This is a genomic window from Agrobacterium sp. InxBP2, assembly GCF_026191755.1.
Lineage (GTDB): Bacteria > Pseudomonadota > Alphaproteobacteria > Rhizobiales > Rhizobiaceae > Agrobacterium > Agrobacterium pusense.
In genome coordinates, this window is the sequence record NZ_JAINDY010000017.1 from 1 (window position 1) to 57,447 (window position 57,447).

The window sequence follows — 57,447 nt, forward strand, 5'->3', positions numbered from 1 at the left end:
TAAAGCAACGACGTAACCGCGACATTCGGCCTTGCCGAATGCGCTGGACGCGGGGTGGAGCAGCCCGGTAGCTCGTCAGGCTCATAACCTGAAGGCCGCAGGTTCAAATCCTGCCCCCGCAACCAAAATTACGAAGAAAGCAAACACGAAAGCCCTCTCCCAAAAGAGGGCTTTCTTGCGTTTTGGGCATAGCATAACACTAGCACAAATCCGCCCCCGAGCACGCGCGCAAGTGGATGCACCCAAACACAGTCGAACAATCCGAAAACAACCCGGCTTCACAAAGTCCCGGATGCACCCTGGCCCGAAGCCGTGCTTGCCTGTGCCGATCACGTCCACGGCTGCTGCCAATGAGGATAGGTCACATAAGCAGTCAACGCTCCTTCTTCGTGAGACCGGATCGTAACCCTGTCGCCTTTCTGCATGGCGATGATCTCTCCCGGACCTGCCATCACCGTCTTGTGGCTATCGGAAACGGTAATACTTCCTTCCAGGATGACCATCGTGTCGTGTACGGCCATTGTTTCTTCGAGAATCTGGTTTGGTCCATAACGCCCGAATCCGATAGTGACCGGCCCGCCATGGCGCTGATCGAGGAGGTTGGCGGTGAAAATGTCACCGTCTTGTCCTGGCGAGCGTTCAAATGCCGCATCAGCAATGGCGAATTTATGAATGACCATGCATTGTCTCCTTAAATGTTAGAGCCGTGCATGGAGCCGGTTTGAACCGCAGCACGGGCTTGCGCACTCCGCCGAGAAGCTTCTTGTCTGGCGATAACACCGAAAATCTTCATTCAGTATGGCAGCGTTGATCATCAACACGCCATGGGAATAACCGGAATAGGTCTCCAGTGTTCCGTTTTACGATTATTGCTTGCGGAAGGCTTTGGCCCCGGAAGAGTTCAGCGCTGCAGGTCGGCGACGGGCGCTGTGCCAAACATGCTCTTATACTCCCGACTGAATTGCGAAGGGCTTGCGTAGCCCACGTCATACGCCACGCGGGAGACATTGGTGCTTCCGGAGGCGAGAAGCTTTCGGGCTTCCAGCAGGCGTATATGACGCTGGAAGGCCAGGGGGCTAAATCCCGTGACAGCCTTGAAGTGCCGGTGAAAAGAGGTGACGCTCATGCCGGACGAGGCCGCCAGCTCGGGAATGACAATCGGTTCGTTGTGATTGGTGGCAAGCCAGTCGGCCGCCGTCTTGAGTTGCTGGAACCGGTCGTTTCGCCGTCCGACCTGCCGAAGCGTATCGCCCATCGAGCTTTGCAGCAAACGATAATAGAGCTCGAACTCGTAGTGTGGCGCGAGCGCGCCGACGTCATCGGGCGTGGCCAGAAGTCCGACAAGGCGAACAAATGCATCGCCGACAGGTCCGTTCAGATTGTCTGATGCGACCGCACATGTCCAGCGATCCTCATGCTTGGGCATGTCGAGCACGACACGCGTGAGCATTCCGATATCGAGATGAAGGCTCATGCCGATGTAGGGAAGCTCTGGCGTCGCGTCAGTCAGCTGGTGGATATAGGGCAGGCCGAAGGACGATGTCGCGCAGTCGCCCGCCAGCAGTTCGAAACGATTGGCGCCCATGGTCAAAACCTTCGTGCCCCGTAGAACGGCGTAGAACATCGGCTCGAACACCGCCGGTGTGGGTGGCGTGGTGCGTGTACTTGTCCATAGCGTCAGGCGCGGGACAGGGGTCGGAATGGCAACGGTTCCCCCCTGACGCTCAACAAAGGGAGCAACGTCCTTCAGCAGTTGGGTGATTGGTTTCACAGAGCCGGCCATCATCTCAGGCATGTAGTGATTTGGAAGGATCAGGCAAGTCTCTGGGAAGATCGGGCATGTAGCTTTCGCCGTGCCCGCCTATCTTCAGGCTTAACGAATTGAGCTGCCACGATCCCCGGTAATCAGGTGGAACATACCTCGAGACCGCGCATCGGGGCGACATGAGATTGAAAGGGTCCGGATTATGCAGGAACTGGCTGGAAAGAACGCTCTGGTAACGGGTGGTTCGCGTGGCATAGGTGCAGCAATTGCGCGCGCTCTTTCTGGGAAGGGAGCGAATGTAGCAATAACCTATGAGCGGTCAGCCGAGAGCGCCGCGCAACTCGTTCGGGCAATTCATGCCGCGGGGGGCACGGCCGTCGCGATCCAGGCTGACAGCGCCGATCCGGCCGCAATACAACACGCCGTGGACGAGACGGTCCGGGCTCTGGGCGGCCTCGACATTCTCGTCAACAATGCCGCGATAGGACGATACAATAATATTGCCGATTTCGCAGTCGAGGATCTCGACGCGTTGCTGGCGGTTAACGTCCGCGGGCCTGTTCTGGCGTCGAAGGCAGCCATTCCACACCTCAAGGAAGGTGGCCGGATCATAAATATCGGCTCAGCGGGCGCGGATCGCATCGTCGGCGTCCCCGGTACGGTCTATTATATGACCAAGAGTGCGCTTCAGGCATTCAATCGCGGACTTGCGCGAGAATTGGGTGCTCGGGACATAACGGTCAATCTCGTTCAGCCGGGATCGACGAACACCGACTCGAATCCCGAGACGGGAGAATCAGCGGACTACCAGCGCAGCCTGAGCGCGCTCGGCCGCTTCAATCAGCCGGAAGATGTCGCGGCCGCCGTCGCTTTTCTCGCAACGCCTGCCGCCCGGCAGATCACAGGGACGATCCTTACCGTCGACGGCGGCGCGCTTGCGTGAAAGCGCACTGCAGCCGGTGCTTCGCACGATGAAAATCGGACGGGGCACCGATCGGTAACCGATCCCTGTGGAAAAATCGGCGCAGTCTGCACATCCCTTCGTTCCCGAACCGCGAAGCGAAAAAATAGCGTCGCATCATGCTCCCTGCCAGCCAAGGAAAAATACATGAAAGCCGCAGTTTACGACAACCCCGGTCCTCCTACAGTTTTGAGATATGCTGATGTGCCCGATCCGGTTTGCGGGCCGGATGATGTGCTTATTGCCGTCGAGGCGATTTCCATTGAAGGCGGCGATCTGATCAATCGCCGGTCGACACCACAGCAATCCCCGTGGATTGTCGGCTATGCCGCTGCAGGGACCGTGATTTCCGTTGGTAAAAATGTCCGCGACCGGGCGGTCGGCGAAAGGGTGGCTGCATTCGATATGCAGGGGTCCCATGCAGAACTCTGGTCCGTCCCGGCCTCGCGCACGTGGCTTTTGCCGGAAGGCGTCGGAATGGCACAGGCCGCGGCCCTGCCGATTTCGTTCGGCACGGCTCATCATTGTCTGATCACCAAAGGCGGCTTGCAAAAGGCAGAGACAGTTCTGATACAGGCTGCCGCCGGCGGCGTGGGTCTGGCTGCCGTCCAATTGGCGCGTGACGCGGGCGCGACCGTCATTGCTGCGGCGGGCGGTAGTGAAAGACAGGCACGCCTGCGCGGCCTCGGCGCATCACATGTCATCGATCGGCTGGAAAAGGATGTCGTTGAGGAGGTTCTCCGGCTGACCGGTGGCATGGGGGCTGACCTCGTCATCGATCCTGTCGGTTCGACTTTGCAAGCGTCCTTATCCGCTCTCGCGCCCGAGGGTCGCCTCGTGTTCGTCGGGAATGCAGGTGGCGGCAGCCTCCATGCCGATCTCTGGCCGCCGATGCAGAACAATCAAACGCTGCACGGTGTCTTCATGGGGCCGCTCTTCGAGAGGACGGCGGTATACGGAACTGTCATCCAGCTTCTCAAGGCGGTGGCCGAGGGACGCATGGAGGTCGTGATCGACCGCGTGTTTCCGTTGAGCGACGCCTCGATGGCACATGAGTATGCGGAGAGAGCCAAGCCGCTTGGCCGCGTCGTGATGACACCTTGAGGTTGCTGCCACCCATTCATGCGGTCAGGCGCTTGAGCCCTTCCCACTGCCGAAGCACTCGATCAGCATTTCGGTCAGCACCCGGACTTTTCTTGCGGGATGCTGACCCGGCGGCCGGACGACATATATCCCGGCCGGGGGTGGAGGATGACCTTTCATCACTTCCACCAGTTCGCCCGCAGCCAGATAATTTTTGACGAGGTCGTAAGGCAGCACGGCGACTCCCAATCCGGCCGCCGCGGCGACAGCAAGAGCAACTCCGTTATCGGCCTTGAACTGTCCCTGCGGACGAACGGTTATCACCCTGTCTCCGTCCATCACCTGCCAGGTTTCCGTGCCTTGCATGAGAGCCTGATGAGCCACAAGTTCTTCGGGTGTTTGCGGCGAGCCGTGGACCTTGATGTAATCCGGGCTGGCAACAAAAATTCCATAGAGCGGACCGACGCGTCTGGCGACGAGGCTTGAATCCGGGAGGTTCCCGACCCGGATCGCGCAATCATATCCTTCGGCGATCAGATCCACGAAACGATCAGTGTAGCAGGTCTGGATCTGAAGCTGGGGATAGCGGCGCGCCATTTGCGCAATCACGAGCGCGAAATGCGTTGGGCCGAAAGAGAGCGGCGCTGCAATCCGCAGACGCCCGCGAAGCTCACCAGCCGGAAGAATCGTCTCCCGCGCCATATCGATGTCGGCTGAAATCCTAGCGGCATAGTCCCGGAAGGTGGCGCCCGCCTCCGTCAGGGAAGCGCCGCGTGTGGACCTGGCCAGAAGCTGAACGCCAAGTTCAGCCTCAAGCCGCGCCAGCCGCCTGCTGACCATGGACTTGGATATGCCGAGCCGCACTGCGGCCGAAGAGACACCTCCCGCATCTGCAACTTCGACAAATGTCCTGATGTCTTCGATATCCACTCTGCGTTCCCCATTCTGCAACACAGCTCAACGCTGACAAGGACTACCGCATCATAAACAGGAATGACAAGTTTCCTCCCGCGGCAACGCCCGAAGGGATGCAGGTCCCTTGCGCAAGCGCCTCGATAAACCGCCAACACAGGATGAACCCATGACCTTTCGTAACGGCCTTGATTCACTTCTCCGCCCCGAAGATTCCGTCCTCGTTCTGATTGATCATCAGCCCTATCAGCTCGCAAACCTGAACAGCCACGATCCGCAGGCTGTGGTCAATCTCACGACGGCGCTGGCGAAGCTGGCCAAAGCCTTCGATGTTCCGACTGTCCTCACCAGCGTAATTGCGGCACGCGGCGGACTTCTCTTCAAGCAGATCACCGACGTGTTTCCTGATCAGCAAGTCATCGATCGCACCTGGGTGAACACCTGGCAGGACGAGAATGTAGTGAACGTTGTCAAGGCGACCGGCCGCAAGCAGCTGATCATTGCCGGACTGTGGACCGAAGTCTGCGTTGCAATGCCCGTGATCCAGGCCGCCGGCGAAGGCTGGGACGTGACCGTGATTACCGACGCATCCGGCGGGATTTCGAAGGAATCTCATGAAGTTGCCATCCAGCGTATGATCGCGGCGGGCGCAAATGTGATGACGGTAATGGCGCTTGCGGGTGAATGGCAACGCGATTGGGCCCGCACCGAGCATGTTGAGGAGCTGACCGAAATTCTCATCCAGCACTTCGGCGGCAGCGGCATCGCCTATCTCTGGGAGCAGCAGTTGCTCAACACGCCGGCGCCGTCCACCAAGGGCGGCCACTAACATAGAGCGGGATGTTGGGGTGCGGGACGGAGAGCTGCGTAAGGCCCATCGTCGCAAGCTTCTTCATCCCAGCCCTGCATCCGCATTGCACGAGAAATCGTCCGTGGCGAGTTTCGTCATGAAGCTGTTACCGAAAGGGTCGCTTACCCATGGTGCGGGGCCGCGGGCAGGAGCTTAAAAGTGCCCGTTGCATCACGGGTGGTGCAACGGGCGCTTATCCGACCTACAAGTGTTTTCAGTTCGGACTAGACTGAGGCTCGGTATCGGGCACGACCGACAAGGTGTGCTTGAGGCATTTGAGTGCAAAGCAGGAGCGCGAATGGCGCACGCCCTCGATCTTGTAGAGCTTGCGGCGCAGAAATTGCTCGTAACCTGCGGTTCCCGCCACCGCGACCTTGATGAGATAATCATATTCGCCGGTGGTCAGATAAGCTTCCAGCACCTCTGGAAGAGCCGCCATGGCTTCGCCGAAGCGTTCCAGAACCTCATCATCGTGACGCTCCAGCATGACCTCGATGATTACCGTCTCGGTCAAGCCTAGCTGCGCCTGATCGAGAATTGCCGTATAGCCGCGGATGACACCTTCCTCTTCCAGCCGCTTGACTCGCTGCCAGCAGGGGCTGGGTGAAAGTCCCACCTTCTCGGATAGTTCCGTATTGCTCAGCCTGCCGTTTTCCAGCAGGGCGCGGAGTATTTTGCGGTCGATCCTGTCGAGCGGCTTCGTCATGCCGGTCTCTCCCAAACATGCAGCGAAAAAATCTGCCGCCGATCCGTCGGCGTGCGAAAGAAGTGTCTTGGTTTCGATGCTTTGGCTGCGCCATTCGAAAGCACCTTCGGCTGGTTTTTTAGTACCGTACTGCATGGTACAGGCAGCAGGGAGGAGCGGGCATGGCACCGATATCGCAGCAGCATTTTCCAAGACCCAGGACGTTGATCCATCCCGGTATTTCCGCGCCTGTGCGCATCAACAGCCTGCGCTCGCCCTCGGCGCGCCATGTCCGGCTGTTCATCAAGCCGGGGCGCAGCCTTTACGACGGCATCGTTCAGCCGCTTGCGGGGGAAGGCATTGAAAGCTCCTCCCTGACCATACTCGGAGGGCACTTCGATGGATTGTCCTATTGCGTTGCTCCGCCTGATCCATCCGGCAACGCCGTCATCGCTTATACGAAGCCCATCGACGCCGGTGCGGCGTGGCTCATCTTCGGCAACGCCACGCTTGGGCGCAGCATGAAGGGCGAGCCGATCGTGCATTGCCACGCCGCCATGCGAACCGCGGCGGGTTTGGTCAGAGGCGGTCATTTGCTGACAGAATCCTGCATTGTCGGCGAGGGTGGCATTTCCGCGCTTGTGACCTCGCTCGACAGTTTCCTGTTGCAACAGTCTTTCGATCCAGAAACGAATATTCCCCTTCTTCAACCGAAAAATCGCATGGAGCGCGCCGATGAACATGCATGATATTGTCGAATCCGGTTCCATGGGGCGCGTGGCCTATGCCCGCATAGCCCCCAATGAAGATCTTGTGCTCGGCGTCGAGAAACTGTGCCTGGCCGAGGGCTTCCGCAATGCCTTCGTGCGCGGTGCGCTGGGCAGCCTGGTGGATGCGTGCCTCGGCACCCGCAGCGGCGATTTTCTGCAGATAAGCGGCCCCGCCGTTGAAATCGTTTCGATAGCCGGCGAAGTACGCGCCCAGCCTGATGGCTCGTTGCGCGCTGCGCTGACCGGCGTTGTGGCCGATACGGAGGGTGCGGTTTACGGCGGCCCCTTCATCGCAGGCGCCAACCCTGTCTGCATGACTTTCGAGGTGACGCTGGAGGAATGGCTGCCGACGGAAAAATCGCAAGCGGCGTGAACAAAATGGGACGAGCAGGGGCGCCGTGTCGCCAAACGTCCCTGCGCCGCTCAAGCTGCGGCCTCACGTTTCTCCGTCAGAAGAAGTTCGAAGGTGACGCAAACGGGGTTTTTGCCGCGCACCAACCGCCCGCCGCTGATGTGGCGGGTGAGATCGACCATCGCAATATCCAGCGCCGTGCGTTCACTGTCGGAGCTGATATGGCCTGCGCGGATAAGGATTTCGCTGGCGTAGGCGGTAATGGTCGTTCCGTCATCGTAGTCCGCGCCAATAAGGCTTCCAATGCCATTGACATCGGCTTCCGGCAGGCCGAATTCCGTGCAGGCCGCTTCGAGGGCGAGGCAGATGTCGGTGTTAGGCCGAACAGTGCATAAAAGCGCCCTCAGTCCCGCATCCTGATGCCTACGCGGCCGGGGGATGGGTGTGAAAAGCGGAAAATTCGTTTCCTCATCCTGCCGAGCGTCGAGGATCGCTCCGTCAAGCGCCAGCGCCTCAAATTGTATTTCTTGGGCAAATTCGGCTTCGAAGGGAAGCAGGTGTCCCATGGAGACGACGCCCTGAGCACTTTTCCACGAACCATGGCAGTGCAGAAACGGCTGGCCATCGCGACGTCCCATATGAAGGCCGGCATCGATGATCGTGCCCTCAGGCATGGAAAAGGTTTCGCTGTACCAGGCCGCATGGGAGGCATCAGGAGCGGCCGCGGGCATAACGTATTCCAGCCGCTTCATCGGCACGTTTTTTAGCCTGATGTAGCCACCCTCGAAACCCCGTTCCGCAAAGGCAGCGGCAATCGCTTCGTTGACGCACATGCCCGCACGGACGGTTAACGTGACGGGATGGGCACGGCAGCCGATGGCGCGAAAGCGCTCGGGTGTCTCCGGCCCGGGGTGGACGATGCTGCGCGGAAGCGCTGCCTGTGCCATCGGCGTCATACCGCCAGCCCCGCGGTGATGAAGCCGCCATCCACGGCAAGAACCTGACCATTGACGTAGCTCGCATCATCCGACACCAGAAACGCCACGGCAGAGGCGATTTCATCGGTTCTGCCATAGCGGTGCATGGGAACACGGCTATGCCACTGATCGCGAACATTCTCGGTATGGACCGCCTGGGTCAGCGGTGTATCGACCGGGCCGGGTGCAATTGCATTGACGCGGATGCCCGATTGTCCGAGCTCGTTCGCCATCACCATCGTCAGGAGATTGACGCCGCCTTTCGAGGCACCATAGGCGCTGCGGCCCCGGTTGCCACACATGCCGGAAACCGAGCTGATGTTGACGATGGAGCCGGGAATCTCACGGTCCAGCCAGTAACGCGCCGCCGCGCGAGCCACCGCGAAGCTGCCGACGAGATTGACGTCGACGATGCGGCGAAATTCTTCGACGCTGGTCTCGACGGAAAGCTTGTCGATGCCGATGCCGGCGCTGTTGACGACGGCCACCAGATCAACCGCCTGTTCAACGCCATTCACCGTCAATGCGGCGAATGCCTCCTCTATCGACGCTTCATCCGCCACGTTGCACACGATGCCACGCGAGGCGTCGATACCGAGCTTCTCGCAGGCCGCGTCCAGCGCTTCGCGCTTGAGATCCAGCAGCCAGGGTTGCCATCCGCGCGCCATCAGCAGCTGCGCGGTGGAAAAACCGATGCCGGATGCTCCGCCGGTGATCGCGACAGCCCCTTTTGTCCCTGCCGTCCGTTGTGTCATACCCTCTCCTCCCGGTTGAATGCCGCGCGCGTCAGCCTGTCCGCTTTTCCTCGAAAACCGGCATCTGGCCGCGCTTTTCCAGCTCTTCGCGGATCATTTTCTTGGTGATCTTGCCATAGGCGGATTTTGGCATGGCATCCCAGAACACGACTGTTTTGGGCAGCTTGTAACGGGCCATCTTGCCTTCCAGATAGGCCTTGAGGTCGATGCCGGCGATGTCAGCGCCTTCTCTCGCCACGCAGACCGCCACGCCCACTTCGCCCCACACCGCATCTGGCACACCCAGAACCGCCGTCTCGCTGATATCGGGATGCATGAGAATTTTTTCTTCGATCTCGCGCGGATAGATGTTCGAGCCGCCGGAAATATACATGTCGGAGGCGCGCCCAGTGATGTAAACGAAGCCGTTTTCATCGCGGTGGCCGAGATCGCCGGTGCGGAACCAGCCGTTGCGGAAGGCTTTGGCATTGGCGTCGGGGTTGTCGTAATAACCGGCGAAGACGGCGGGACCGATGACGCAGATCTCGCCGGTTTCTCCCGCCTCCACCTCTTCGCCTGCGTCGTTCTGGATCTGCACCTCCATGCCTGTCCGGTCGAACCCGCAGGTGCCGACCCGCGCTTCCGGACCGTCTTCTGCGCTATGGAAGGAAGGGGGAAGCACGGTGATATTACCGGTGACTTCGCCGAGGCCGAAATATTGCACCAGCACCGGACCGAGCTTTGCCAATGCCCGTTTCTGGTCGGCGCGATACATCGGCGCGCCGGCATAGATGACATAGCGCAGCGAGGAATGATCGAAACGATCCACGGACGGGTCTTCGATCAACATTTTCAGAATGGTCGGCACGGTGAAGGCATTGGTGACACGCCATTTCTCGATCAACGCCCAAACTGCGGGGACATCGAGTTTTTCCGCTGCCGGCAGCACGGTCTTTGCCCCGTGCGCCACCTGCACCAGCTGGTGAATACCCGCGCCGTGCGAAAGCGGAGCGACAACGATGGATGCGTCGCCTGTTCCCGTGCCGGGCATCAGATCGCAGAGATGGTTGGTGATGACAAAGGCCATCTGCCCGTGGGTCAGCACCGCCGCCTTGGGGCGCCCGGTGGTGCCGGACGTGAAGAAGAACCAGCAGGGATCGTCGCGATCCACCGCCTCGCCCTTGACCTTCTGACCCAGATGACGGGCGACAATCGCATCATAATCCTCACCGAATTCCGCCTGACCGATGGCGATGGTGAAATCGATCGCTGCGGCTTCACGGCTTGCTTTCGCATGTTCGGGAAAAGCGCTGGCGCAGATCATGCCGCGTGCGCCGCTGGCCTTCGCCAGGTAGCCGACTTCATCTGGCGATTGGCGGTAATTGGTCGGCACCCACACTGCGCCCACCCGGAAGCAGGCGAACATCGATTCGAACATCTGGTTGTTGTTGGAAGACTGCACCAGAATACGGTCACCCTTGACGACACCGAATTCACTGACCAGCGCATGCGCCATGGCGTCGACGCGGGCTTCCATTTGCGCCCAGCTCCAGGTCTTTTCACCCCAGACGAAGCCGATATGATGCGGGTTGCGGCGCGCGGCCTGCGTCAGAAAATGCGAAAGGTTCATCACCCGCGTGGTTGATGGTGTGACACCGCCCGGAGGATGCTGCACGGGGCCAGGTGTCCTCATTTCACGCGCTCCATGATCGAAACATAGTTGGCAACCGCGGTGCCGCCCATGTTGAAAACGCCGGCAAGCGAGGCGCCGGGGATCTGCATGTCTCCAGCCTCGCCCATCAATTGCATCGCTGCCATTACATGCATGGAAACGCCGGTCGCTCCGACCGGGTGGCCTTTCGATTTCAGTCCCCCTGAAGGGTTGATTGGCAAACGGCCGGTCTTCAGCGCGGTGCCTTCGTGCACGACCCGGTGCCCTTCGCCTGGTTTTGCAAGCCCCATGGCCTCATATTCGATAAGTTCGGCTATGGTGAAGCAGTCGTGCGTTTCAACGAAGGAAAGGTCGTCGAGCGTAGCGCCCGCAAGTTCCAGCGAGCCTGCCCATGCGCGGCGGGCGCCCTCGAAGGCCAGCGGGTCGCGGCGGCTCAGCGCCAGAATGTCATTGATCTGTTTTCTGCCCCGAAAGCCGATAGCCCGGTGGAGGCTGGCTGCGGTTTCTTCGTCGGCCAAAACGATGGCCGCCGCGCCGTCGGAAATCAGCGAGCAGTCGGTACGGCGTAGCGGGCCTGCGACATACGGGTTCTTATCGGACACGGTGTTGCAGAATTCGAAGCCGAAATCCTTGCGCATATGGGCATAGGGATTGACCGCGCCGTTGGCGTGGTTCTTGGCGGCGATCATCGCAAGCTCCTCCGAGCGATCGCCATAACGCTGGAAATAGGCCTGGGCGATGCGACCGAACTGGCCGGCAAAACCGCCGGGGATATTGGCCTCTTCTGCGCGGTAGCAAGCAGAGAGCAGAATGTCGCCTACCTCGGCGGTGGGAAGCGCCGTCATTTTTTCGGCGCCCACGACGAGCGCAATGCGGCCCCGCCCCGCCTCGATGAAATCCATCGCGCTGTACAGGGCGGCCGATCCCGTCGCGCAGGCATTTTCGAAGCGCACGGCGGGCGTATAGGCCAGTCTTTCATCACCCATTGCCACCAGGGCGCCCTGAAAATCCTGTTTCGAGAAACCATTGTTCATCACACCGACAAAAATGCCGTCGATATCGCCAACGTCGATGCCCGCATGGTCTATGGCCGGCGCGACGACTGACGCCATCAGCTGTTCGGTATTTTCAAGGGTCGATTTGCCGAAAGGCGAATGCGCCCAGCCGACGATCTGCGCTTTGCTCATTTGCTCGTTCTCCTTGCCTGTCGCTTCGGTTCGCCGTCGCCGCGCGTACGTGCGCGGCTGGCCATCATTTCTGCGATGCGTGTTTCGATACGTGTCACCTCTTCGCGCAGCAGCGCCGCCAGTTCTGGCTGACGCTCCGGCCGCATGCGGCTATCGACGGCGGCGATGCTCAACGCTCCCGCCACCGCTCCATCCGGCGTGCGGATTGCGACACCGATACCCCATGAATTGGAAAGGATGAGGCCGGGATTGAGCGAGTAGCCGTTCGCCCGGGTCAATTCGACATCACGGCGTAGCCCGTCGAGCGTGATGCCGGGATAATTCGCGGCGATGAGGCCGCTATTGGCGGCGATGACGCTATCCACTTCGGCATCGGGCAGGGCGGCCAGCATGGCGAGAGATCCGGCGCCGATACCCAGCGGGTGCTCGAAACCGGCCTGGAGCGCATGGGTACGCACGGGCCAGGTGCCTTCCTCACGATAGAGGCAGAGCGAAAACGTATCGCGGCGTACCGAAAGGAAGCTCGAATCCTCGGTACGGCGGGAAATACGCGTCAGTCCGTCCTGGGCCATCTGCAACAATCCGAAACGGCGTGACGACAGGCTGCCCAGCACGTAGGCTTCCTCGCCGAGATAATATCGGCGTGTCTCCTCGTCCTGTTCCACGAGGCCTGCCCGGATCAACGCCAGCAGCAGGCGGCGGGCCGTTGGCTTGTTCAACCCGCTTTCGGCGACGATGCCGGAAAGCGACACACCGCGTTCGGCGTGCCGCCCCACCATGGACAGCAGCGCCAGCGCCCGGTCCACGGCACGTGCCCCTGTCAGATCGTTTTCCGCCGCAACCACCGTGGCCATATCAGGTAAACGCCCCCACTGCGCAACTTTGGCCGCCGTCGACCGGCAGGCAGATGCCCGTGATAAATTTTGCTTCATCGGATGCCAGAAAAACGGCGGCGCGGGCGATATCGAAGGCATCACCCATGCGCCCCACGGGCACCGCGGCATTACGCGCCGCCACCATTTCCTCGACGGAGGCGTACTGGCTGCTGATCTGCTTGTAGATCAGCGGCGTATCGATCATGCCCGGCAGAACGCAATTGGCGCGAATGCCTTGCCGTGCGTATTGCATCGCCAGCGCCACGGTGGCCTGGTTGACCGCCGCCTTCATGGCGTAATAGGCGAAATAAGGATAGCCGGTCCAGCGGATCGAGGCGAGTGAGGAAATATTGACGATGGCGCCGCCGCCCTGCCTCAGCATCACCGGCAGAACAGCCTTGGCGGTGCGATAGACAGAGCCGATGTTGAGATCGACGGAGGCGCGAAAGCGCTCCTCATCCAGCTCCACCGGCCCGCCCATATGCGTCACGCCGACATTATTGTGCAGGATGTCGATGCCATCAAAGGCATCGCAGGTTCGTGCAACTGCCGCTGATACGGATTCCAGCTTCGTGACATCGGCGGCAACGGCGATTGCCTCAAAACCTTCTTCGCGGATGATCTGCGCGGTTTCTTCAGCCGCGCCGGCGGAGAGGTCGACACAGGCCACGCGCGCGCCCTCACGGGCAAATTGCACGGCCGCAGCCTTGCCATTGCCAAAGCCCGGCCCCGATGATCCTGCGCCAAATACAAGCGCGCGTTTTCCCGTCAGGCGACCTGTCAAAACAGTCTCCATTAAAACAGCCAGAAGTGATCGGATCGGCCCCGCTTGCGGCGGGACCGATTATTTGCTGACCCGTCAGGTCAGGCTGGCGCCAACGGCCTTTTCGAGAATGGCCCAGGCTTCGTCGCCATATTTGCTTTTCCACTCGGAATAGAATCCGGCTTCCTTGAGGGCTGCACGGAAGAGCGATGCGTCAGTATCGTTGAAGGCCATGCCCTTGCTGATCAAGTCTTCCTTCACCGAGGCGTTGAGCTTCGCCACGTCGGCGCGTTCATCCTTGCCGGCCTGATTGAGGTTCTTGGCAACGATGGTGCGCAGGTCGTCCGGCAGCCGCTCCCACGCGCGCTTGTTGGCGAGGAACCAGAAACCATCCCACATGTGATTGGTAACCGAGCAGAACTTCTGCACTTCGAAGAGCTTCGCGGTGGAAATGATGGCCAGAGGGTTTTCCTGGCCGTCGACGACGCCGGTCTGCAACGCGGTGTAGACTTCCGCGAAGTTGATGGAAGCGGGAGCCGACTTGAAGGCCTTGAACATCGAGGTCCAGAGAGGGCTCACCGGCACGCGGATCTTGAAACTTTCGAGATCGGCAGGCGTGGTGATGGGTTTCGAGGCGCTGGTGATCTGGCGGAAACCGTTGTCCCAGATCGTATCCATGGCGACGAGATTCTGTTTGGCAATTTCACCGCGTACATATTTGCCGAGATCGCCGTCCATGGCCGCCCATACGGAATCATAATCCGGGAAGGCAAAGCCGATGCCGCTGATGGACGCGTTTGGTACCAGCGTGGACAGGATCAGCGGCGAGAGCGTGAAGAATTCAACGCCGCCGGAACGCACCTGGCTCAGCATGTCGGTATCGGCCCCCAACTGGCTGCTGGGGAATATCTTGATATTGACCCGCCCGTCGGTTTCTTTCTCGATACGATCGGCCGCTTCCTTGGCGCGCACATTCATGGGGTGCGCGGCCGGCAGGTTATTGGCATATTTGTAGCTGAATTCCGCGGCGCGTGCGCGCGATACGAATGCGGTGGCAAGAACGGCAGAACCGGCGCCCGCGAGCATGGTACGTCTGTTGATGATCATTGCTTTCTCCTCCCAAATAAAAGCATGTGTCGTTCGTCGGCATGGCGGGCGGACCCGCCACGGTGTCAGAGCAGAATTGTGGACAGACCCGGAATTCCGGCAATCAGCAGCAGGCCGATGACCATGGCTGCGAGATAGGGCCAGATGGCACCCATGGCTTCATCGGGCGAGACGTTGCCGATCTTGCAGGCAATGTAGAAGCCGATGCCGATGGGCGGCGCCATCAGGCCGATATTCATGGCGACCACCACGACCATCGAATAATGGATGTCGTTGATGCCGAGCGTGCGGGCAATGGGGAACATGATCGGTGCGAGCAGAACGATTGCAGGCAGTCCTTCCAGCACGCAGCCGAGGATCATGAAGATCAGGATCGATACGATCATGTAGGTCATCCAGCCGCCCGGCAGGTCGGTTATCATCGCGGTCAATTCGAAGGCGAAACCGCTTTGCGTCAAACCCCAGGCCATGGCGGAGGCGCAGCCGAGGATCAGCAGGATCGCGCCCGAGAGCGCCGCTGTCTCCACCAGCATCGAGTAGAGTTTTTTCAGGCTGATACCGCCATAAAGCACCGCGCCGATAATCATGGCATAGAGCACTGCAATGGTGGATACTTCGGTCGCGGTTGCCACACCGCCGCCCACAAGGCTGCGGATAAGGAAAGGCAAAACCAGAGCGGGTGCGGCAACGAGTGCCGCCTTGCCGACCAGCGGCCACGGAGTGCGTCTGGCGCCATCCATGTTTTCATTGCGCGCTTTCCACCGGGCCAATACCGCCAGCACCAGAAGCAGCACCATGGCGATCATGAAGCCGGAGGTAAACAGGCCGGCAATCGATACGCCCGCTGCCGAACCGAGGACGATGAGAACGATGGACGGCGGAACGGTATCGGCCATGGCGGCGCCGGTGGCCAGCAGTGCGATCATTTCCTTGGGCTTGTGGCCGCGTCGCTTCATTTCCGGAAACAGCGCAGGTGCGACCGTTGCCATATCTGAAACCTTGGAGCCGGAAATGCCCGAGACCAGAAACAGCGAACCGAGCAGAACATAGGACATGCCCGCGCGGATGTGGCCGAACATCGAGGACAGCAGTTCGACGATCGCCTTGCCCATGCCGGTTGCGTCAAGGACGCAGCCCAGCAGCACGAATACCGGCACCGACAGCAGAATGATGCCCGACATTCCTTCATCCATGCGCCCGACCATAACGATCATCGGAACCCAGGTGGTGAAAGTCAGATAGGACAATGTTCCAAGGCCGAAACAGAAGGCAATGGGCACGCCGAGCGCCAGAAACACCGCCACGAACAGGCCGAGGAAGATCGCCAGGTTAAAATTGCCAAAGGATTCCAGTGTGGGCGACGCAAGAAACAGCAGGCCGGCAGCCACCGCAACCGTGACGATAGCAGCGACGATGTCCCGCAGCCTTTCCCTCCGGAAGAGGTTGTTCATGACCAGGAGCAACATCAGGGAGGCGCCGAATGGCAGGGCTGCGGCGCGGAAAGTCATGGGAATGTTCAGCGCCGCCGATGTGACGACCCATTCCTCGATGGCGTATTCGATTGCGGGCTTGATGATAGCCGCAAGAAATGTCGCCACCAGCACCAGCGCCAAAGAATTGATGTAACCCAGAAAACGCTGCGGAAACATGTTGAGGAACAGCGTCAGGCGCAGGTGCTCGCTACGGTCGATGGCAATGGCCGCACCCAGCATGGCAAACCACAGGAAGCACAACGACGCCGTTTCATCGATCCAGACAATCGGCAGATGCAAGGCATAACGTGATGTCACGCCGAGCAGAAGCAGGCCGATCATCAGCGCCAAAAGAATGGCTGCCATGGCCTCGACCGGCCGCATGAACCAGGAGCCTGTTACCGGCTCCGTGTGCAGTAGCTCGCCGTCGAGCACAAAGACGTCGTCATTCGCGTTTGCGGTCATGGTCATTGGGGCCTCCTCTCCCGCAGAACAACCTTCGCAATGGATGGTGGTCAGCAAGGCAGAATGTCCGGGCCCCAGCCACGATCATGGCCGGCATCAGGATATATCTGTCATCGCAAGACCGGCCAGACCCCTCCAAAAGTCTGAGCGTATCGGTATATCGCCTCCACGATATGGACCGTTACAAAACCATACGTTCGGGATACACAGGAAGAATGATAAAATCAATAGTAAAAGGCCGCAATTACGCAGTTTTAGACCCACGTATAGAGGTCCATATAGTGGATCATACTTTGGTCCATTCGAGCTTGTGCCTGTGCGATGATCCGGGCGACAGCCGCCATTCTGCCTGAAAGTGAACATCGTCGTCATCGAATGATCCCCTCGATGCGCCCTGGGGCCGGGCCGCAACGCGACCCGCGCCTCAAATGTCCTTTGCGAGGCGCAGGGCGTCGTAGATCGCCGCATGGGTGTTGCGCGCCGCGACGGCATCGCCGATGCGGAACAACCGATATGTGCCTGTCGGATTGCGCGCGACGGTCTGAGCCTCTCCGGCGAGCAGGGCGTCATAGGAAACCTCCCCGAGATTTGTCGAGCCGGGCTTGAGTTCGAAATACAGTTCATCCAGCGGGACTGTACCGTGATTGACGACGATCTGGTCGACGGTGCGCTGTCTGGAAATGCCGCCATAGTCGCTGCCGACGTGGGCGACGATCTGGTTGCCGCTTCTTTCGGCTGCTTCCAGCCGGTAAGTGACGGTAAATGTGGCGTCGAGCTTTTGCAGCGAGCGCATATAGGGAACGAGATTCATGGCCATGACTTCAGGGGCGAAGGAGCGATCCGGTGTCATGATTTCCACCTTGCCGCCAGCCTTGGCGATGAGCTCGGCCGCCTGAAGGCCGGCATGGTCTCCCGCGTCGTCATAGACGAGAACATTGGCACCCGGCCTGACGTCTCCGGAAATAATATCCCACGCGGAGACGACCAGTTCGTTGCCCTTAGACAGCACCTCGGTATGCGGCAGTCCGCCTGTGGCGATGATCACCACATCGGGTTTTTGCGAGAGAACCGTGTCCGCTTCCGCCCAGCTGTTGAAGTGGAAGACGACGCCGAGCTTTTCGCACTGGCTCATGCGCCAGTCGATGATGCCGGTCATTTCCCGGCGGCGTTCGCTCTGCGCGGTGAGGCGAATCTGCCCGCCCGGATGGCTCGCTGCCTCGAAGACCACGACCGTATGGCCGCGTTCGGCACAGACCCTTGCGGCTTCGAGGCCTCCCGGCCCGGCGCCGACGATAACCACCTTCAGGCTTTTCGCAGCCCTGGTGATGGCGTGCGGCATGGTTTCCTCGCGGCCGGTTGCCGGATTGTGAATGCAGAAGGCAAGGCCGCCCTGATAGATGCGGTCGAGACAGTAATTAGCGCCGACGCAGGGGCGGATATCGTCCTCCCGCTTTTCCACGATCTTGCGCACGATATGCGGATCGGTCATGTGCGCGCGGGTCATGCCGACCATGTCCACCTTGCCGGTGGCGATGGCATGCCGGGCTGTGGCAACGTCCTGAATTTTGGCGGCATGGAAGGTCGGGAAACGTGTCGCTGCACGGATTTCCCCGGCAAAATCGAGGTGCGGCGCACTTGCCATGCCCTGAATCGGGATAACGTCGGTCAGGCCGGGATCGGTGTCGATATGCCCCCTGATGACGTTGAGATAATCGATCAGACCGCTTTCTTTCAGCAGTCTGGAGATTTCGAGGCCTTCTGCCTTTCCGGTGCCACCCTCCAGACATTCATCGGCGGTGTAACGAACACCGAGGATGAAGTCCTCACCCACGCGCCTGCGTATCGCCCGGAAAACGTCGAGGCAGAAACGCATGCGGTTTTCGAGCGAGCCACCATAGGGGCCATCCAGCTCGTTGGTCAGCGGGGAGACGAACTGATCGATGAGATGACCATAGGCCTCCAGTTCCACCCCGTCCATGCCGCCAGCCTTCATACGCTCGGCGGCGTCGGCGAAATCCTTGATGACACGCTCAATATCCCAATCCTCGATCTTTTTCGGAAAGGCGCGATGAGCGGCTTCCCGCTGGTGTGACGGTGCGAGCACCGGCAGCCAGTCGCCCTTGTCCCACCGGGTGCGCCGGCCAAGATGAGTGAGCTGGATCATGATTGCCGACCCCGCCTCGTGGACGGCGTCGGTCATTTCCCTGATCCACGGAACGATTTCATCCTTGTAAGCGAGCAAATTGTTGAAGACGGGAGGGCTGTCTTTCGAAACGGCGGCTGAGCCTGCGGTCATCGTCAACGCCACGCCGCCTTTCGCACGCTCGACGGTATAGGCGCGATAACGCCCTTTCGGCATGCCGTCTTCCGGATAAGCGGGCTCATGCGACGTCACGATGATACGGTTGCGCAGCGTCAGGTGCTTCAGCTGATAGGGTTGAAGAAGGGGATCGTTCGACATGGGCCTGCTCCAAGGGGGGGTATGGTGCGAGGCTAAGAGAAAATGTACATATGTGTCAATTAACAAAACACCAGTGTCTATAAGTTAGACAAGAGCGTACGCCTCGCCTTGTCGCGCAGGGACTGATTTGGTACTCAACTGTCATGGACGCGACATTGAACGAAACCGGTTGGCGTGGATCGCAGGAGGGTTGGCTTGAGGCCGCCTACGAGTCCCTGCTGGAATCGGGGGTGGATTCCGTCAAGATTTTGCCGTTGGCGAAGAAGCTCAATCTCTCGCGCACCAGCTTTTACTGGTTCTTCAAGGATCGGGAGGAGTTGCTGGCGGCGCTTTTGTCCCGCTGGCGCGACAAGAACACGGGAAGCATCCTCAGGCAATCGGAGGCCTACGCGGAAACCTTGGCCGAGGCGATGCTGAACGTCTTCGATTGCTGGCTGGATCCCTCGCTTTTTGACAGCAAATTCGAATTCGCGGTGCGCAGCTGGGCGCTGCAGTCCGATGATATCCTTGCCGAGGTTCGCAAGGCGGATGCTGTGAGAATGGAGGCGCTTTCGCGCATGTTCGTCCGTTTCGGCCACCCCGAAAATACTGCGGATGTGCGCGCCCGCACCACTTATCTCGTGCAGATCGGCTACATTTCCATGCAGGCCGAGGAAGATGTGGCAGTGCGGATGAAGAGAATTGCGGATTATATCGCCATCTATACCGGCGAGGTGCCGCAACAACGGGAGCTTGATCGATTTTATGCGAGGCACGGATACAGGCCAGGCCCCGGGGCCTGACGCCCGCATGCCGATCTCGACAGGCGCGGACAACCCTCGGGACAGCGATAAGTGGCGCGGCCAACGCCTTCGATGCCAGTCGGATTACGCCGTTTGGGATGGTACAAGAAGAAGGGGCGGCCGGGCTGCAATCTATCTGCAACATTCATCAATCAGTGGTGGGGATGGCAAGAGCTCATCTTTGGGGGAAAGTCATTGCGAATCCTGCTTCTCGAGGACGAACCCGAAATGGCGCGTGCGCTGCTCGAAGCCTTGCGCCGGCGCGATGTGCTTGCCGATCATGTCAGTACCATCAGCGATGCCGATGTCCTTGCGCGTGACGGCTCCTACGATGTGCTTGTCCTGGATCGCCGCCTGCCCGATGGTGAGGGGCTGAACCTTGTATCGGCGCTTCGCCGCAGCAAACATTCCGTACCGATCCTTGTCCTGACGGCGCTTGGAAGTGTCGATCACAGCGTTGACGGGCTGGATGCCGGCGCGGATGACTATCTCGCCAAGCCTTTTGCGATAGAGGAACTGCTCGCCCGCCTCAGGGCCCTTCACAGGCGCGGCCCTTCCATTTCCGACAGATATGCGATTTTCGGAAATCTGAGCATTGATCAAAGAAGCAATGAAGTCAGCGTTGCCGGCTCCATCCTCGAGTTGCGGCGTCGGGAATATCTGGCGCTCGAAGCCCTGATGCGGCGCCCGAACCGTATCGTGACGCGGTCCAACCTGATCGAGGCGGTTTATACGCTCGACGACGAGATCGAGTCCAATGCGCTCGATGCCCACATCTCCCGTATCAGAAAGAAGCTGGCGCAGGCGGGAGCCACGGTGGAGATTAGAGCCGTGCGCAATATCGGTTATCTCATTCGAGCAAAGTCATGAGTTCGCACCACAACCAATCCCTGCGTTGGGGGCTGATGAAGCGCCTTCTCGTCCTGCAGGCTTTCTTGCTCGTTCTCTTCGTCGTTCTTCTCGTTGGCTGGATCTGGATCATCGATCCAAGGCTGGAAGGCGCCAATGAAGAGGCTGTGCGCATCATTGCGGAAAGCGTGACAAAGGATGGGCAGGGGCGGACGCAGGTGTCGGCTACACCCGATCTGGAGGCGCTGAAACAGCGCTATCGCAATCTCTGGTTCATGGTGCGGGACGCGGAAGGAATCGACCTTCGATATGGAGATATCCCCACTTCCGTCGTGACGGGGACATTTCCTTTGGGCATCGAAAGGGCGCGTCTGGAGGCTGGGGAAACAGTCCGGGCCACGATGGAGAACCGCGATACGCCCGCCGGACGGCTGCAGTTCATTGCCGGGACGGAAAAAGGTCTCGCGAATGATGGCGTGAATATCTGGATCAACATACAGCTGGATCTGGAAAAGGATGCGGATGGTGCCATTCGTTGGTTGACCGTGCTGCCGGGAATTGGGTTCATCATTCTTGTGGCCGTGGTGCCCATGTTGCTGCTGACGGGTATTGCGACATTGCTGGTGACCCCACGTGCGGTCGGCCGTTCACTGAGTGGCCTCATGGAAACGGTCACCCAAGCGCAGTCGATCAATTTCGAGAACCGGTCCGCCCGTATCGCTCGCTCGAAGGTGCCGAGTGAAATCATTCCGCTGGTGGATGCCTTCAATGTTGCCCTCTCGAAACTGGACGAGGGCTATAATCGCCGCAACCGCTTCCTGGCCGACGCCGCCCATGAACTGAGGACGCCGATTGCGATCGTGCGCGTCCGCGCCGATCTTCTTCCCGATGACGCGCTGAGCCGGCAGCTGCGGGCGGATATCGACCGGCTTACCCGCGTCGCACACCAGCTTCTCGAAATGCAGGCGGTGGGCGCGGTAGACCTGCCTGCGGAAGAGCAGGATTTGAATGTTCTCGTCGAACGCATCGCGACCGATCTTGCCCCGATTGCGATGGATGCCGGTTACGAGTTCGATTTCGAGCCGAGCGAAACAGAAGCCCTGCTGACGGTCCAGACGTCGATCATTGAGATGGCGGTCGTCAACCTCATCCGCAATGCCATCGATCACGGCGGCGGCAGGGGCGCCATTGTCGTCCGGGTGGGTGCAGCAGGAACCATAGATGTCTGCGATGAAGGTCCGGGCATACCCGTTGACGAACGCGAGCAGGTGTTCGAACCGTTCCATCGCATCAACACCAGCTCCTCCGGTGCCGGCCTTGGCCTCAATCTCGTGCAGAAAGCAGCTGAGCTGCATGGGGGCAGGGTGCTGTTCCTCGACCTTGATCCCGGCTTCTGCGTTCGGCTGGAGATCCGCTCCGTCACGCCAGGGAGCGGTGCGGGGCCATGAATCGCCTCCGGGAAGTCCGGACTCTTGAAGTTCTTAAAATAAGATTAAAGAAATAAGTATAAGCACATGAAAAATAACAATTATATTTAAATAAAACAGCCGCGTGTAATCCAGGCGCAATTCTCGCGCGGAAAATGCCCGTATCTGCTGCGCTCATTCGCACAGGAGACCATGGGAGCCGGTTTCCGGTTCTTCAACGCGAACGGAAACCCTGGCGCCTCAGATTGAGACGCCCCTGGTTTCGTCTGGAGTCATTCATGTCGTTCATTGCAAAATCGCTTGTTGCCATCAGTATTATGGCCGCACCGAGCGCCTATTCCGCTGATCTTGCCAACTACAATGCGCAGCAATTCGATTATACCAGTCCGCCAGCCTTTTCCTGGAATGGGGCTTATATCGGCGCACATGGCGGCGTCGCCTCACCAAAAGTCAATCCTCTGGCCAGTGGCCGTGGTCTGACGGGTGGCGTACAGGCCGGTTACAATTTCCAGTTCGGCTCCGGTGTCGTCGGGGCGGAGCTGGAGGGCTCGTATCTCGGCAACGAGGCGCGGGTGCCGAATGGCCGCCTGAGAGAGCGTTTTCGTGGCGCCGCCAAGCTGAAGGCCGGTGTGGCGCTTGATCGTACCCTTCTTTACGGCACCGCAGGTCTGACCACGACGAAATTCAAGGATGGAAACGGCGTTACCGGACCGGATGACTGGAAGCGGGGCTATCTCGTGGGAGCGGGTGTCGAACAGAGTTTCGGCGGCGGCCTGTCGGCCAAGTTTGAATATAACTACGTGAACACGGGAAATGTATCGACGACGACCTCCAGCGGCAGATCGAAGACGGATGTCAGCGATCACGTCGTCAAGGCGGGCCTCAACTATCGTTTCTGATCCGCTGACATGTGACGCAGAAGCATAAGACCGCCGCTTTCAGGTCGAAGCGGCGGTAAGGGGAAATGGCTCGAACGGCGAGGGGCCGTAAGAGGATCATTCGCATTCGAGTGAGGGTTGCCGGAAGCTCGTTACATACCAGTCGTTACCGGAACCGCGGGTGTAGAAAGTGTAGTAGCAATCGATGCGCTCGACATAACCAGGCGTTTCGGACACGTCGTAACGCTCGCCATGCCGCGTCGAGCGGACCTCGCCGCTTGATGATCCGGCCACAACCTGCGTCTTGTTCTTGCGCCACTGATAGGCCTGCTGGCCGGGGCCGAGGCTATAGACATTGTCAGGCGGCCCATAGTCCAGCATCACGCTGGTGATGGGTGCGCCGACATAAGTTTTCATCACGGTTGATGCGCAGGCTGTGAGCAAGAGCGATGTGGCGGCGATGAGGGTGATTGCCGGCGGGACTGCAAGTGATGACCTGTCGGACATGGGAATTCCTTTCAGCTGCGGTAAATTTCAGCAGGGATAGGAACAGGTCATTGCAGGTACATTACACTAGCAGACGGCGCGATGGACGGTCGTCTCGACGGGCCCGTGCTTCAGCGGGGCGCACCTGAACGGAATTTCGGCTTTGGTGCGCTGACAGGCTGTTGTTGACTGTGATGATACTGCTCTACAGCACCAGGGCTACGGGCGGGATTGACCGCCCTGACACGGGCCGCGGAGCCAGTATCAGCTTCCATCCGAGAGCCAGCCAGCCTTTTCAGGCAGACGAGTTAGCGGCTGCGGGCGTTCCGAAGCTGGGCGAGGGTTGCCAGCGTATTGCCGCTGATGGACATTTTGCCATTGCCGAACAAGTCGAGACGGGGATCGGAAGGCGAATTGTTCATTTCATACCTCAGCAAAAAGCGGTCAATCAGCTTGTCGACCTTGCCGGCTTCCTGCAGGTCCCTCATCTTCAGTTTCTTTTCGATCATCTTTGCCTGCATCTCGACCTTGGAATTCGCGGTTTCCGCGGGAATTCCAAGGGCGGTGCGGGTGAATTCCGAAAGCGCATTGTCAGCCAGTATGTCGTAGGCATTGGAAATGCCTCCGGCCATCCGCTTGAAATAGAGAGCAAGACGAACACCGGCGTTTTCTTCTCCCGCCCTTTCCTCCAGCGTCTGCCGAACGTATTTGTCACGCGTTTCCATCAGGCCGCGGTTGTTCTGGACATGCTGGCTGGCTGTCGCGCGAATATTCCCCTTGGTGTCGAAGTTGAAGGAACCGGCAAGCGCGCGAAAGCGGGGATCCTTTTCGGTGTTGGCGAAGCTTTTCGGGTCCTTGAGGTCGGATTTGAAGATCTTTTTCAGATAATCGGTGCTGACCGATTTGGGGTCGATGCGTTCGGCAACAAGCATGAAATCCACCAGACGACGGTCGGCAAGCAACTGATCAACGGTTTCCAACGTCTCCATCTGCTGGCGGTAATAGGCGGCCTCCGTCTTTGCCTTTTCCTTTATCTTGTCTTTGCTGTTTTTCTGGCGATAGGCGGCGAGTTCCTCATCCTGCTTGCCTGTTGTCTCCCTGCTCTTCGAGGCCGTGTTCCATCGGGTCATTTCGAGAACGTAGTTCCGGGAGATGCGGGTAATCTCGTTTTCGGCCTGGGCCAGCCGTGGCGAGCCTATCCTGCCTTCGGCATCGGAATTGTAGGCTTTCGCCAGCCGGACGAACCTTTCGTCTTTGAGGCTGCGGACATAACTTTTCGGGTCCGACAGGTCACTGGTGAAGACCTTCTTCAACTTGAACGTGGAAACCTCTTCGGGGCTGATGTTGAATGCCTTCAGCGCGAAATTGCGAATGGTAACGGCTGCCGGTGCAGCGGAGAGGAAGTCCTCCAGGTTTTTCGTCAGGCCGATATAGCGTTTGTAGTCCTTGATCGTCTTTTGGTCCGCCGCCTCCTGTGCGTCGTCGTAGCGGCTAAAATAAAGTGTCATCATCGTACTGAGCTGGGCGGCGGTCTGGATCGTCTTTCCGGCAGCGATCTTGCCTTCCCGGTCGAAATTGAACGCTCTCGCAAGATCAATGAAGCCTTTGTCCTTTTCGGTGTGAAGCGCGCTTTGCGGATCGTCGGGATTTTCGCGAAGCGCCCACTGGATTTTCCTGTCGGTATCGGTGTCGTCCCTGAGGTTGAAGGCGACGATCAACATCGTTCTAAGACGGGAATTGGATATGAGTTGTCCGGCATCGGTAATCTCGTTCATCTTTTGCGCGAAGAAGTCGCGATTGAGAACTGCGCCGGTCTGCGTCAGGCGAGGATACGATAAAACATAGGTTTCGTTGATCAGCCGCTTCTGGGTTGCCGTCTGCGCTTTCGTGCCGTCATCCACCAAACCGTCATCGCGGAAATTAAACGCTGCCGCCATTTCGAAGAGCTTGTGTGCATTGGCGATGCGCTTGTTGTACTGGCCGAGCAGATAATCGATTTTGGCCAGCGACGCCTTATCGGCGGAGGGGACTTTTGCGCGTTCGATGCGCAGATCGGCGGTCTTTGCCTGCCATTCCTCGACCAGAGGTTTGTAGGTGCTGTTGACGTAACTGTCGGCGCTGCTGATATCGCTGGTCAGAACATCCCGCAGATGTTTGTAGTTGAAGGCTTCGGCGTCGATGCCGAAGGATTTGAAAACATAGTCCCGCAACCGCGTGTTTTTGAAGATGTCATCCACATGGCCGACCGTGTCGATGACGATGTTGTAATACCGCGTTTCCTCCTTCAGTTCGTCGTCTCGTTGTTTGTGTGCATCGTGATAGGCGGCAACCAGCCGGTCCTGCTGGGTTTGCGTTTGAACCGTTTTTTCCGATTTGATAGTGCCGAAATCAAACGCCGCCGCGAAGTCGCGGTAGCGGGTGTCCTTCAGCTTGTTGGCGAAACTGTTCGGGTCGTTGAGATTGCTTTCCAGCACCTTCTTCATGAAGGCGGCGGCATAGGTCATCTCGCCCAGGCCATAGGCCTTCATGGCGTAGGAATATAGCCTGTGGTCCTTCAGAAACTCATCGAGATTTTTGATCTTGCCAATATTGTCGGCGTAATATTTGGCGTCGCGCGATACGATCGGATCGTTTGCGACGCGTTTCAGTGACGATGCCAGGTCGCGATTATAGAGGGTGTAAGTTGTATATGCGGGCAGCACCCCAAGCCTCCGGACAATATTCATTCGTGAAAACTGTCAATATTGTTTCGGATATAACTTGTGTGTGGCTGTATTTATTTAATTTATACTTCATATAATTCTTTAGTGTTTAATTTATAAAATATTGATTCATTTAATTATTTTGTTCGCAGCGGTGTCGGTACAATACATCGTGGCTGGACGTAGTAGAAAAATCGGCGGTTTATCTAAAGCAGGGGAACGGGAGCGCGCGCCCGGATCGGGGCGCAACGGCATGTCGAAATCTCCGCGGGGACAGTCCTGCGCGTCGGGTTATCCATCGCGTGCTTGGCCGCAAGGCAGGTGCGGCTGCGCTATGGATTGCTGCGGGAAACCGGCGCAATGGCGGCCATTTGCTGCAATGCCCGCTCGTTCGTCCGCTTTGCCCGTGCAAGCGCATCGTCTCGATCTTCCGGCAGCGTGTAGGTCATATAGGAGAGGGAGGTTTCGAGATCGTTGTTGTTATGCCCCAGAATGGCGGCGAAATAGCTGTTCTTGGTCACGTGGGGAGGTGCGAAATTATGATAAGCCACCTCCGCATAGAGATGCCGAAGACCATAGGGCTTGGGAAGCTCCTCCTTCGGCCAGAGATCTTCGAACAGGTTAAAAACCGTGTCCCTGAGCAGCAGGCGCGTCTCCGATGAAAAATCATCGATCGACATGCCATGCCACAATTTTCCCTGCCCGCTTTCGCGCAGGCGCTTGTAGGCGGCAAGAATGGTTTCCGAGCGGGCAAGCACCGGGATCTCATAGGTCACACCGTATTTCGTTCCCTCGCCCTGTTTTGTCTTGGCCTGGCCGTTGAACAGGACGCTCCATTTGGAAATGCCCTTGCCATAGGGAGCAGGCGAAAATTCCGCCTGGGTAAAGACTTCGTAGGGTCGGCGTCCGGTCATGCCGATCAGGCCGATGCCGATCATCAGGGGATCGGCTGACAGGAGTTTGTCGGCACAGATCTTCAGAACCTGGCGGTAATTCTCGAAGGTGATCAGCGCGCCGTGCTTTCTGGCGATCTTCTCCATCTTCACCCGTCGCGCATCGTCATACATCGCAGCGTCGCCGGTGGCGATTTTCAGCATCGGGTGATCGTCGCCAAACGCCTCGCGGATGGCGTTGCGATATTTGGTGATGTAGGAGATGATCGTTGTCTGGGCTCTGCCCTTCATGGTGCTGATTTCAGCATTCCACAGGGTCTGCATCTCTTCTTTCGTGCCCATGCCGTTCATCGCAGAAATGAAATCCGCGATGCGCAGAAGAACGGTGGGTTTGCGTCCGGCTGTATTAAATTCCGCGCGTTCGATTTTCTCGACGATCGAGGTTGCTACGCCCGTTTTCGGATAGTCGGCACGTTCGATGTAGGTTTTCAGCCGCTCGCGCAGTTTTTTCATGTTGCAAATGGCAAGCGGCGTGCTCTTGGGACCGAATTCGGCCTTCAAGGCGTTACGGTACTTCATGATGTAAAGTTCGAGAGTCTTTTCGGTGCGCCCATTGTCGAAATGGTAGCGGACCTCGGCGTCCCACAGATCGCGGATCTTTCTGTTGCGCGAGGCGTCGTCGTTTTTCATCGCCTCTTTGACTTGTGCGACAAAGTGGTCGATGCGTTCCACCAGGACCGGCGTTTTTGTTTTTCGTTTTGAGGAAAGCATGCGGCGGCTCCCTGAACCGGTCCGGATATATAAATCGATGGTTTGCGATCAACAGCAGCAGGATTGCAGAAATAGATCAACATCCACTGCAGTCCGGTTCTTTTGAATAATAGTTTAGGCGATTCCGCAAGCGCGATGCGGAAAAGCGTCGGCGGTCCATTCGCCGCCAAGGATTGTCGAGGGCTCCTGTCGTAGCCCGGGTCAAGGTGGTGAGTGAGACGCCGTTATTTCGGCAGCCGGGTCTTCAGCGACGTCACGATACGCTTGGCCAACCCTTCATAATCCTCGTCAAAGTGGTGGCCGCCCTCGATGCCGACCGCCTCCACGCCCTTGGCTTTCAGGCCGGGGCAGGGGTCTTCGTCTTCTTCTTCCGTGCCATATATGCATTGCACCAGCTTCGGATCGATCTTCGCGATGTCATCGACCGTTTTGCCGCCCTTGCCTTCGCCGGCCACGCCAAGCCAGCCTTCGACGGAAATTTCGAAATCCACTTCGGTGGAAAGACCCATCAGGGTCAGCTGCACGACATGCGATTTGTCGCGGTCGGGCAGCAGATTATAGGTGGCGGGGATAATATCGGCACCGAAGGAATAGCCGATCAACACCACATTGCGGACTTTCCATTCCTTGCGATAGGTATCGATGATGCGGCCGAGATCGCTTGCGACCTCCTGTGGTTTCTTTTCCTTTCAGAAATAGCGGAGTGAATCGACGCCGATGACGGGTATGCCTTCCTTCTGGAAGGCGCCGCCCACTTCTTCGTCAAGATCGCGCCAGCCGCCGTCGCCGGAATAGATCACCGCCATGGTGTCCATGACAGGGCTGGTTTCCAGAACCTTGATCGGCAGGCCGAGCGGACTGTCGGTGTCGCCTGCGGCGTCGACCTGGTCGGAGAGGGTCTGGGTCAGAACCTCGTCCGCCTTATCATCCACATCCGTCACGTCGATATCGGGATGCAGCTTGACAAGCGCGTTGACGTGGTCGCGGCCCTTCTGATCCGCAGCAGAGGTGAACAGCACGCTGACGGGGGCAGGAAGGGGACCGTCGGTCAGACCATAAACGGTTTCGCCATCCACTTTATCCTTGGTGGCGGGGGTACAGAGGATCTTCTCGAGAGGCAGGCCGGCCTTGGGGTCCACGGCGATGGCCTCCCGCACGGTGGAGACAGGGCTCTGCGCAATCATCGCCAGCGCCAGCGTTCCGCCCTTGCCGATGCCGGAAAGGATGGGCTGGCGATAGCTGCTGGTGCCAGCGGTGCGCTGGATCTGCTGCGAGAGTGACTCGATGTCCGAGATCATATAGATGCACTCGTCATCGTCGGCCTCGAGCGCCTTCAGATATTCCTTGAAGTCGATGCCGACCACGGCGGCGCCCTTTTCTACCAGCGCCTTGGCACGGGTCTCATCGGCCGCCGACCATCCGTCCGCATCGGAAATCAGGAAGACGCTGGCGAGGATGTCGCCATCAGGCACCATGATGTGCCCGGCGGGGATCATGCCGGTTTCGTATGCGGGCTTGTCCTCAGCAAAAACGGCGCTAGAAACGAACAAGGGGGATGCAAACAGGGCGGAGGCGGCCAGAACTGCTTTGAGCATGCTGAATCTTCTCATTTTCCGATCACTCCTCTGACACCGCCGCTGATCAGAACCGTCGCATCCATCAGCGCCAGAGCGGCATCTGCACCGTTCTGTACGGCGAGGTAACGCGGTTCCCATTTCGGGTGGAACTTGGCCTTGAAGGCGCGAAGCCCCTTGAAGTTGTAGAATCGTTCACCGTGTTCGAACAGTGTGCTGCCGATCCGGTCCCAGACGGGCGCCGCGTCGCGTTTAGACATGCCGGACATGGGCGCCATGCCGAGATTGAAGCTCTCGTAACCGGCCTCGCGCAGATATTGCATGATGCTGACGAAGAGAAAGTCCATCGAGCCGCGCGGCGCATCCGGGGAAAAGCGCATGAGATCGACGGTGGCTTCCTTTTTCGTATCCGTCACCATCAGATTGGCGAAGGCGGTGATCTTTCCATCCTTGCGCAGCACGGCAACGGGTTGCGACAGAATGTAGTCCGGCTCGAAAGCACCGAGCGAAAAGCGTTTTTCGCGGGTGTTATGGTGGGCGAGCCAGCCGTCGGAAACCTGTTTCAGCTCTTCCAGAACATCCTGCACCTGGGTCTTTTCGATGACCTCGAAGGTCAGCCCGTCGCGCGCGCCGCGGCTCAGCGACTGGCGAAGATTGGCAAGCTTGCCACCTTTGAGTTCGAATGCGGTGAGATCGACCAGGGCCAGTTCGCCCAGCTTGAAGGCGCGCAGACCCGCATCGGCGCAATGGGACAGCAGGAAGGGCGAAATCTGATAGAAGGCGGCACGTGCGCCAGCGGCACGGGCTCCTTCGACGAATTGCCACACGAGGTCAGGGAAATCATCTTCATCGCCGACCGGATCGGCAAACGCGATCCATGAGCGGCCCTGAATGCCGTACATGATGAAGGCATTGCCGCTTTCGGAAAACATCACGTGCTTGTCGCCCATGCGCACCAGATTGGCATCGGCCGCATCCTGCTTCATGACAATGTCTGTAGCACTTGCGATATCTTCGGCCTTGATGGCATCCGGGCGGAAGGCTACCGGCCTCATGAGGCTGAAGATGGCGATGGTGGAGGAGGCAAGCACGAGGCCTAAAAGGGCGCGCAGTCCGCGTGGCGCTTCCTCGGAGAATTCGAACTGCCACCAGAGCGTATGGCTGTAATCGGTATCGCGATAGACGAAGAGAAGGATGGTGGCCGCGCCGGCGACGATGACGGCCATGGCCGCGAGCCAGCTTGGCCCGAGCGCCTGTTTGACCAGAGAAGCGTGACGGTTGAAGCTGCGCATGTTGGCGGCGAGCGCGACGATGAACAAGCCGAGAAAGATCGCTTCGAAAACCGCGATCGCCTTGAGAAGCGAGAGAATGAGCGCCAGAGATGCCGCAACGAGGGCGATCCACCATGCGCCATCCAGTCTCTGCCCCAAGCCGCGGGAGGCGACGACGAGGCCAAGGCCGAGAATGCTGGTCAGAAAGTGAGCGGCCTCGATGATAGGCAACGGGACGAAGTTCGAGAGGAAATCCAGGTTGCTGCCCGGCGTCGGTGTCACGCTCGAGAAAATCAGCATGGTGCCGAGAATGATCGCGAATGTGGAGAGCAGCGGTGGCGCCAGCCGCACGGCAAGCTGGCTGATATCGAATACAACGGGCTTTGCCGCAAACTGCTTCATTTCCGAAACGATCATCACCAGAATGGCGACCACCAGCGGCAGCACGTGGTAAATGACGCGATAGAGAACGAGGCTTCCGAGCAGCTGATCAACGCTGATCGCATTGCCGAGACCGGCAACCATCACGGTTTCGAAGACCCCGAGGCCGGCGGGCACGTGGCTGAGAACGCCAAGCCCCACGGCCGTGGCATAGATCGCGAAGAAGGTCGGCCAGCCGAGATGCGTTTCCGGCAAGAGCACGTAAAGAACGGAAGCCGAAGCGGCGATGTCGAATGCAGACACCAGGAACTGCCGCGAAGACGTACGGCTGTCTGGAAGGCGCAGCCGCCATTTGCCGAGGCGTATCGCCCTGCCATTGCGCCCGATATAGGCCGTGGCCACGAGAATGGCGATGACGGCGAGCGCCGCGCCTCTCAGCACGAGCGGGTCGAAACCGATGATTGCGGCGATGCGGGGCGCGACGATGAAGGTTGAAAGCGCGCTCACCGACAAAAGCCCAAGGCCGAACGACAGCGTGACGAAGGCGATGACCCGTGCGATGTCTCCCGGGGAAAGCCCCAGCCGGGAATAGGCGCGGAAGCGGATGGCGCCGCCGCTCAGCGGCCCGAAGCCAGCGGTGTTGCCGATGGCATAGGCCGCGAAGGCCGTGACCGCCATTGACGGAAACCGCACTTTCTTGCCGACATATTCGATGGCATTGGCATCATAAAAAATCAGTGACAGGAAGCTCAGCGCGGTAAAGACGATAGCAAGAAGAACCGAGGAAAAAGACGTGTCGAGAAGGGCCGCAATCACATCGTCGTATCTTACTTCCGAGGTGAGACGATAAATTGCAAACGTCATCATCACGAAGATGAGCGTTATGGCCGCGGCCGTCAGGTAGGCACGGTTCCTGGCAAAAAAGCTTTCAACCGCGGAGTCGGCAATATCGGTCTCTGTAATTTCGCTCTTGTCTGCCATTTATCTTTTCCAGCGCCGTCCCGTCGGTTGGCGAACCACAGGATTGTGTCGCTAATTCGTTTCAGTTGCGGAAATTTGCTTAGCAGAAATGCGTGACGTGTCGATGTGAAGTTTGGACAGGTTTCCGGATGATTTTGCCAATTATATTCCGATGAATGCAACCACGAAATGTGCGATTTCCGAGTTTGATGAAAACGCGACGAAATTGATCGCGCCGGTTGCTTGGTGGCGGCATTTGATGCAACTACACGCTCCTTTGGATTGAAGGAGATACCAATGAACACGCCCACAAGAATAGTCGTTTCACTCGTCGTCGCGCTCGTGGCGGGCGCCGGATACATGGCGGTGGACAAGATGCGCGGTGCCGAATGGGTCGTTTCGCCGCAGCAGATTGCCGAGGCTAAGGCAAAGGGCCAGATGGGTTATGAATCGCAGCCGGGAACCGTAACCGTGCTGCCGATCCGCAGCGAGACGGCGGACGTGCTGCCGATGAAATGGGCCATGATCGGGCTGGTGGCCGGGCTTCTGACCTTCCGTGCGACCGGCAGGAAAAAAGCGGCAAAGGCCTGAAGGCCCGCCGCTTTCTGTCTCCGGCGCTTTGCGCCGGGGATGAAACTTTATTTTTGGCTCACGCGCCCCAGGTCTTTTCCAGCACCCGAATCCAGTTGCCGTGGCAGATTTTGGCAAGCGCCACGTCGTCATAACCGCTCTTGCGCATCGCTTCGACCAGCAATTGCAGATCGGCCGCATCCTTCATGGCGGCGGGTATGGTGGTGCCGTCGAAATCCGAACCGAGCGCCACGTGATCGATGCCGATGCGGTTCACGATGTAGTCCACATGGCGAACGAGTTCGTTGAGATCGGTATCCGGGTTCTTCACGCCGTCCTGACGCAGGAACAAGACACCAAAGTTGATGCCAGCGAGGCCACCCGTATCGCGGATGGCGTCCAGCTGACGATCCGTCAAGTTGCGGCTGTGGTTACAGATTGCGTAAGCGTTGGAGTGTGATGCCACCAGCGGTGCATCCGATATCCTGGCGATGTCCCAGAAACCCTGTTCGTTCATATGCGACAGGTCGACCAAGATCTTCAGTTCGTTGCAGGTCTTTATCAGCCGCTTGCCGGCATCCGTCAGGCCCGGGCCGATATCCGGTGTTGAGGGGAAACGGAAGGGAACGCCGTAGGCGAAGATGTTCGGGCGGCTCCAGACCGGTCCGAGTGTGCGCAGGCCCGCCTCGTGAAGAACGTGGAGGGCATCGAGATCAGCACCGATCGCTTCTGCGCCTTCGATATGGAAGACGGAGGCGAAGGCGCCCTCGGCCATGGCCTTGCGGATATCGGCGGCCGTGCGGCAGACCTTCAGCGCGCCCTTTGACTGCTTCTCGGCCCGGAACAAAAGGCCCGCCATGGCAAGCGTCGCCTTCAGCGCATCCGCCTCGGTGGGCGTCGGGTAGTCGCCGTTGGCGTCCTTATCCATGCTGGGCGAAGGTACATAGACGGCGCAGAGGCCACCGGCGAGGCCGCCTTTTTTTGCACGAGGCAGATCGATATGGCCGACGGTATCGCCTTCGATCAGAAGTGTTTCGGGAGAAGCGTTGCCCGATCGCCATAACCGCAAAAGCACATCATTGTGGCCGTCGAAGACGGGTACGGTTTTTTGATCAGTCATGGTCTCACCTTCGGAAATGGGATTGCGCGGACGCGCCTGCGGACAAGTTTTCGGAATTGGTAGAGGAAAGGTCAAGGCGGGAGCAAATGCAATCCGTGCATAGGCTCTGCCAAATTTGGAATTGGTCGGGCCTCGTTTGCTCGTGGTAATCGCGGGAAAACATAAAAAAAACGACTGGATTGGGGCAAACCCACCATTTTCCGAAAAATAAGGTCCGAAAGGGGATTTTCGATGATTTCAAGACGCAACCTGTTGATTGCCGGCGCCGCCGTTCCGTTCCTGTCCTATGCGCGCATCCCGGCCTTCGCCGCCACGCCGAAGGATATTCTGGTCGTTGCGCAGCAGCTGGACAACATGACGAGCCTTGACCCACATGAAGGTTTCGAGGCTGTCGGCGGTGAAATCATCTCCAACATGTATCAGAAGCTGGTGCGCGCCAACCGCGAGGATTCCACCAAGGTCGATCCCGTCATCGCCAAGTCGTGGGAAGCCGATGCGGACAGCAAGGTCTTCACCTTCACCATCGGCGACGACGCGACCTTCTCGAGCGGCGCCAAGGTCACGGCGGAAGACGTTGCCTTCTCGCTGCAGCGCGCCATCAAGATGAACAAGAGCCCGGCCTTCATCATAAGCCAGTTCGGCTTTGCGCCTGACAATGTCGAGACGACCATTGTTGCCGCCGACGAGAAGACGGTGAAGCTGACGACGGCGAGGCCGACCGCCATCTCCTTCCTGCTTTATTGCCTCTCGGCCAATATTGGCGCGATCGTCGAAAAGAAGGTGGTTCTTGCCAATGCTTCCGGTGAAGACCTCGGCAATGGCTGGCTGCAGAAGAACAGCGCCGGTTCCGGCGATTTCGTGCTGCAGGCCTGGAAACCCAGCGAAAGCGTCGCGCTCAACGTCAACCCGAACGGTCCCTACAAGGGCAACATCAAGCGTATCATCCTGCGCCACGTCACCGATCCGTCTTCCCAGCTGCTGATGCTGCAGAAGGGCGATATCGACATTGCCCGTGACCTGACCTCGGAGCAGCTGCGTACCGTCAAGGACGACGCCAATATCGAGCTGGAGCGCAAGTCCATCGCTTCGCTGGTGCTGATCTCGCTCAACCAGGGCAATGAGAACCTTGCGAAGCCGCAGGTCTGGCAAGCGATCAAGTGGGCGCTGGACTACAAGGGCATGCAGGAAAACATCGTGCCGCTGACGCACGAAATCCACCAGAGCTTCGAGCCGAAGGGCTTCCCCGGCGCCGTCAACGACATTCCGTTCCAGCGCGATGTCGAAAAGGCCAAGGCACTGATGGCCGAAGCCGGCCTTGCCGATGGTTTCGAAATCAGCATGGACCATTATTCCGCCCAGCCTTATCCGGATCTGGCGCAGGCCATCCAGGCAAACCTTGCCGATATCGGCATCAAGGTACGCCTGCAATCGGCCGAGAACCGCCAGGTTCTGACCAAGATGCGCGCCCGCGAACACCAGATGGCGCTGTCGGCCTGGGGCACGGATTATTTCGATCCGCATTCCAACGCCGATGTCTTCAACATCAACAAGGACAATGGCGACGACGCCAAGTCGAAGCCCTTCCTGTGGCGTTCGCGCTTCAAGAACGACGACTTTGCCGCCAAGGCGGAAGCCGCGCGTGACGAGAAGGATCCTGCAAAGCGCGTGGAGCTTTATGAAGCCCTGCAGCGCGAACACATGGAAAACAGCCCCTTCGTGTTCATGTTCCAGACCACCAAGACGGCAGCCTTCCGCAAGGGCGTTTCCGGTTTCGAACTCGGCGTTCTCTCTGAGGGCAATTCCTACCACGATGCGAAGAAAGCGTGACATTGAACAAGCGCGTTAAAAGCATATCGTCGATACTGAGCAGCGTCCTCCTGACGCTGTTCGGTTTGATGATCATCACCTTCATGATCGGGCGCGTCATGCCCGTCGATCCCGTCATCGCGGCGGTCGGCGACAATGCGCCCGAAGACGTCATCGTGCGGGTCCGGGCCGAAATGGGTCTCGACCAGCCGCTGGTCGTGCAGTTTTTCCATTATGTCACGCAGGTTCTGCATGGCGATTTCGGCAATTCGATCCTGACCCGCAATCCGGTCTGGATCGATATCAAGCGCGTTTTCCCCGCCACCTTCGAACTTGCCACCGCAGCGCTCATTCTTGCCGCGCTGATCGGCATTCCGCTTGGTGTCTGGGCCGCCGTCAAGCAGGGCAAGCTGACGGATCAGGTCATCCGCGTCGTCTGCCTTGCCGGCCACTCGGTGCCGGTCTTCATGCTGGCGCTGATTTCGCTGCTCGTCTTTTACGCGACGCTTGGCGTCGCACCGGGGCCGGGGCGTCAGGACATCATCTATGACGGCATGATCACGCAGGTTACCGGCCTGATGACGGTCGACACGCTGCTTGCGGGCGACTGGGACGCCTTTTACGACGCCATCGCCCATATGGTGCAGCCCGTCTGCATTCTCGCCTATTTCAGCATGGCCTATATCACCCGCATGACGCGCGCCTTCATGATCGATGCGTTGAAGGGCGAATATGTCATCACCGCCCGCGCCAAGGGGCTTTCTGCCATGACCGTGATCTGGGGACACGCCTTCCCGACGGTCGCCGTGCAGCTCGTCACGGTTCTCGCGCTCACCTATGCCGGCCTTCTCGAAGGCGCCGTGGTGACGGAAACCGTCTTCAGCTGGCCGGGCCTTGGTCAATATCTCACCGTCTCGCTCATGAACGCGGACATGAACCCCGTCGTCGGAGCAACCCTGTTGATCGGCTTCATCTATGTCGCCCTCAACCTGCTCGCAGACGTGCTTTACAGAGTTATGGATCCTCGCGTTCGATGATGTTAGCTAATTTCAGAAACTGGGCGCTGGATGAGACGCCGCATTCGCGAACACAGGCTGCCTGGGGCAACCGGTATCGCATCTGGCTCAACCTCAAGTCCAATCCGCTGGCGGTGGTCGGTCTAACGATCATCGTCCTCTTCATCGCGCTGTCGCTGCTGGCGCCGCTGCTCGCTCCCTACGATCCGGCGACGCAGAACCTCGGCAACCGCCTGGCGTTCCCGAGCGCCGAGCACTGGTTCGGCACGGACGAACTCGGCCGCGACATTCTCTCGCGTATTCTCTACGGTGGTCGCGTCACGCTTGGCATGGTCATTGCCGTCGTCGTTCTCGTCGCCCCCATCGGTCTCGCCATCGGCTGCATCGCCGGATATTTCGGCGGCATCGTCGATACGGTGCTGATGCGCGTGACGGACGTGTTTCTAGCGTTTCCGCGGCTCATCCTTGCGCTGGCCTTTGTCGCGGCGCTGAAACCGGGCGTCGAAAGCGCCATTCTCGCCATCGCGCTCACCGCCTGGCCGCCTTATGCGCGTCTGGCCCGCGCCGAAACCATGACGGTGCGCGGCAGCGACTTCGTCGCGGCCTATCGCCTGACCGGTGCTTCCGCCTGGCGCATCATCGCCCGTCATATCGCGCCGCTCTGCGTGCCGAGCCTTATCGTGCGCATCACGCTCGACATGAGCTCCATCATCATCACCGCCGCCAGCCTCGGCTTCCTCGGCATGGGCGCGCAGCCGCCTTCGCCGGAATGGGGCGCGATGATTGCGACAGCCAAGCGCTTCATCTTCGAACAATGGTGGGTCGCCACCATTCCCGGTATCGCCATCTTCCTCGTTTCGCTCGCCTTCAACTTCCTCGGCGATGGCCTGCGCGACGTTCTCGACCCGAAGGGACATTGAGCCATGCTGGTCGAAATCGAAAATCTGAAGATCGCCTTCCAGACCCGCACCAGCCGTTTCGAGGCGGTGCGTGGTGTCTCCATGAAACTCGGAACCGAAAAACTCGGCATCGTCGGCGAATCCGGTTCCGGCAAGAGCCTGACGGCGCGGGCGCTGATGAAGCTCCTGCCCTCCAATGCCGATATCCGCGCCGACAAGCTCGCCTTCGATGGCATCGACGTGCTGTCCGCCAGCGAAAGGCAGATGCGCCAGATCCGCGGCAAGCGGGCCGGCTTCATCCTGCAGGACCCGAAATATTCGCTGAACCCGGTGAAGACTATTGGTGCGCAGGTAGCCGAAGCATGGCGCACCCACAAGGGCGGCAGCAAGCGAGCCGCCATGGAAGCGGCAATCGCGCTGCTCGATCAGGTGAAAATCCGCAATCCGCGTCAGGTCGCCTCGTCCTATGCGCATGAGGTTTCAGGCGGTATGGGCCAGCGCGTGATGATCGCCATGATGCTCGCCCCCGATCCGGAGCTGCTGATTGCCGACGAACCGACCAGCGCGCTCGACGCCACGGTGCAGGCGGAAATCCTGCGGCTGATTGAGGAGCTGGTGTCGGAGCGGGGCATGGGTCTTATCCTCATCAGCCATGACCTGCCGCTCGTTTCTCATTTCTGCGATCGTGTTGCGGTGATGTATTCCGGCCGGGTGATGGAGGAGCTGAAGGCTTCCGAGCTTCTGAAAGCCCAGCATCCTTATACGCAGGGACTTTTGAACTGCATTCCCTCGCTGACGCATCCGCGCGAGCGTCTTCCCGTTCTCAACCGTGATGCAGCGTGGTCCAGCCAATGATCGACGTCGATAATCTCCGTATCAAGTTCGGCGACCGCGAAGTGGTGAAGGGCGTCTCCTTTTCGGTGGAAAAGGGCGGCAGCTTCGGCATCGTCGGTGAAAGCGGCTCGGGCAAGTCCACCATCCTGCGCGCCATGGCCGGCCTCAATGAAAGCTGGGAAGGGCGTATCGCCTTTGCCGGCAAGGATGCCCCTCTGCGTCGTACGCCGGAATTCTTCCGGCAGGTGCAGATGGTGTTTCAGGACCCCTACGGGTCGCTGCATCCGCGCCAGACCATCGACCGTATCCTCAGCGAACTGCCGCTGGTGCACGGCATGGACAATATCGAAAAGCGCATCCAGCAGGCGCTCTCGGATGTGGCGCTGCCGCAGGCGGTGCGGTTCCGTTTTCCGCATCAGCTTTCCGGCGGCCAGCGCCAGCGCGTGGCGATTGCCCGCGCCTTGATCGCCGATCCGCAGGTGCTGCTGCTTGATGAGCCGACTTCAGCGCTCGATGTCTCGGTGCAGGCGGAAATCCTCAACCTGTTGCAGGACCTGCGTGCCGCGCGCAACCTTACCTATATTCTCGTCAGCCACAATCTGGCTGTCATTGCGCATCTTTGCCCGCAGGTGGGCGTGATGTTGAATGGGGAGATGGTGGAGCAGCTGAGCGCGGGTGATCTACGCGAGGGACGGACGAAACATCCGCATACGGAAGAGCTGCGTAGCCTGAGCATCCGGCTGGAAGAGCCGGCCTGAGTCCACGCGACCGTGGATCGAGCGGGTGCCGCTCGCTTCTTCTCCCCGCCGGGGAGAAGTCCGCGGCAGCGGGATGAGGGGGCCAGCTCTCCGCATATCGCTGGCGTCGCCCCCTCATCCAGCCCTTCGGGCCACCTTCTCCCCGGCGGGGCGAAGAAACAAGCGGCGGTGCCGAGGCTTTTCTGTAAAGACGACGAGATAAGAGACCAAACCATGCCACAGCAACTGGACTGGAACGCCGCGTCAGCCCTTTCAGAGACCTTCGTCTCGCAGTGGACAGGCAACGAGCCGGGCGGGGCGGTCATCGGTTTTGATCTCGATGGCATCCGTTTTACCCATGCCGGCGGTGTCGAGAGCCTCTCGACCTTTGCGCCCTTCACGCCGCAGAGCGTGGTGCGGTATGCCTCCGTCACGAAACACGTTTTCTGCGCCATGGTGCTGGCCAATGCAGATCTGATCGGGCTCGACGATCCGCTCGGCAAACATCTGCCGGAGCTGCAATCGCCGCTCCGCGATGTCACGGTCGGGCAGGCGCTGGATATGAGCGGCGGCCTGCCGGATACGCGCGAGTGTCTCTCCTTGCTTGGGCTTTCCGTCTATACCGAAACGAAGGCCGGACCGCTTCTCGAATACCTGTCCCGGCTGACCCGGCTGAATTTCGATGCCGGCAGCGAAGTTTCCTATTCCAATACCGGTTACCGTCTGGTGGAAGCGGCGCTGGAACGCAATGGTTTCCGTTTTGACGATTTCGTGCAGCAGCATATTGCCGCGCCGTTCGACGTGTTTCTGAAAGCGCCTGACGTCTGGAACGATCCGGTCAACGGCCTGGTGCCGGGTTACTGGAAGTCTGAAGAGAACTGGCAGCTTTCTGCTGCCGGACTGCATATCTCCGCATCCGGCAGCCTTGCAGGCAGTGCCGACGCGCTGGCTCGCTGGCTGCAGGGGCTGATGCGGGGCGAGGGCAGCTTTGCGGGTGTTCTCGACAGGCTTTCGGCTGAGCGGCCGCTCGCCGACGGGCGGATGAGCGAATATGGCCTCGGTCTGCGCTGGTCGCATTTGGGCGGCCGCCGGTTTGTCGGCCACGGCGGTTCTCATCCCGGCTACAAAACTTACTTCCTGCTCGATCCCGAAAACGGCACGGGATTCGTCGTGGTGTCCAATCGCGAAGATACCAACGGTTTCAAGATCGCGCTTGAAAGCATGGCGGCTTTGACCGGCCTGCCTTTGCCCAAGCCGGCCGCCAACCTGCCGGAAGGCCTCTATGTCACCGAAAGCGGTCCGTGGTGGCTGGAGATCAAGGGCGGCACATCCACCTTCATCGATGGCGATGACACGCTCTATGAAGATGTCGATGGCTGGGTTTCTTCCCGCTCCGCATCGTCGCCCATGCGTCTCAGGTTAGATGGCGATGCCATCGTCGGCGAGGCCGGTCATGCCCCGCGCCGTTTCCTGCCTGTCGGGGAGCATACGGTGCCGGATGATCTGTCGGGGTCGTGGCGTTCGGATGAGGGCGCTGAATTTTCGATCAACGGCTCCTCACTGACGATGGGTATCGGCCCCGTCCGCCGCAGCATGCCCTTGAAGGCGCTCGGCAATGGCCGTTTCCTCTTCACGCTGATTGATGGGCCATGGACGAAGCGTGTCTGCCTCAATCGTCTGGGGGACGACCGGATCGAGCTGGTTTGCAGCCGGGCGCGGATGATTGAATATTCACGGAGCCGCTAACGAGACCGAGGCCAACTCCCGCCGCGCGCCACATGCTCGGACCTCTCCAGAGGATGTGCAAGCCGAGGGATGACGAGAATGGGGCTCGGGCTATTTCCTCAACAGCCTGAAACCTTCTAACGGGTTTCAATCAGCTCCTATTCCTCCTAATAAAGAGCCGTGTTCCCGGCAGGCCGGGATGGCATCTTTGTGGGAGAACAGACCCTTGGAAGTCAAATGGCTCGAGGATTTCCTGGCGCTGGCCGGAACGCTGAATTTTTCGAAGGCGGCGGATGAGCGGCATGTGACGCAATCGGCTTTCAGCCGGCGCATCAAGCAGCTGGAAGCCTGGGTGGGCGCGACGCTGGTCGACCGGGCATCCTATCCTTCCCGGCTGACAGAGGCGGGGGCGAAATTCGTGCCTGTCGCCCAGGAAACGCTGAAACAGCTTTACCACGCACGGCGCACGCTTCTTCAGGAGGAGGGGGCGGATGCCAGGACGGTGCGGCTGACAGCGCTGCATACTTTATCCTTCACCTTCTTTCCGGATTGGCTGAAACGTGTGAACGAGAAGGCCGGGCCGCTGTTTTCGGTTCTGCGGCCCGATTCCGGCAGCATGGAGGAAAACCTCAATTCACTGGTGGACGGGCAAAGCGATTTCCTTCTGACCTATGCCCATCCCGAAGTGCCGATGTTGCTCGATGCGCAGCTTTTCGAATTCCGCGTGCTGGGCGCGGAAAAGATCATTCCCGTTTCAGCGCCCGCAAAAGACGGTTCACCGCTGCACGCGCTTCAGCAAGGTGCGAAAAAACCCTTCGCTTATCTGGATTATGAAAAAGCGTCGTTCTTCGGGCCTTTGCTTCGCGATCTTCTGAGCGCGCGGCTGCCGCAATTCGAGCGGGTGCATGAGGGCAGCATGTCGGTGGGGCTGAAGGCCATGGCGATGGCCGGCTGGGGTGTGGCCTGGGTACCGGAAAGCCTGATGCGGCACGAGCTTGATAGCGGTGCTCTGGTGCGGGCTGCAGACCCGACCTACGATATCGCGGTCGATATCAGGCTCTATCGCTCCAAGGAGAACCGCCGGCCCGTTGTCGAGCGCATCTGGGCGGTTCTCGAAGACTAGAGCATTTCCGGCCGCGGTTCTCCGACCGGAAATGCGATAAACAAAACGCGTTCGATCAGATCGCCGTGCGGCGTGCGTTTTCGAGGTAGAGCGCGCGCAGGCGGCTTACCATCGGTCCGGGCTTTCCGTTGCCTACCGGCTTGCCGTCGATCTTCGTGACCGAAACCACGAAGTTGGAGGCGCTGGTCAGGCAGGCTTCATCGGCATTCAGCGCCTCTTCCAGCGTGAAGGGGCGTTCCTCCAGCGTGAAGCCTGCTTCCTTTGCCAGTTGCAGGGCGGCGAGGCGGGTGCAGCCGGGCAGGGTCTTGTTGCTGTTGCCGCGGGTGATGATCTTCTTATCGGCGGTGACGATATAGGCGGTGGAGGACGCGCCTTCAGTGACGAAACCGTTCTCGATCATCCACGCCTCGTCACAGCCTTCGGCCTTGGCGATGCGCTTTGCCATGACCTGCGGAAGCAGGCAGACGCTCTTGATGTCGCGGCGTTCCCAGCGCTGGTCGGGAACCGACTTGACGGCGATCCCGACCTCTTCGACCGGAGTGCCGATCAGCTTCTTCGCCTGGGTGAACATGACCAGCGTCGGCTTCAGATCGGCAGAGAACAGGAAGTTGCGATCTTCCGCACCACGCGTCAGCTGCAGATAGATCATGCCTTCGACGAGATTGTTGTCGGCGATCAGGCGACGTTCGGCCTCGACGATCTCGCCGGTCGTGACCGGCAGGGCGACATCGATCTCGCGGGCGCTGCGTTCCAGCCGCGCCATATGCAGGTCGCTGTCGATCAATTTGCCTTCCAGAACGGAGGTGACCTCGTAGATGCCGTCGCCAAACAGGAATCCTCGGTCGAAGATGGAAAGGCGGGCGTCCGCTTCGGGCAGGAACTCGCCGTTGACGTAAACGATGCGACCGGATGGGCTAGTCATGAAAACTCCGTCTGGAAAAGTCAGGCTGAAAGAAGGGTTTTGAGGGTGTCGATGGAAATGGCTTCGACCGTGGAGGCCTTGCCGGTGCCGGCATTGAAGCCGGTTGTCGTTTCTGCTGCGCAGAGCGAATTGACGATCGCTTCCTCCGTCGCCTCTATCGTGGCTTCGAAGAGCGGCGAGATCGCGTCGTTGGAAAGCTCGGGGTAGTCCGTAACGGCCTTGCGGCGCGCAGGCGTGCGGCGCAGGCGCTGATCGGTGGAAAATGCCAGCGCATAATCACCGGAGCCATTGCTGAGTGCCGCACCCGTGCGGGCAAGTCCGCCGAAGCTTCTGGCCGCCAAGCGCTTCAGATTGCGGGAAGAGAGCGGCGCGTCGGTGGCGACAATGATGACGATGGAGCCATCCTTGTCCTGGTGATCAGCGCTGACATAGGGTTTGCCGCAGACCAGCAGATGGCCGCCATAGTTGGATTGTACGAGAACGCCGATGGTGTAAGCATCACCGGCAATGGTGACGAGGCGGGAGGCGGTGCCGATGCCGCCCTTCATGCCGAAGGCGACCGTGCCGGTTCCTGCGCCCACCCCGCCCTCTGCGATGGGGCCGATGGTCGCATTTTTCAACGCGGACGAGATTTCCTCGACGGTCGGGCGGCCGGCGCGGATGTCGTTCAGGCGGGAATCGTTGGTCTCGCCGACGACGGCATTGATCGAGACGACTTTTTCATTCCCCGGCTGCGCCAGCGTATGGCGGTTGATCGCCTCGATGGCACGACCGGTTGCCAGCGTATTGGTGAGGATAACTGGCGTTTCGAGTTCGCCCAATTCCTCAATCTGGGTTGAGCCTGCAAATTTGCCGAAGCCGTTATAGACGGCGAAGGCGGCGGGCACCTTGTCCTGAAACAGGTTGCCGTAATGCGGCAGGATCGCGGTTGCGCCGGTGCGTATTTTGTCTCCTTCGATGACGGTCGAATGGCCAACGGCCACCCCTTCGACATCGGTGATGGCGTTGAGCCGGCCGGTTTCGAAATGGCCGGGCCGGAAACCGATATCGCGCAGTCTCGGGCGGGTCGTCTGATGCATCGGGCGATCACTTTTGCGGCGGAATTCGGGCTGAGGTCGAGGCGAGCGCATCTTGCGAAAAGCTTTGCTCTGACTTGACGTTAGCCTAGTTCGCCGGGAAACGGCATCGCAAAAATGGAATAGTTTTATGCGGGCAATGGATGCCCTCAGGAGGCGCGCAGCGCGGGTTCGCCATCACGCTCCTGCCATTGCCGTATCGCGTCTTCCGTCTCTTCGCGCGTCGGTGCGCCGGCCCGGCCGCCGAAGACCGTGCATTTGAGCGCGGCAGCAACGGAGGAGAGGCGGATGGCGGCGCGGCTTTCCATGCGCTCAGCCATCGCAAGTGCAAACGTGCCGTGGAAAATATCGCCCGCCGCCAGCGTGTCCACCGCTTCGACCTGCATCGTTGACTGGAAATGCACCGTGGGATCACCGGCTTCCGTCCACCAACAGCCTAGTGGACCGGCGGTAACGGCGATGAAGGTCTCAGGGTAGCGAGCATGCAGCACCGGCAGCATTTCTTTCACCGTTTCAAGCCCCGTCAGCCGGGCAGCAGCGGGTTCGGAAAAGACGATATGGCTCGCGACTGGTGCAAGCTTCTCAAGGTTTCGACGGGTGCAACGTCTCCATCGAGAATGGCGGGTTTGCCGAGTGCGCGTGCCACGGTGAGCACGTCAAGCGCTAGTTCCGGCCAGCGCACATCCACCAGAACGGCGTCGAACGGCGCAATGTCTTGCGGCGTGCACGACCGCTTCTTCTCGTGCAGCCGGTGATCGTAGAACGGCACGATCAGCCGCTCTCCCCTGTTATCGATGATAATCGTTGACAGGGCCGAGCGTGCGCCAGTCGCGACCGTCATACCGCTCGTGTTGATGCCGCTTTCGCTAAGATCGCGAAGGATACGGCTTCCGGTCTCGTCGTCGCCCACCGCTCCCCATAGGCTGGCGCGGCCGCCCATGCGATGCACGGCATAGGCAGCGCTGGAAGCCATGCCTTCGGCGATCTGCAGCATTTCATAGGGCAGGACCTTGCCTTCACCCTTTGGCATGTCGTGAACGCGAAACAGGGTGTCGAGCACGGCTGCCCCCACGCAGAGGACATGCTTGCCGCCCTGATTGTCTGCCATGCTGCTCACTCCTGCCGTGTTCAAATACGCTTGCCGCTGTCTTTGTCGAACAGATGCACCGTTGCCGGATCGATGGCAATGTGGATCATATCGCCGAAGCGGACATTGAGGCGTTCGCGGAACAGGCAGGCGATGTCGTCGCCCTTGCAATCGAGTTTGGCATAGATTTCCGATCCGGTGCCTTCGACCAGTTCGACCCGGCCTTCAATGCCGGTCTCGGCCGCGCGGATATGTTCCGGGCGCACGCCGTAGACCAGGTCTCGGCCGCCGAGCTTGCCGATATCGGCATGGGCGGGCAGCGGCAGGCTGAGACCCTTGGCAGTGCGGAAGACGCCTTCTTCGACCCGGCCGCGAATGAAGTTCATGGCGGGTGAGCCGATGAAGCCGGCAACGAAGAGGTTGGCGGGATTGTCGTATAGCTCCAGCGGTGCGCCGATCTGTTCGATCACGCCGTCATGCAGCACCACGATCTTGTCGGCCATGGTCATGGCTTCCACCTGGTCGTGTGTGACGTAGATGGTCGTCGTGCCGATGCGCTGGTGCATGGCCTTGATCTCGCCGCGCATCTGCACGCGCAGCTTGGCGTCGAGGTTGGAAAGCGGTTCATCGAACAGGAAGACCTGCGGGTCTCGCACCAGCGCGCGGCCCATGGCGACACGCTGGCGCTGGCCGCCGGAGAGCTGGCGCGGATAACGGTCGAGCAGTTTTTCCAGTCCCAGAATGGCGGCGGCCCGGTCCACCTTGGCCTTGGTTTCCTCGGCACTCACCTTCTTCAGTTTCAGCGCAAAGCCCATATTGTCCTTGACCGTCATGTGTGGATAAAGCGCGTAGTTCTGGAAGACCATGGCGATATCGCGGTCGCGGGCGGGCAGGTGACTGACCTCGCGCGGGCCGATATGGATTTCGCCATCGCTCAGCTCTTCCAGCCCTGCAATCATGCGCAGCAGGGTGGATTTGCCGCAGCCCGAAGGACCGACGAGGACGACGAATTCGCCATCCTTGATGTCGATATCGATGCCGTGGATGACGTTGACGGAGCCGAAGCGCTTCTGGACGTTTTGGATATTGACCGGTGCCATGTGCAGGTTCCCGTATTTATTTGTTTGATGGTTCAGCCGCCCTTGACGGCGCCGGCGGTCAGGCCCGCCACGATCTGTTTCTGTGCGAACATGGTGAGCAGCAGCACTGGCAGCGTCACAATCAACGCGGCTGCAGCCAGCGGACCCCAGCTCACCTGTTCGAAGGACAGCATGTTGTAGACCGCGACCGGCAGGGTGCGGGTTTCACGGCTGGCCAGCACGATGCCGAAGACGAAGTTGTTCCACGAGAAGATGACCGCCAGAATGAAGGAGACGACGATGCCGGGCTTGGCGATCGGTAGCGCCACGAGGCGAAACACCTGCCAGGAGGATGCGCCATCAATGCTTGCGGCCTCTTCCAGCTCCTTCGGTGTCGTCTCGAAATAACCGATCATGATCCAGACGACGATCGGCACCGTCACGACAAGATGGATGATGATCTGCGGCCAGAGCGTGCCGAGCAGGTTCAGCCATTGGAACAGCAGGAACAGCGGAATGAGGAAAGAAAGGCCGGGTGTCATGCGGGCGATCATGATGACGACCGCCGACTTTTCCGCCTTCAGCCGCGCGATGCCGTAACCGGCGGGAACGCCGATGACGAGCGCCAGAATGGTGGCCGCCCCTGTCACGAGGACCGAATTCCAGAAATAGAGGAAGAAATTGTTCTCTTCGAACACCTTCACATAGTTCGACCAGGCGAAACGTTCGGGTATCAGGATTGGCGGATAGGCGCCGTTGTCGATTTCATATTTCAGAGACAGCGAGATCATCCAGATGAAGAACAGGATAACAGGCGAAATCATCACCAGCGCCACGAAGAACAGGCCGAGCCGGTCGAGATTTCTGCGTTTCAGGATTTTTGCGGACATCAGCGATCCTCCATCTCGTTCCATTGCGAGCGCTGGCGCACCATCAGAAGCACGAAGGAAAGCGCCACGATGATGATGAAAAAGACGACGGCCATGGCCGAGCCGTAACCGATGTCGTAATAAGCAAACGCCGTATTGTAGAGATAGATGTTGATGGTTTCGGAGGCCGTGCCCGGCCCGCCCTGGGTCATCGCATAGATGATGTCGAAGCTCTTGACGGCATCGATGGAGCGGATGATGACGGCGATCATCAGGAACGGCGCGATCATCGGCATGGTCAGGTAGCGAAATTTCTGCCAGGCATTGGCGCCGTCGATTTCCGCGCTTTCATAGGGTTCGCGCGGAACAGCCGCCAACCCACCGAGCACGATCAGCATGACGAGCGGCGTCCATTGCCAGGTTTCCACCAGCACCAGCGACGGAATGACGGTCGACTGATTGTAGATCCATTCCAGCGGGCCGATGTGGATGAAGGACAGGAGATAGTTCAGGACGCCGAGCTGCGGGTGGAACATCATGGTCCAGACGAGCGCGATGGCGACCGGGGTCGCCATCATCGGCATGACGAAAACGCCGCGCAGAAAACCGCGCAGCGGAAACTGCGCATCGAAAACCAGCGCCGCCAAAGTTCCGAGAAACAGCGGGGCAACGACCGACAGCACGGTATAAACGAGCGTGTGCCAGAGCGATTCCCAGAACCTGGCGTCGCTTGCGAGCCTCACGTAATTCTCGAACCCGATGAAGCTCTGCTCCTGCCCCAGCGTCCAGCGATGCGCGCTCATCCAGAGGGTGAAGACCCACGGAAAAACGATTACAGCCGAAATGACGACCAGTGCCGGGATGACGAAGGGCCAGTAGTTGGGAGCAAGCCTTGCGGGCCTGCTCCCTTCTTTGCGACTGACGCCTGTCTTGGTGTTTTCGATGCTCACGGAGGCCATTATCCCTCGCTACGCGCCAGAACGGGTGTGAACTGTTCCGTTGCCTTCTTGAGTTCCGCCGCCGGGTCGGCGCCGCCGATCATGTTGGTGAGGCCGACGCCGTAGATGTCGCGGAACTCCGTCACCGGAATGATAACGGGAAGGGCAAGCTGCGAGACCTTGCCGGAACCGACAACGGCATCCAGCCAGGCGGCCGGCATCTTGACGCCCTCGCGCACCTTCTGGTCCTCGAGGATGGACTGGCGGAACGGAACGCCGGCGCCCGCCTGCAGCAGTCGCGCACCCATTTCGTGTGAGATCGCCCATTGGCAGAAGAGGTAAGCGGCTTCCTTCTTGCTGCTGGCTTCGACGACACCGAGGCCATCACCGAATGTGCCAGCGGCCTGCGCTGCCGGGCCCTTCGGCATGACGCCATAACCAACCTTGCCGACGACACGGGATTTTTCCGGGTTCTCGATCGGCGGCGCAAAACCGACGCCATCGAACCACATGCCGATCTTGCCCTGCAGGAAGGCCGACTGCGCTTCCGCCCAGTTGAAGCCGGAGACGCCGGGAGGGGCGGCTTTGGTCATCAGGCGCTGATAGAGCTTGGCGGCTTCAACCGCCTCCTTGGATTCGGTGTTGACCTTGCCGTCGACGATCGGCTTTGCGCCGTAGCCGAGCATCAGCGAGGTCCAGACCGGTGTATTGGCGTTCTTGAGGCCACGCGCCACGAAACCATAGGTGTTGGTTGCGGGATCGGTGATCTTTTCCGCCGCCGTTACCAGCTCCTCGAAAGTTTCGGGGTATTTCAGGCCCTTCGCTTCGAAGAGCTCCTTGTTCCAGTAGACGATCCAGTAATCCACCGAGAAGGGCAGCGAGCGCAGCACGCCGTCGCTGTCCTTGGCGAACAGCATGCCGGCCTCGGCAAAGTCCTTTTCGGCCAACGACGGATCGGTGAGTGACGGGTCTTTCAGGAAGCCGCTGATATCAGCCAGCCACTTGCCCTTTTCGAACTGGCGCTTCTGCACATGGTAGCTCAGATGCACCACGTCGAAGCTAGGCTTGCCGGAGGAAAGTTCGATAACCACCTTCTGGCGCTGCTGCTGTTCCGGTGTCGCTTCGGCATTGACCTTGATGCCGGTCAGCTCTTCGAACTCGCCGAGATATTTGATCAGCGTTTCGCTGCGCGGGCTTTTGACGAGATTGACTTCAAGGGTAGTGCCCGCGTGTTTCTTCCAGTTCACCGCCGCCGATGCCGGGCGAATGCCGAGCACCGCGCTGCCGCCAAGCGCCGCCGTGCCTGCCAGAAAGGCGCGGCGCGTGGGGTTGAGCAATGAATGCGTCATGTCTGTTCTCCTCCAGTTAGCCGGAAATTCTCCTCACCCCGGCTTGTTGCTTATTCCCTGCAAGGCCGGCGCAGACCCTCTTTGTCCCGCCGGATTTGCCCTAAACCGCCAGCGCCCTGTCCCTTGCGTTGCGGATATGGGCGGTCAGCCGTTCCACGGCGTCTTCCACGGATCGCCTCTCGATGGCTTCGAGAATGGCGAGATGTTCCTTCATGACCGACTTCACATGGCCGGCGATGCGAAAGCGCTCCTGATTGATGAGGCGCATCTTGATGGAATTGACCCGGTAGGCATTCGAGATGATCGAATTGCCGAGCGCATCGATGAAGGCATCGTGCATGCCCCAGTCCACCTGCTGCGCGTGCTGCTCAAGTTCCGGCGATTCCCCGGCATTTTCGGCCGCTTCGGCGATATCGCGATGCTGTTTCAACAGTTTCGCAATAGCTGCGTCTGAGGCAGAACGGGTAAACAGCGCCACGGCCTCCTTTTCGAGGAAGATACGGAACTGGAATGCTTCGCGGATGAGATTGATGTCGATATGGGCAACCTGTAATCCCCGCTGCGGCACGGTCTTGATCAGCCCTTCCGCCTCCAGCCGCGGAATTGCCTCCCGGATCGCGCCGAGGGGTAGACCTGTCAGTTCCACAAGGCGGCGCTGCGAGATGAATTGCCCCGGGCGAACATCACGCGAGAGAAGGTGATGCGTAAAGCTTTCATACGCCCGTTCCCGCAATGTCTGTTCGCCGGTATCGTCCATGCTCAACCTTTCAGCTCCGTTCAGGCGGCCTGCCTGCGAAACAGCGCGTCGAAAGCGCCTTCGATCTGCCGCCGATCCTCAGGTGAAATCGCCACCAGCGGTGCACGCACATCCGACCAGATATTTTCCCCTGTCGTGTGTGATACCAGCACCTTGACGGCTGGTGTAACCGGGAATTTCAGAAGTTCCACAACAAGATCCTCGACGCGCTTGTCATCCTTGCCGTCGACGGCCATGGCGCGCACTTCCTGTGTGAGGAAATTGGCTACGCCCGATATCGCACCCTGACCGCCGAGGCGAACACCCTTGGCCAAGTCGCGCTCATCGCCGATCAGGATTGCGAGATCGCCGTGCTCTTTCAGCAGGCGCTCGGTGTGGCTCCAGTTGCCGGAGGAATCCTTCACGCCCGTGACGACGCCGGGAAATGCCTTTTTCAACCTTCCGACCAGTTCCACGGACAAGGTGACCATGGTTACGGAAGGAATATTGTAGACGAGAATGTCGCGCGCATCCTTGCCGATTTTTTCGAACACCGCCGAGAACCAGGCAAACAGGCCGTCATCGCTGACATTCTTGAAATAGGAGGGTGGCGCGAGCAGAATATTGCGGGCACCGGCTTTCAGCGCTTCCGCCGACTGGTCGGCCGCGTCCTCAATGGAATCCACCAGAACGCCAGTGACCAGACGGGCAGGCGCAACACCCGCCTCGATGAAGCGGGAGAGAATGACCTGCCGCTCGCGGCTGCCGACCGAGCATCCTTCGCCTGTCGTACCGAAAAGCGTCACGCTGTCGCAACCATTTGACAGGCAGCGGCGGGCATGGGCGATCATGACATCGATATCGACCGTTCCGTCCGTTTTGAAAGGGGTTGTCAGGGCTGCCGAAAGGCCGAATTTCTGGGTCAATTAAGATGCTCCTCCAAGGTGACTACGAATTGATGGCATGCTGACATGTTAGTTGTAAAGAGCTAATTGCAATATGATTGTCCGGAAGTGCGATTTGAGGTTTCTCTTCGTTTCTGGCCGCGCCGTCAGGTGTTGAGGCGAAGGGTCAAGAAAGCTTAGAGTAGGCTGCCCTGCCAGGGAGATGGCGGCCCCATGCTCTTTCCAAGGCGTGTCGATAGTGCGAAAATAAATTTGACTGTTGGAGTAAAGATTTTTATCAGGCAGTCTGAATATAGGGATAAAGGGACCATCATCATGACCATCGCCGAGCCGGCAGCGCCTGTAGCAGAGATCGAGCAGAGCCGCGTCAAGCGCCTGAAAGCTGCAACGCGCGGTGCGCATGGCGATCTGGATGCCTTCATCATGGCGGCGAAGCCGTTCATAAGCCGGGAGAACTTCGGCAAATTCGTGGAAACGCAATATCTCTTCCATCGCGATCTCGATGCCTTTTTCTCCAATCACACGCTTGATGGTCTGCTCCCCGACCTCAAGGGCCGTCGTCGTCTTCCCATGATCGAGCAGGACCTTGCCGATCTCGGTCTTGCCATTCCGGAAACGTCCGAACCGCGCTTTACCGCCGAAACGCCCTTCGATCTGCCGGAGGCTATGGGCTGGCTTTACGTGGTCGAGGGCTCCAATCTTGGCGCTGCCTTCCTGCTGAAGGATGCAGCCAAGCTCGGTCTGGATGAAGAATTCGGCGCGCGCCATCTGGCCGGCGCACCGGAAGGACGCGGCCTGCACTGGCGCACCTTTACTGCGGCCCTCGATGAAATTTCGCTGACGGTGGAAGAAGAAGAGCGTGTTGTTGCCGGCGCTGAAGAGGCGTTTCGGGCGGTCCATGCTTATGCGCAGCAGCGGATGGGCTGAGGGTTTCGCATAACTGCGCGGTTGTTGTCCTCGTCGCGCAGAAATGCCCCCTCGCGCGTGCGCATTTGATTGAGTCTTAACTCCCAACCGCCGTCACCCCGGACTTGATCCGGGGTCCAGTGCGATCAAGTCCTTGATCGCGAAAGATTCCATTCACGGCGCAGACGCGCCGTGAATGGATGCCGGATCGGGTCCGGCATGACGGAGGAGGGCCTTCGGATTTCTTAAATCGGTCTGCGACTGGGTAAGGGCCACTCGCCTTTGATGTGCCGCTCTCAATATTTGCCGAATAAACAGGCAAATATTTTTACCAAATGATAAAAATTTTGTCTTTTGATCAACGCTCTACGCAGCCCAAAATTTTATCCATTTGATAAAATTATTGTATTTGGTCTGGCACAGAACCTGCTACTCTTTTCTCAAGTCAGGAGACACCTGACGCAAAAAAGGGAACAGCAAAATGGAAGTTGGTGTTTTTATCCCGATCGGGAACAATGGGTGGCTTCTTTCCGAAAACGCGCCGCAATACAAACCGAGCTTTGATCTGAACAAGGCGATCACGCTGAAAGCGGAGCAGTATGGTTTTGACTTTGCGCTGTCGATGATCAAGTTGCGCGGCTTTGGCGGCAAGACCGAATTCTGGGATTACAATCTGGAATCCTTTACGCTGATGGCGGGGCTGGCCGCCGTCACCTCCAAGATCAAGCTGTTCGGCACCGCCGCGACGCTGGTCATGCCGCCGGCCATCGTCGCGCGTATGGCGACGACGATCGATTCCATTTCCGGTGGCCGTTTCGGCATCAACCTCATTACCGGCTGGCAGCGGCCGGAATATAGCCAGATGGGTCTTTGGCCGGGCGATGATTATTTCGGTGATCGTTACGAATATCTCGGTGAATATACGACTGTGCTGAAAGAGCTGCTGACGGAAGGTCAGTCGGACTACAAGGGCAAGTTCTTCCAGATGGATGATTGCCGCATGAAGCCGGTGCCGCAGGGTGATGTGAAGCTCATCTGCGCCGGGTCGTCCAATTCCGGCATGGCGTTTTCGGCCAAATTCGCCGACTACAGCTTCTGCTTCGGCGTTGGCGTCAACACGCCCAAGGCCTTTGCGCCCACCAATGAGCGGCTTCTGGCGGCAACGGAAAAGAGCGGCCGCGAGGTTAAGTCCGTGGTGCTGACCATGGTGCTAGCCGAGGAAAAATCCGAGGATGCCTGGGCGAAGTGGGAGCATTACAAGGCAGGTGCCGACGAGGACGCCATCAAGTGGCTCGGCCTGCAGAGCGCCGTTGACACCAAATCCGGCTCCGACACCAATGTCCGGCATATGTCCAACCCCGTCTCTGCGGTCAATATCAACATGGGAACCTTAATCGGCTCCTATGGGGAAGTGGCGGCCATGCTGGATGAAATGAGCGAGGTGCCGGGAACGGGGGGCGTGATGCTGACCTTCGATGATTTCCTCGAAGGGGTCGAAAAATTCGGCAAATACGTGCAGCCGCTGATGAAGAGCCGCGCGCATGTTCAAGCGGCACTGGAGGCAGCGGAATGAGCGAAGCCGTCGTGGCGGGTTACAAGGGCCCGGAGAGCCGTTCGGAAAGCGTGACGCTTCCCGCAAGGCCGGAGCCGATTACCCTGAAACCCAGCGAGACCGCCGTTGTCGTGGTCGACATGCAGAACGCCTATTCCACCGAGGGCGGTTATGTCGATCTGGCCGGTTTCGACATCTCAGGCGCAAAGGGCACCATCGCCAACATCAAGAAGACGCTGGATGCGGCGCGGGCCGCCGGTGTCCAGGTCATCTATTTCCAGAATGGCTGGGACAAGGACTATGTCGAGGCAGGTGGGCCGGGTTCGCCTAACTGGCACAAGTCCAATGCGCTGAAGACCATGCGCAAGAGGCCGGAACTGCAGGGCCAGCTGCTGGCCAAGGGCACATGGGACTACGCCATTGTCGACGAGCTGCAACCGCAGCCCGGCGATATTCTGGTGCCGAAAACGCGTTACAGCGGTTTCTTCAACACCAATATGGATAGCGTGCTGCGCGCGCGCGGCATCCGCAATCTGGTCTTTGTCGGCATCGCCACCAATGTCTGCGTGGAAAGCTCGCTGCGCGATGCCTTCCATCTCGAATATTTCGGGGTGATGCTGGAGGATGCGACCCATCATCTCGGTCCGGACTATATCCAGCAGGCGACGGTCTACAATGTCGAGAAGTTTTTCGGCTGGGTGGCCACCGTCAATGATTTCTGCGGCGTGATTTCGCAGGCAGCCCCCGTCACCGATTGATTGAGAAACACAAAGAGGAGAACGAAATGCCGAAAAAGATCATCGTCCCTGTTGGCACCAGCAAACCCATCGCTCCCTTTTCGCCGGGAACCCTCGCCGATGGCGTGGTTTACGTGTCCGGCACGCTGCCCTTTGACAAGGACAACAATGTCGTGCATGTGGGCGATGCCAGCGCGCAGACCCGCCATGTTCTCGAAACCATCAAGTCGGTCATCGAGACCGCCGGCGGCACGATGGAAGACGTGACGATGAACCACATCTTCATCACCGACTGGGCGAATTATCAGGCCGTCAACACAGTCTATGCGGAATATTTCCCCGGCGACAAGCCGGCGCGTTATTGCATCCAGTGCGGCCTCGTCAAGCCCGATGCGCTGGTGGAAATCGCCACCGTCGCCCATATTGGCAAATAGGGCGAAAAGGCAGATGATGCATTTCGAGGTTCATGGCCGGACTGATCCTGAGGCGCCCACTATCCTGCTGTCTTCGGGCCTTGGCGGATCGGGCGCCTATTGGGCGCCGCAGATCGAGGCCCTTTCCAGCCATTTCCGGGTCGTCACCTATGACCATCGCGGAACAGGCAGGACCGGCGGCGAGGTGCCGCTCGATGGCGGCATTTCCGCCATGGCGGATGATGTGCTGGAAATTGTCTCAGCCCTGAACCTCGAAAAATTCCACTTCATGGGACATGCCCTCGGTGGCCTGATCGGCCTTGAGATCGCGCTGCGGCGGCCCGGCCTTATCGACCGGCTGGTGCTTATCAACGCGTGGAGCAAGGCCGATCTGCATTCCGGGCGCTGCTTTGATGTACGAATCGAGCTTCTGGAAAAGTCGGGCGTCGAGGCTTTTGTCAAAGCGCAGCCGCTGTTCCTTTATCCGGCGGCGTGGATGTCTGACAATCAGGACCGGCTGGCACGGGACGATGCCCATGGCGTGGCGCATTTTCAGGGCAAGGACAATGTGCTCCGCCGCATTGCGGCGCTGCGAGCCTTCGATGTGGACGCACGGCTTGGCGAGATAGGCAATCCGGTGCTGGTGGTGGCGACGAAGGACGATCTTCTGGTGCCCTATACCCGCTCGTTGCGTCTTGCCGACGGTTTGCCGCAAAGCGAGCTTTGCCTTCTCGATTTCGGGGCTCACGCGGTCAATATCACCGAACCCGACCTTTTCAACGCCCGGCTTTTGCAGTTTCTGCTGCCGGTTGACCAAACATTCTGACAGGATTTTAGAGCACGATGACGAAAGCACTGGATGATGCAGCACTCGCAACGCTTTTCACCGAAGCACGCACCCACAATGGCTGGACGGACAAGCCGATCAGTGACGAGACGCTGCACGCGCTTTACGACCTGACGAAGATGGGACCGACTTCGGCCAATTGCTCGCCGGCACGTTTCGTCTTCGTGCGCAGCCCGGAAGCCAAGGAAAAGCTTCGGCCGGCACTCTCCTCGGGCAATCTCGAAAAGACCATGGCCGCGCCGGTCACCGTCATCGCTGCCATCGACAGCGAATTTTACGAGAAACTGCCGGAACTGTTTCCGCACGCCGATGCGCGTTCGTGGTTTACCTCCAGCCCTGCCGTGGCCGAAGAAACTGCCTTTCGCAATGCCACGCTTCAGGCCGGATATCTGATCCTTGCCGCCCGCGCGCTGGGGTTGGATACCGGGGCCATGTCCGGTTTCGACAAGGGCAAGGTGGATGCGGCGTTTTTTGCCGGCACGACGTGGAAATCCAATTTCCTCATCAATCTCGGTCATGGCGATCCGTCAAAACTCTTTGGCCGCCTGCCGCGCCTTGGCTTTGACGACGCCTGTATGCTGGCTTGATGGCCTGTTAAGGAAGGATGGGTTAGATGCAGATGATGTCTCTTGAAAAGGAAGCGGCAATGGAGACGAAGACTGCAGAGCAACGCAGCCTCGATTATAGAAACGCCATGGCGCGGCTCGGTGCGGCGGTCAATATCGTCACGACGGATGGCGCCGCAGGCCGGGCAGGCTTCGCCGCGACGGCGGTTTGCAGCGTTTCCGACAATCCGCCCACGCTTCTCATCTGCCTCAACCGCAATTCTTCCGCTTACAGGGTGGTGAAGGCCAATGGTGTGGTCTGCGTCAACACGCTCGCCGCCCATCATGAGGTGCTGAGCACGCTCTTCGGCGGCAAGACGCCTGCTGAGGAACGTTTCGCTGCGGGCAACTGGGGCGTGCTCGAAACCGGTGCGCCGGTTCTCGAAGATGCGCTCGTCTCATTCGATTGCCGTATCCGCGAGGCCCATGACGGCGGCACGCACGATATTCTCATCTGCGAGGTCGTGGATATGAAGATCAATGCGGGTGATGAGGCGCTGATGTATTTCAACCGGCGTTACCGGGTGCTTTGAAGGCGGTCTATCGACAACATCCCGCGGGACGATTCTGTTTGGCGCGGCCATAGCATCCGCACACCGTCACCCCGGACTTGATCCGGGGTCCAGCGCGATCAAGTCCTTGATCGCGTAAGACTCTTTTCACGGCGCAGACGCGCCATGGCTGGATGCCGGATCAAGTCCGGCATGACGGACGAAACGTATCGTCGTTTCTCAGAAAGTCGAAGGGCGTTCCCGGTCTCCTGGAAACGCCCTTTTCATTCACTTGATCAGCGGCAGAAGATCGTTGATCGACTTTTTCGCATCGCCATAGAACATCCGCGTATTGTCCTTGTAGAACAGCGGGTTCTCGATGCCGGAATAGCCCGTGCCTTGGCCGCGCTTGGAGACGATGACGAGTTTCGACTTCCACACTTCCAGCACCGGCATGCCCGCGATGGGCGAGTTGGGGTCGTCCTGCGCTGCCGGGTTGACGATGTCGTTGGAGCCGATGACGATGACGACGTCGGTGCTTGGGAAATCGTCGTTGATCTCGTCCATTTCGAGCACGATGTCGTAAGGCACCTTCGCTTCGGCGAGCAGCACGTTCATGTGGCCCGGAAGACGGCCAGCCACCGGATGGATGGCGAAGCGCACGGTCTTGCCGTCGGCGCGCAGCTTGCGGGTCAGTTCCGATACGGCCGATTGCGCCTGCGCCACCGCCATGCCGTAACCGGGCACGATGATGACGCTGTCGGCGTCGTTCAGCGCTGCGGCCACGCCTTCGGCGTCGATCGCCACCTGTTCGCCCTCGATTTCCATCGCCGGGCCCGTCGTGCCGCCGAAGCCGCCGAGGATGACCGAGATGAAGGAGCGGTTCATCGCCTTGCACATGATGTAGGAGAGAATCGCACCCGAGGAGCCGACCAGCGCGCCCGTGACGATCAGCAGATCGTTGCCGAGCGTGAAGCCGATGGCTGCTGCCGCCCAGCCGGAATAGCTGTTCAACATCGAGACGACGACAGGCATGTCGG

51 protein-coding genes, 1 tRNA gene and 2 pseudogenes (1 of these 54 only partly in view) are annotated in these 57,447 nt (G+C 59.3%); 25 read left to right on the forward strand and 29 right to left on the reverse strand.

The features are described 5' to 3' along the window. The first annotated feature begins 48 nt into the window (after positions 1–48). Positions 49–125: transfer RNA gene (locus tag K7A42_RS00890), tRNA-Met, on the forward strand. Between the two features lie 204 nt (positions 126–329). Here the strand turns inward: K7A42_RS00890 and K7A42_RS00895 are convergent. Then, on the reverse strand, positions 330–680 hold the full coding sequence (locus K7A42_RS00895) for an ethanolamine utilization protein (protein WP_172874158.1): 351 nt from the start codon (positions 678–680) through the stop codon (positions 330–332). A 221-nt stretch (positions 681–901) separates the two neighbouring features. Next, positions 902–1,771: an AraC family transcriptional regulator gene (locus tag K7A42_RS00900; RefSeq protein ID WP_234794421.1), complete on the reverse strand. Its 870-nt coding sequence runs from the start codon at positions 1,769–1,771 to the stop codon at positions 902–904. A gap of 196 nt (positions 1,772–1,967) precedes the next feature. On the opposite strand from K7A42_RS00900, the gene K7A42_RS00905 reads away from it, so the two are divergent. Both K7A42_RS00905 and K7A42_RS00910 read left to right on the forward strand, forming a co-directional pair. Further along, positions 1,968–2,708: an SDR family NAD(P)-dependent oxidoreductase gene (locus K7A42_RS00905; protein ID WP_282454659.1), complete on the forward strand. Its 741-nt coding sequence runs from the start codon at positions 1,968–1,970 to the stop codon at positions 2,706–2,708. A gap of 165 nt (positions 2,709–2,873) precedes the next feature. Next, positions 2,874–3,830: a quinone oxidoreductase family protein gene (locus tag K7A42_RS00910; RefSeq protein ID WP_004443587.1), complete on the forward strand. Its 957-nt coding sequence runs from the start codon at positions 2,874–2,876 to the stop codon at positions 3,828–3,830. Between the two features lie 24 nt (positions 3,831–3,854). Here the strand turns inward: K7A42_RS00910 and K7A42_RS00915 are convergent, their stop codons facing one another. Further along, positions 3,855–4,739, reverse strand: a complete 885-nt coding sequence (locus tag K7A42_RS00915) for a LysR family transcriptional regulator (RefSeq protein ID WP_004443585.1) — start codon at positions 4,737–4,739, stop codon at positions 3,855–3,857. 151 nt (positions 4,740–4,890) lie between these two features. Here K7A42_RS00915 and K7A42_RS00920 point away from each other — a divergent pair, with 151 nt between their 5' ends. Further along, the gene (locus K7A42_RS00920) at positions 4,891–5,550 is read left to right on the forward strand and encodes a hydrolase (protein ID WP_004443583.1); all 660 of its coding nucleotides are present in this window, start codon (positions 4,891–4,893) and stop codon (positions 5,548–5,550) included. 235 nt (positions 5,551–5,785) lie between these two features. Here K7A42_RS00920 and K7A42_RS00925 read toward each other — a convergent pair whose 3' ends face one another. Next, positions 5,786–6,277, reverse strand: a complete 492-nt coding sequence (locus K7A42_RS00925; protein ID WP_004443579.1) for an Lrp/AsnC family transcriptional regulator — start codon at positions 6,275–6,277, stop codon at positions 5,786–5,788. A 161-nt stretch (positions 6,278–6,438) separates the two neighbouring features. Between K7A42_RS00925 and K7A42_RS00930 the strand changes: the two genes are divergently transcribed. Both K7A42_RS00930 and K7A42_RS00935 read left to right on the forward strand, forming a co-directional pair. Then, positions 6,439–7,005: a DUF296 domain-containing protein gene (locus K7A42_RS00930; RefSeq protein WP_282454660.1), complete on the forward strand. Its 567-nt coding sequence runs from the start codon at positions 6,439–6,441 to the stop codon at positions 7,003–7,005. Further along, positions 6,992–7,399 (forward strand): PPC domain-containing DNA-binding protein, encoded by a 408-nt coding sequence (locus K7A42_RS00935; RefSeq protein ID WP_004443574.1) that lies wholly within the window; start codon positions 6,992–6,994, stop codon positions 7,397–7,399. The genes K7A42_RS00930 and K7A42_RS00935 overlap by 14 nt, the downstream gene beginning before the upstream one ends. Positions 7,400–7,449: 50 nt before the next feature. On the opposite strand, the gene K7A42_RS00940 is transcribed toward K7A42_RS00935, so the two are convergent. The 9 genes from K7A42_RS00940 to K7A42_RS00980 form a co-directional block, all read right to left on the reverse strand. Beyond that, positions 7,450–8,334, reverse strand: a complete 885-nt coding sequence (locus K7A42_RS00940; protein WP_004443571.1) for a hypothetical protein — start codon at positions 8,332–8,334, stop codon at positions 7,450–7,452. Further along, complete coding sequence (locus K7A42_RS00945; protein ID WP_004443568.1) at positions 8,331–9,110, reverse strand: SDR family NAD(P)-dependent oxidoreductase; 780 nt, start codon at positions 9,108–9,110, stop codon at positions 8,331–8,333. The genes K7A42_RS00940 and K7A42_RS00945 overlap by 4 nt, the downstream gene beginning before the upstream one ends. A 31-nt stretch (positions 9,111–9,141) precedes the next feature. After that, the gene (locus K7A42_RS00950) at positions 9,142–10,782 is read right to left on the reverse strand and encodes an acyl-CoA synthetase (protein WP_045532281.1); all 1,641 of its coding nucleotides are present in this window, start codon (positions 10,780–10,782) and stop codon (positions 9,142–9,144) included. Continuing rightward, complete coding sequence (locus tag K7A42_RS00955; protein ID WP_004443563.1) at positions 10,779–11,948, reverse strand: acetyl-CoA acetyltransferase; 1,170 nt, start codon at positions 11,946–11,948, stop codon at positions 10,779–10,781. The genes K7A42_RS00950 and K7A42_RS00955 overlap by 4 nt, the downstream gene beginning before the upstream one ends. After that, positions 11,945–12,802, reverse strand: a complete 858-nt coding sequence (locus tag K7A42_RS00960) for an IclR family transcriptional regulator (protein WP_004443561.1) — start codon at positions 12,800–12,802, stop codon at positions 11,945–11,947. Before K7A42_RS00960 ends, K7A42_RS00955 begins: the two co-directional genes overlap by 4 nt. 1 nt (position 12,803) lies before the next feature. After that, positions 12,804–13,607, reverse strand: coding sequence for an SDR family NAD(P)-dependent oxidoreductase (locus K7A42_RS00965; protein WP_022556875.1), 804 nt, complete (start codon positions 13,605–13,607; stop codon positions 12,804–12,806). 75 nt (positions 13,608–13,682) lie between these two features. Then, on the reverse strand, positions 13,683–14,693 hold the full coding sequence (locus K7A42_RS00970) for a TRAP transporter substrate-binding protein (RefSeq protein WP_004443559.1): 1,011 nt from the start codon (positions 14,691–14,693) through the stop codon (positions 13,683–13,685). Between the two features lie 65 nt (positions 14,694–14,758). Beyond that, positions 14,759–16,636, reverse strand: coding sequence for a TRAP transporter large permease subunit (locus K7A42_RS00975; protein ID WP_004443556.1), 1,878 nt, complete (start codon positions 16,634–16,636; stop codon positions 14,759–14,761). 418 nt (positions 16,637–17,054) lie between these two features. Beyond that, complete coding sequence (locus K7A42_RS00980) at positions 17,055–19,091, reverse strand: NADH:flavin oxidoreductase (RefSeq protein ID WP_022556874.1); 2,037 nt, start codon at positions 19,089–19,091, stop codon at positions 17,055–17,057. A 143-nt stretch (positions 19,092–19,234) separates the two neighbouring features. Between K7A42_RS00980 and K7A42_RS00985 the strand changes: the two genes are divergently transcribed. From K7A42_RS00985 to K7A42_RS01000, 4 genes are all read left to right on the forward strand, one after another. Continuing rightward, positions 19,235–19,873 (forward strand): TetR/AcrR family transcriptional regulator, encoded by a 639-nt coding sequence (locus tag K7A42_RS00985; RefSeq protein WP_006698730.1) that lies wholly within the window; start codon positions 19,235–19,237, stop codon positions 19,871–19,873. 195 nt (positions 19,874–20,068) lie between these two features. After that, entirely contained in the window at positions 20,069–20,743 is a 675-nt protein-coding gene (locus tag K7A42_RS00990) for a response regulator transcription factor (protein WP_282454661.1), read from the forward strand. A gap of 35 nt (positions 20,744–20,778) precedes the next feature. Then, entirely contained in the window at positions 20,779–22,170 is a 1,392-nt protein-coding gene (locus K7A42_RS00995; RefSeq protein ID WP_282454695.1) for a sensor histidine kinase, read from the forward strand. Positions 22,171–22,427: 257 nt separating this feature from the next. Beyond that, positions 22,428–23,048 (forward strand): outer membrane protein, encoded by a 621-nt coding sequence (locus K7A42_RS01000; RefSeq protein ID WP_113380803.1) that lies wholly within the window; start codon positions 22,428–22,430, stop codon positions 23,046–23,048. 96 nt (positions 23,049–23,144) lie between these two features. Here K7A42_RS01000 and K7A42_RS01005 read toward each other — a convergent pair whose 3' ends face one another. From K7A42_RS01005 to mprF, 5 genes and pseudogenes are all read right to left on the reverse strand, one after another. After that, entirely contained in the window at positions 23,145–23,534 is a 390-nt protein-coding gene (locus K7A42_RS01005) for a hypothetical protein (protein WP_113380802.1), read from the reverse strand. Between the two features lie 287 nt (positions 23,535–23,821). Continuing rightward, entirely contained in the window at positions 23,822–26,215 is a 2,394-nt protein-coding gene (locus tag K7A42_RS01010; RefSeq protein ID WP_282454662.1) for a DUF1217 domain-containing protein, read from the reverse strand. A 332-nt stretch (positions 26,216–26,547) separates the two neighbouring features. After that, on the reverse strand, positions 26,548–27,879 hold the full coding sequence (locus K7A42_RS01015; RefSeq protein WP_004443532.1) for a telomere resolvase: 1,332 nt from the start codon (positions 27,877–27,879) through the stop codon (positions 26,548–26,550). 224 nt (positions 27,880–28,103) lie between these two features. Further along, a pseudogene (locus K7A42_RS01020) lies at positions 28,104–29,489 on the reverse strand (virulence factor). Then, positions 29,486–32,086, reverse strand: a complete 2,601-nt coding sequence (gene mprF / locus K7A42_RS01025; protein ID WP_282454663.1) for a bifunctional lysylphosphatidylglycerol flippase/synthetase MprF — start codon at positions 32,084–32,086, stop codon at positions 29,486–29,488. The pseudogene K7A42_RS01020 and the gene mprF overlap by 4 nt, the downstream one beginning before the upstream one ends. A gap of 276 nt (positions 32,087–32,362) precedes the next feature. Between mprF and K7A42_RS01030 the strand changes: the two genes are divergently transcribed. Further along, positions 32,363–32,656 carry a hypothetical protein gene (locus K7A42_RS01030; RefSeq protein ID WP_004443527.1) on the forward strand — a complete coding sequence of 98 codons (294 nt, stop codon included), beginning with the start codon at positions 32,363–32,365 and terminating at the stop codon, positions 32,654–32,656. 58 nt (positions 32,657–32,714) lie between these two features. Here the strand turns inward: K7A42_RS01030 and K7A42_RS01035 are convergent, their stop codons facing one another. Continuing rightward, positions 32,715–33,755 (reverse strand): dipeptidase, encoded by a 1,041-nt coding sequence (locus tag K7A42_RS01035; protein ID WP_004443525.1) that lies wholly within the window; start codon positions 33,753–33,755, stop codon positions 32,715–32,717. A 231-nt stretch (positions 33,756–33,986) separates the two neighbouring features. Between K7A42_RS01035 and K7A42_RS01040 the strand changes: the two genes are divergently transcribed. The 7 genes from K7A42_RS01040 to K7A42_RS01070 all read left to right on the forward strand — a co-directional run bounded on the left by K7A42_RS01040 (position 33,987) and on the right by K7A42_RS01070 (position 41,895). Further along, positions 33,987–35,582 (forward strand): ABC transporter substrate-binding protein, encoded by a 1,596-nt coding sequence (locus K7A42_RS01040; RefSeq protein ID WP_004443523.1) that lies wholly within the window; start codon positions 33,987–33,989, stop codon positions 35,580–35,582. Between the two features lie 2 nt (positions 35,583–35,584). After that, entirely contained in the window at positions 35,585–36,598 is a 1,014-nt protein-coding gene (locus K7A42_RS01045; protein WP_034498671.1) for an ABC transporter permease, read from the forward strand. After that, positions 36,595–37,497 carry a nickel transporter permease gene (gene nikC / locus K7A42_RS01050; protein WP_004443520.1) on the forward strand — a complete coding sequence of 301 codons (903 nt, stop codon included), beginning with the start codon at positions 36,595–36,597 and terminating at the stop codon, positions 37,495–37,497. The genes K7A42_RS01045 and nikC overlap by 4 nt, the downstream gene beginning before the upstream one ends. A gap of 3 nt (positions 37,498–37,500) precedes the next feature. Beyond that, on the forward strand, positions 37,501–38,331 hold the full coding sequence (locus K7A42_RS01055; RefSeq protein WP_004443518.1) for an ABC transporter ATP-binding protein: 831 nt from the start codon (positions 37,501–37,503) through the stop codon (positions 38,329–38,331). Continuing rightward, positions 38,328–39,068, forward strand: a complete 741-nt coding sequence (locus K7A42_RS01060) for an ABC transporter ATP-binding protein (protein WP_004443516.1) — start codon at positions 38,328–38,330, stop codon at positions 39,066–39,068. Before K7A42_RS01055 ends, K7A42_RS01060 begins: the two co-directional genes overlap by 4 nt. Positions 39,069–39,281: 213 nt before the next feature. Continuing rightward, complete coding sequence (locus K7A42_RS01065) at positions 39,282–40,793, forward strand: serine hydrolase domain-containing protein (RefSeq protein WP_282454664.1); 1,512 nt, start codon at positions 39,282–39,284, stop codon at positions 40,791–40,793. 205 nt (positions 40,794–40,998) lie between these two features. Continuing rightward, complete coding sequence (locus tag K7A42_RS01070) at positions 40,999–41,895, forward strand: LysR substrate-binding domain-containing protein (protein ID WP_072494812.1); 897 nt, start codon at positions 40,999–41,001, stop codon at positions 41,893–41,895. A 55-nt stretch (positions 41,896–41,950) separates the two neighbouring features. Here K7A42_RS01070 and K7A42_RS01075 read toward each other — a convergent pair whose 3' ends face one another. The 9 genes and pseudogenes from K7A42_RS01075 to K7A42_RS01115 form a co-directional block, all read right to left on the reverse strand. Further along, positions 41,951–42,817, reverse strand: coding sequence for a D-amino-acid transaminase (locus K7A42_RS01075; RefSeq protein ID WP_006697595.1), 867 nt, complete (start codon positions 42,815–42,817; stop codon positions 41,951–41,953). Between the two features lie 20 nt (positions 42,818–42,837). Continuing rightward, positions 42,838–43,896, reverse strand: coding sequence for a P1 family peptidase (locus K7A42_RS01080; protein ID WP_282454665.1), 1,059 nt, complete (start codon positions 43,894–43,896; stop codon positions 42,838–42,840). 146 nt (positions 43,897–44,042) lie between these two features. Beyond that, a pseudogene (locus K7A42_RS01085) lies at positions 44,043–45,001 on the reverse strand (sugar kinase). 20 nt (positions 45,002–45,021) lie between these two features. After that, positions 45,022–46,080, reverse strand: coding sequence for an ABC transporter ATP-binding protein (locus tag K7A42_RS01090; protein WP_282454666.1), 1,059 nt, complete (start codon positions 46,078–46,080; stop codon positions 45,022–45,024). A gap of 32 nt (positions 46,081–46,112) precedes the next feature. Then, complete coding sequence (locus K7A42_RS01095) at positions 46,113–46,934, reverse strand: carbohydrate ABC transporter permease (RefSeq protein WP_169538611.1); 822 nt, start codon at positions 46,932–46,934, stop codon at positions 46,113–46,115. 14 nt (positions 46,935–46,948) lie between these two features. Then, positions 46,949–47,887 carry a carbohydrate ABC transporter permease gene (locus tag K7A42_RS01100; RefSeq protein ID WP_107340768.1) on the reverse strand — a complete coding sequence of 313 codons (939 nt, stop codon included), beginning with the start codon at positions 47,885–47,887 and terminating at the stop codon, positions 46,949–46,951. Beyond that, positions 47,887–49,215, reverse strand: coding sequence for an ABC transporter substrate-binding protein (locus tag K7A42_RS01105; RefSeq protein WP_045532247.1), 1,329 nt, complete (start codon positions 49,213–49,215; stop codon positions 47,887–47,889). The genes K7A42_RS01100 and K7A42_RS01105 overlap by 1 nt, the downstream gene beginning before the upstream one ends. Positions 49,216–49,315: 100 nt before the next feature. Continuing rightward, complete coding sequence (locus K7A42_RS01110) at positions 49,316–49,972, reverse strand: GntR family transcriptional regulator (protein ID WP_282454667.1); 657 nt, start codon at positions 49,970–49,972, stop codon at positions 49,316–49,318. A 20-nt stretch (positions 49,973–49,992) separates the two neighbouring features. After that, entirely contained in the window at positions 49,993–50,877 is an 885-nt protein-coding gene (locus K7A42_RS01115; RefSeq protein ID WP_282454668.1) for a dihydrodipicolinate synthase family protein, read from the reverse strand. Between the two features lie 294 nt (positions 50,878–51,171). Between K7A42_RS01115 and K7A42_RS01120 the strand changes: the two genes are divergently transcribed. From K7A42_RS01120 to rutF, 7 genes are all read left to right on the forward strand, one after another. Beyond that, on the forward strand, positions 51,172–51,783 hold the full coding sequence (locus tag K7A42_RS01120; protein WP_282454669.1) for a biliverdin-producing heme oxygenase: 612 nt from the start codon (positions 51,172–51,174) through the stop codon (positions 51,781–51,783). 460 nt (positions 51,784–52,243) lie between these two features. Then, complete coding sequence (rutA, locus tag K7A42_RS01125) at positions 52,244–53,335, forward strand: pyrimidine utilization protein A (protein ID WP_022556853.1); 1,092 nt, start codon at positions 52,244–52,246, stop codon at positions 53,333–53,335. Further along, positions 53,332–54,072, forward strand: a complete 741-nt coding sequence (rutB, locus tag K7A42_RS01130; protein ID WP_060723695.1) for a pyrimidine utilization protein B — start codon at positions 53,332–53,334, stop codon at positions 54,070–54,072. Before rutA ends, rutB begins: the two co-directional genes overlap by 4 nt. Before the next feature lie 26 nt (positions 54,073–54,098). Then, the gene (gene rutC, locus K7A42_RS01135) at positions 54,099–54,485 is read left to right on the forward strand and encodes a pyrimidine utilization protein C (protein ID WP_004443491.1); all 387 of its coding nucleotides are present in this window, start codon (positions 54,099–54,101) and stop codon (positions 54,483–54,485) included. A 13-nt stretch (positions 54,486–54,498) separates the two neighbouring features. Beyond that, a complete protein-coding gene (gene rutD / locus K7A42_RS01140; protein ID WP_282454670.1) occupies positions 54,499–55,290 on the forward strand; it encodes a pyrimidine utilization protein D in 792 nt (263 codons plus the stop codon). 17 nt (positions 55,291–55,307) lie between these two features. Then, entirely contained in the window at positions 55,308–55,898 is a 591-nt protein-coding gene (locus K7A42_RS01145) for a malonic semialdehyde reductase (protein ID WP_282454671.1), read from the forward strand. 26 nt (positions 55,899–55,924) lie between these two features. Continuing rightward, a complete protein-coding gene (gene rutF, locus K7A42_RS01150) occupies positions 55,925–56,449 on the forward strand; it encodes an NADH-dependent FMN reductase RutF (RefSeq protein WP_004443483.1) in 525 nt (174 codons plus the stop codon). Between the two features lie 246 nt (positions 56,450–56,695). On the opposite strand, the gene K7A42_RS01155 is transcribed toward rutF, so the two are convergent. After that, a protein-coding gene (locus K7A42_RS01155) for an NAD(P)(+) transhydrogenase (Re/Si-specific) subunit beta (protein ID WP_022556849.1) crosses the window boundary here: on the reverse strand, positions 56,696–57,447 show its 3' portion. It continues 694 nt past the right edge of the window; only the last 752 of its 1,446 coding nucleotides appear in the window; its start codon lies beyond the right edge, outside the window — the gene reads right to left on this strand; it ends in the stop codon at positions 56,696–56,698.

Excerpts from the sequence above, each read along its gene's own strand:
- K7A42_RS01090 (WP_282454666.1), bottom strand. The coding sequence starts at position 46,080 with ATGGCACCGGTCAATATCCAAAACGTCCAGAAGCGCTTCGGCTCCGTC.
- rutC (WP_004443491.1), top strand. The coding sequence starts at position 54,099 with ATGCCGAAAAAGATCATCGTCCCTGTTGGCACCAGCAAACCCATCGCT.
- K7A42_RS00950 (WP_045532281.1), bottom strand. The coding sequence starts at position 10,782 with ATGAGGACACCTGGCCCCGTGCAGCATCCTCCGGGCGGTGTCACACCA.
- K7A42_RS01145 (WP_282454671.1), top strand. The coding sequence starts at position 55,308 with ATGACGAAAGCACTGGATGATGCAGCACTCGCAACGCTTTTCACCGAA.
- K7A42_RS01055 (WP_004443518.1), top strand. The coding sequence starts at position 37,501 with ATGCTGGTCGAAATCGAAAATCTGAAGATCGCCTTCCAGACCCGCACC.
- K7A42_RS01100 (WP_107340768.1), bottom strand. The coding sequence starts at position 47,887 with ATGGCCTCCGTGAGCATCGAAAACACCAAGACAGGCGTCAGTCGCAAA.
- rutF (WP_004443483.1), top strand. The coding sequence starts at position 55,925 with ATGCAGATGATGTCTCTTGAAAAGGAAGCGGCAATGGAGACGAAGACT.
- K7A42_RS01040 (WP_004443523.1), top strand. The coding sequence starts at position 33,987 with ATGATTTCAAGACGCAACCTGTTGATTGCCGGCGCCGCCGTTCCGTTC.
- K7A42_RS01120 (WP_282454669.1), top strand. The coding sequence starts at position 51,172 with ATGACCATCGCCGAGCCGGCAGCGCCTGTAGCAGAGATCGAGCAGAGC.
- K7A42_RS01005 (WP_113380802.1), bottom strand. The coding sequence starts at position 23,534 with ATGTCCGACAGGTCATCACTTGCAGTCCCGCCGGCAATCACCCTCATC.
- K7A42_RS01015 (WP_004443532.1), bottom strand. The coding sequence starts at position 27,879 with ATGCTTTCCTCAAAACGAAAAACAAAAACGCCGGTCCTGGTGGAACGC.
- rutB (WP_060723695.1), top strand. The coding sequence starts at position 53,332 with ATGAGCGAAGCCGTCGTGGCGGGTTACAAGGGCCCGGAGAGCCGTTCG.
- K7A42_RS01105 (WP_045532247.1), bottom strand. The coding sequence starts at position 49,215 with ATGACGCATTCATTGCTCAACCCCACGCGCCGCGCCTTTCTGGCAGGC.
- K7A42_RS00975 (WP_004443556.1), bottom strand. The coding sequence starts at position 16,636 with ATGACCATGACCGCAAACGCGAATGACGACGTCTTTGTGCTCGACGGC.
- nikC (WP_004443520.1), top strand. The coding sequence starts at position 36,595 with ATGATGTTAGCTAATTTCAGAAACTGGGCGCTGGATGAGACGCCGCAT.
- K7A42_RS01065 (WP_282454664.1), top strand. The coding sequence starts at position 39,282 with ATGCCACAGCAACTGGACTGGAACGCCGCGTCAGCCCTTTCAGAGACC.
- K7A42_RS00970 (WP_004443559.1), bottom strand. The coding sequence starts at position 14,693 with ATGATCATCAACAGACGTACCATGCTCGCGGGCGCCGGTTCTGCCGTT.
- K7A42_RS00955 (WP_004443563.1), bottom strand. The coding sequence starts at position 11,948 with ATGAGCAAAGCGCAGATCGTCGGCTGGGCGCATTCGCCTTTCGGCAAA.
- K7A42_RS00995 (WP_282454695.1), top strand. The coding sequence starts at position 20,779 with ATGAAGCGCCTTCTCGTCCTGCAGGCTTTCTTGCTCGTTCTCTTCGTC.
- K7A42_RS01080 (WP_282454665.1), bottom strand. The coding sequence starts at position 43,896 with ATGCATCAGACGACCCGCCCGAGACTGCGCGATATCGGTTTCCGGCCC.
- K7A42_RS01035 (WP_004443525.1), bottom strand. The coding sequence starts at position 33,755 with ATGACTGATCAAAAAACCGTACCCGTCTTCGACGGCCACAATGATGTG.
- mprF (WP_282454663.1), bottom strand. The coding sequence starts at position 32,086 with ATGGCAGACAAGAGCGAAATTACAGAGACCGATATTGCCGACTCCGCG.
- K7A42_RS01060 (WP_004443516.1), top strand. The coding sequence starts at position 38,328 with ATGATCGACGTCGATAATCTCCGTATCAAGTTCGGCGACCGCGAAGTG.
- K7A42_RS00960 (WP_004443561.1), bottom strand. The coding sequence starts at position 12,802 with ATGGCCACGGTGGTTGCGGCGGAAAACGATCTGACAGGGGCACGTGCC.
- K7A42_RS00945 (WP_004443568.1), bottom strand. The coding sequence starts at position 9,110 with ATGACACAACGGACGGCAGGGACAAAAGGGGCTGTCGCGATCACCGGC.
- K7A42_RS01000 (WP_113380803.1), top strand. The coding sequence starts at position 22,428 with ATGTCGTTCATTGCAAAATCGCTTGTTGCCATCAGTATTATGGCCGCA.
- K7A42_RS00980 (WP_022556874.1), bottom strand. The coding sequence starts at position 19,091 with ATGTCGAACGATCCCCTTCTTCAACCCTATCAGCTGAAGCACCTGACG.
- K7A42_RS00925 (WP_004443579.1), bottom strand. The coding sequence starts at position 6,277 with ATGACGAAGCCGCTCGACAGGATCGACCGCAAAATACTCCGCGCCCTG.
- K7A42_RS01110 (WP_282454667.1), bottom strand. The coding sequence starts at position 49,972 with ATGGACGATACCGGCGAACAGACATTGCGGGAACGGGCGTATGAAAGC.
- K7A42_RS00985 (WP_006698730.1), top strand. The coding sequence starts at position 19,235 with ATGGACGCGACATTGAACGAAACCGGTTGGCGTGGATCGCAGGAGGGT.
- rutA (WP_022556853.1), top strand. The coding sequence starts at position 52,244 with ATGGAAGTTGGTGTTTTTATCCCGATCGGGAACAATGGGTGGCTTCTT.
- K7A42_RS01030 (WP_004443527.1), top strand. The coding sequence starts at position 32,363 with ATGAACACGCCCACAAGAATAGTCGTTTCACTCGTCGTCGCGCTCGTG.
- K7A42_RS00930 (WP_282454660.1), top strand. The coding sequence starts at position 6,439 with ATGGCACCGATATCGCAGCAGCATTTTCCAAGACCCAGGACGTTGATC.
- K7A42_RS00920 (WP_004443583.1), top strand. The coding sequence starts at position 4,891 with ATGACCTTTCGTAACGGCCTTGATTCACTTCTCCGCCCCGAAGATTCC.
- K7A42_RS00910 (WP_004443587.1), top strand. The coding sequence starts at position 2,874 with ATGAAAGCCGCAGTTTACGACAACCCCGGTCCTCCTACAGTTTTGAGA.
- K7A42_RS01075 (WP_006697595.1), bottom strand. The coding sequence starts at position 42,817 with ATGACTAGCCCATCCGGTCGCATCGTTTACGTCAACGGCGAGTTCCTG.
- K7A42_RS00895 (WP_172874158.1), bottom strand. The coding sequence starts at position 680 with ATGGTCATTCATAAATTCGCCATTGCTGATGCGGCATTTGAACGCTCG.
- K7A42_RS00935 (WP_004443574.1), top strand. The coding sequence starts at position 6,992 with ATGAACATGCATGATATTGTCGAATCCGGTTCCATGGGGCGCGTGGCC.
- K7A42_RS00905 (WP_282454659.1), top strand. The coding sequence starts at position 1,968 with ATGCAGGAACTGGCTGGAAAGAACGCTCTGGTAACGGGTGGTTCGCGT.
- rutD (WP_282454670.1), top strand. The coding sequence starts at position 54,499 with ATGATGCATTTCGAGGTTCATGGCCGGACTGATCCTGAGGCGCCCACT.
- K7A42_RS00940 (WP_004443571.1), bottom strand. The coding sequence starts at position 8,334 with ATGACGCCGATGGCACAGGCAGCGCTTCCGCGCAGCATCGTCCACCCC.